The following is a 57147-nucleotide window of genomic DNA, read 5'->3' on the forward strand; positions in this document are numbered from 1 at the left end:
ACTGGAAAAGGGACTCGCCCGGGTGGGCGAAACCAGAAGCACCAACAAAACTCGGAAATCAGCTGGGTCCAAATCTTCTAGCAACACTTAACGCAGACAGAGCCGATGGATTCGCTCCCACGGGGCGGCGCTGTGCGCCGCTTGCGGCTGAAACCGCGCCAGCCGACGTAGAGCTTCGCGAGCAGAGCTCGCTCCTACGGAGGGTGCCATGGACGTACGTGAAAAAACGTCCTTGCGGCGTATGACGCCTGCATCGCGCCCATGAAAAAGGCCGCCCAAGGGCGGCCTTCTTGTGACCCATTAGGTCAGAGAATGACTTTGTCGCGCAGTTTCTCGGCAGCCAGGTGCAGGGCCTGGATGACCTTTTCCTTGTCGTAGTTCTGGATGCCGTTGGTATCCAGGTACATGGAGAAGCCCGGCAGCTCGTGCTCGACGTAGCTGGAGGTGGCGCCCAGGTCGCGGCGGAAGTCCACCACCTGGTAGATCTGCACCGGGCGGGCGAAGCCCTTGACGGTGATCTGGCCCTTGTCGCGGCACATGATCACGTCCTTGATCAGCGAGTAGGTCTCGTGGGAGATGAGGATCTCGCCGGCTTCGGAGGCGCTTTCCAGGCGGCTGGCGAGGTTCACATCGCGGCCGATGATGGTGTAGTCCATGCGCGTATCGGCGCCGAAGTTGCCCACGGTGCAGTAGCCGGTGTTCAGGCCCATGCGGATTTCCAGGGGCTTGGTGATGCCCTGGGCGCGCCACTGCTGGCGCAGCACCTTCATGTGCTTGCGCATGGCGATGGCCATGGAGACGGCGGCCACGGCGTCCTTCTTGGCGCCCTGGGTGGAGGGGTCGCCGAAGAACACCATCACGCAGTCGCCGACGAACTTGTCGATGGTGCCGCCGTACTTGAGGGCGATCTTCGACATTTCGTTGAGGTAGTTGTTGAGCAGGTCGGTGAGCGCCTCGGCTTCCAGTTCCTCGGAGAGCTCGGTGAAGCCCTTGATGTCGGAGAAGAACACGGTGAGCTTCTTGCGCTGGGTTTCCAGGCGCACGTGGCGCTTGCCGCTGAAGATCATTTCCCAGACCTGGGGCGACAGGTACTTGGCGAGGTTGCGGGCCAGGCGCGCGGCCTTTTCCTGCTCCAGCTTGATCTCACTGCGCGCCAGCGCCAGGCGCAGGCCCTGCTGGTGCACGAAGAAGGCGGTGATGCAGACGTAGAGCGTGGTGAAGCAGATGCTGACGAAGGACACCAGGGCCGGCGTGCCGAGCTTGAGGTCGGGGTGGGCGATCACCGTGGTCAGCACCGTGGCGCTGGCGGCGACGAGGATGGCCAGGCCCAGCTGGCGCAGGCCGCCGATGATCAGCGCGCTGAACGACAGGGTGAGCAGGAACATCAGGCTCGGCACCACCGAGAAGCCGAGCAGTGCCGCACCGGCGCCGGCGTGCAGAGCGTCGATGAACAGCAGGATCAGGTGGGTGCGCTCGGGGTGGTCGCGCTTGAAGCGCAGGCTCAGGTGATGGGCCAGGTGCGGGTAGAGCAGGGCGTAGGGGACGATCCACAGCACATCGAAGCCGAAGTACTGGGTGTAGGTGCCGGCGGCGATACTGGCGGCGGTGGCGATATAGGCCAGTACGCGGGAGTAATACTCGCGGAGCGGCGGGGTCGGAAGACTGCTGAGCCGGTCTAGATTGGCTGACTTCATGTAAACGAACGATCCCTGATGTTTTTCTGACGCGTTGTACGGGCGTCCGATGGTCTGCAAGACCTGAGCCAATGCCTGGCGGGTGCGGGATCATAACCAAGTGCCACTACGGCGGCCAAGCGTGGCCGCCGAACGGTGGGACGGAATGGACGGTCAGCCCGCGTTGCGTTCCATCGCGGCCTTGTAGATGGATTGCTTGGGCTGGGCGAAGACCCGGCGCAGCATCGGCTCGAAGTAGTCCAGGGGCAGGTACTCGGCTTCCGGGTCGAAGGCGGCGGCGTCGTAGCGCGCGCAGAACTCGATGGTCTGGCGGTACTGCGGGTGGTCCTTGAACTGCTCGCGCAGGTGGCGATCCAGGCCCAGGTGGTGGAAGAAGTAATAGCCCTGGAAGATCGCGTGCTTCTCCACCATCCAGTGGTTCTCGGGGCTGACGAAGGGCTTGAGCATGGCGGCGGCGATATCGGCGTGGTTGAACGAGCCGAGGGTGTCGCCGATGTCATGGAGCAGCGCGCAGATCACGTACTCCTCGTCCTTGCCGTCGCGGTGGGCCAGGGTGGCGGTCTGCAGCGAATGGGTCAGGCGGTCCACCGGGAAGCCGCCGAAATCACCGTCCAGCAGCTTGAGGTGGGTGAGGATGCGATCGGGCAACTGGGCGGCGTAGCGGGCGAAGTCCTGGGCGATGATGCCCCAGTCCTCGGCGGTGCCGTCTTCCATATGGGTAAAGCGGGCGTGGGCGTTCATCAGGGGCCTCTCTTGTTGTTGTTTTCGGGGCCTGCCGCTTCCTCAGAAGCGGATGCGACCGGTGAAGGCGTCCTTCAGCATCACCCAGTCGCCCATCAGGCTGTAGAGCGGGTACTTGAAGGTGGCGGGGCGGTTCTTCTCGAACACGAAATGGCCGACCCAGGCGAAACCGTAGCCGGCCACCGGCAGGGCCAGCAGCCACAGCCACTGCTGGGTGACGATGGCGTAGGCGAGGATGCTCAGGACCAGCAGGCTGCCGACGTAGTGCAGGCGGCGGCACACATCGTTGCTGTGTTCCTGGAGGTAATAGGGGTAGAACTCGGCGAAGCTGTTGAAACGCTCGGCGGGCACGGTGCTCATGGGATATCTCCTCTTTCTTGTTGGGAGAGAGTGTAGGACCGGAGCCTTTCCAGACCAGTGACATTAGGTGCCAGTTTAGTATCCCGGCGCGCCGGCCCGGAGTGCCGACAGCGCTGTGGTAATTCCCCCGAAAATGCGCTGCCTTCTCTCATGGATCCTCTGTCGCTTAGCTACACCGTACTGGGAGTAGCCGTGCCGCCTTGGAGGTTTTCTACGCTGTCCGGGCGACTCGCTGAAGGGGATTATCACGGCGCTGCTGGCCGAGCGCCGGCAGCGGGCTAGCTACGAACAGAAGGTGATCGCCGCTCGGTTGATGTGCCCATAAAGGCATCAGGCTCACCTGGATTCGGTTGTCACAGGACTACGGGTGAAGCCAGCAATCCTAGTCCAAAGGAAATTCCGATACTGTTTGTATCGAAACTCAAACACGGAGGCCAGAGATAGGGCCAGTACGAGGCTGCCCAAGGTAACCGCAAAGAAGCCTAGCCATGGTGAGTCCTTGAAGTAGCCTGTCCTGTATATGAACTCCATCAGTGGATAATGAGACAGGTATAGAGTGTAAGAGTACTGGCTCATGTACTCGATAGTGCCTGTTGCCACCTTGGGTATCAGGGTGGTTTTAAGCCTGCTTGCAAGTAGCGTGGTAAATACGAGCGGGGCTGTGATTGTCAGGTTCCAGGCGACAGAATATGTTCCATCCTCTGGCCAGAGTGAATGAACGAATATTAAGAGAGTTGTTAGAGTGGCGGCGCCGGCAAGCGCGTAGCTTGGGATTTTTTTTGAAACTGTATTTTTAGTCAACAACCAGGTTCCGGCGCCTATGAACCAGATAATTCCTAAGTCTTTCCCCCTGCCAGCGATGTCGAGCACAGTGAAAGAAATTGAGAGGCAGAATAAACCTAACAGGCCCCATTTTACATAGCGGTGGGTTTTGCTGATGGACAAGGCCAGCAGGCCGTAGAAAATATACAGCCACCATTCCTGTGCTACCGACCAGAGAGGGCGGTTTGTTCCAAATGGTGCGTTTGAAAAGGGCTGAGGGAGCAGAAGGAATACATTGGCAATAAATGTTTCCAGGTTGTAGCTATATGGATAGGGGTGCCTGATGGAACGGTAAAAAAAGTATTCAAGTACGGCGTAGAGAATTAGAACGGGAATAAGCGGAATAAATATTCTGCACGCTCTATCAAAAAGAAAATTTTGATAGCTGTATCCTGAATCTTTGCGCCGGCAATCACAAAGCCATGCAATAGTGAATCCTGACAGAAAGAAAAAAACAATCACTGCCGATGACTGAAAGTATGGTGAATTTGGCCACTGGCTAAAGCTCATGATTCCGAAATAGGAAGCGGCATGGCCAGCTACGACCACATGCGAAGCAATAACTCTAAGGAGCAGAAGATAATCAGAAGTGAATCTGTTCAGCATTACGGGCCATCCTCTGGCTAGGGCATCAGTGATTACCCTGCGATCCGGGAGTTTTTGAGTGTATCGAGGTAGATACAATCATACCGGCTCTAAAGCCAGAGATCACCATCTGCCTACGGCATAGATGCCAAAGCCGAGCCTCGGCCGGAGCAGGTTACATCGTCATCAACCGGCGTGGGCCGCGCTCCAGATAGGCTGGATAGCACATTCGTTCCGCTCAATACCGACGCCTCTGCTGCTTGTCGACACGAGCAAGGTACGGCGCAAAGCTTCCGGCTCAAACAGCAAGACCTCGAGTACGTCCGAGATAAGGCCACGTCGATTCAAGACGGCAGGCAATGTGGTGAAAGCGGTGGCGTCGAATTCAGTTCCTCGATATCAGAAGTTGATTGGCGCCGAGAGTAGAGGGTGACGAAAAGTTCTGGCGCACGGAGGATTATGGTCGGTTTCATTGCATTCTTCTTGGAGTCGATAACTACGGTGCTTAGACCTCACTTGATATTCCACGTCAGCCGTAGGCCAAATCGGCAGCGAGGACTGTTGCTCGCTTTGAGGTTCCGGGCTGGGTCATGGCAGGCAAGTTTGTGCCATAGATGCGCTACCGCTGAGGGGAAAGAGCCTGATACAGCCTGTTATTGATCTGGCATAACCAGCTCGATTCAGCCCATTTATATCTCGATTTCAGCAAAGTGATATCGCTGAAAGCCGCATAGATACTGAGCCTTACATTCACCCTCTTGGGTTAGTATCCTTCGTCGCCAGGCCGTGTCCTGCGGTCTCCGTGTCTGACAGAACAAGAAGGCGCCATGAGCGAACGTACCACGTCATCGAGCTGGGCCCTGGGGATTGTCCAGGCGCTGGAAATGGGCGGCGTCGACTGCCGCAACCTGTTTCCCGAGCTGGGCCTCGACTACGCCGCACTGAATGACCCTGATGCCCGTTTTCCTCAGGACGGCATGACCCGTCTGTGGCTGCGCGCGGTGGAGCTGTCGGGCAACCCGGCCATCGGCTTGAACATGGCCAAGGTGGTGAGGCCGGCATCTTTCCATGTGGTGGGGTATGCGCTGATGTCCAGCCGCACCCTGAAGGAGGGCTTCGCCCGCCTGGTGCGCTACCAGCGGATCATCGCCGAAGGCGCGGACCTGAGCTTTCGCGCCACGCCGGAAGGCTATGCGCTGATCCTGGCGATCCACGGCGACCGGTTGCCGCCGGCACGGCAGAGCGCCGAGGCGTCCATGGCCTATTCCCTGGCCTTCTGCCGCTGGATGACCGGGCGGCCGATCAACCCGTTGGAGATTCGCTTCCAGGGCCCGCCGCCTGTGGACATGGAGCCCTATCGCCAGGTGTTCCAGGCGCCGCTGCGGTTCAACTCGGAGCACTATGCGCTGCTGTTCGATCGTGCCGACATGGAGACGCCGCTGCCCACGGCCAACGAGTCCCTGGCGCAGTTGCACGATCGCTTCGCCGGTGAGTACCTGGCACGTTTCTCCGGCAGCCGGGTGACCCACCAGGCGCGCCAGGTGCTGTGCCGTCTGTTGCCTCAGGGCGAACCCAAGCGGGAAGTGGTGGCCAGCACCTTGCACCTGTCCCAGCGCACCCTGCAGCGTCGCTTGCAGGAAGAGGGCACCAGCTTCCAGCAACTGCTGGACGACACCCGCCGCGAACTGGCCGGGCAGTACCTGGCCCAGCCCAACCTGACCCTGCTGGAAATCGCCTACCTGCTGGGCTTTGCCGACCCGAGCAACTTCTTCCGCGCTTTCCGCCGCTGGTTCGACGCCACGCCGGGCGAGTATCGCGCGCGCCTGTAATCACCTTTCGGGGTGTGTCGGGGTATAGAGGACTGTAGGGGCGACTTCAGTCGCCCAGCGGCGCCCGCGCCGCCTCGCATCCGCCGGCCCCCGATCTCCACCTGAAAAGCAGGAGCCGGTTCTCAGCGCATGCGGGAGCCTCAGTGCCTCCAGAAATACGGCGTGCAGATCACCAGCACGGTGATGATCTCCAGGCGGCCCAGCAGCATGCCGAGGGAGAGCAGCCACTTGGCGCCGTTGGGCAGGCTGGAGAAGTTGCCCGCCGGCCCGATCACCTCGCCCAGGCCGGGGCCGACACCGGAGACGGTGCTGGCGGCGCCGGTCAGCGCGGTGATCCAGTCCACCCCCATCAGCGAGAGGCCCAGGGCCATGACGCAGATGGTGATGGTGAAGAAGAAGGAGAAGGTGAGGATCGAGCGGACGATCTCTTCGTCCAGGCGGTGGCCGTTGTACTTTTGCTTGATCACCGCGCGCGGGTGGATCAGCTGATAGAGGTTGGCCTTGAGTAGGATGTAGGCGACCTGGAAGCGGAAGATCTTGATGCCGCCGGCGGTGGAGCCCGAGCAGCCGCCGATGAAGCCCAGGTAGAAGAACAGCATCAGCGAGAAGTTGCCCCACAGGCTGTAGTCGCCCAAGGCGAAGCCGGTGGTGGTGAGGATCGAGGTGGTGTTCACCGCCACGTGGCGCAGGGCGTCGAGCCAGTGCAGGTTGGTGGTCGCCCAGTACCAGGTGCCGAGCACCAGCCAGGTGACCAGCAGCAGGCCGAGGAAGCCGCGCACCTGGTGGTCCTTGAGCAGCGCCTTGCGGTGGCCACGCAGGGTGGAGACGTAGAGGGCGAAGGGCAGGCTGCCGAGGATCATCACCACCACCGCCACCCAGTGCACCGCCGGCTGCGGCCACTTGGCCAGGGACTGGTCGGAGGTGGAGAAACCGCCGGTGGAGATGGCCGACATGGCGTGGTTGACCGCGTCGAAGGGGCTCATGCCGGCGACCCAGAAGCCCAGGGTGCCAAGCAGGGTGAAGCCGACGTAAACCAGGACGATGTACTTGGCCACCATGTGCGAGCGCGGCATGACCTTATCGGAGCGGTCGGAGGATTCGGTCTGGAACAGGCGCATGCCGCCGATGCGCAGCAGCGGCAGGATGGCTACCGCCATGCCGATGAAGCCGATGCCCCCCAGCCAGTGCAGCAGCGAGCGCCAGATGAGGATGCCGGGGGACATGCTGTCCAGCCCGCTGAGCACGGTGGCGCCGGTGGCGGTGACGCCCGACATGCTCTCGAAGAACGCATCGGTGTAGCTGATGTGCTGGGTGAAGAGGAAGGGCAGCGCGGCGAAGATCGCCACCACCACCCAGCTGGAAACGGTGAGCAGGTACATGTCCCGCGGACGCAGGTGCACATGCTCCGGGCGCCCGGGGATGACCAGGGCCAGGCCGGCGAGGAAGGTGATCAGGCTCGACCAGACGAAGGAGTGGATGTCCTGGGTGCGTTCGAAGATGAACAGCGTCAGCACGGGGATGGCCATGCTCACGGCCAGGGTGATGAGGAATATGCCGATGATGAAACCGATGATGCGCAGGGTCGGCAATGCCATGGGTCGAGCTCGAAGGGGTGAAGGGCGCCATTCTAGCTGGGCCGTGGGCCCTGTCCATCCGCCGCGCGGAATTGCCGGTTGGCGTGAGGTGTGTTGACGGGAATGCTTCGCAACTTCGGCTAGAATGCCGCTTCACTCGAATCTGGAGGTGGCCCGATGGAGGCTCTCGACGCTCTGCTCAACCGCGTATCCCTGTCCCGCCTGGTGGAGCCGGCGCCCGATGCGGCGCAACGCGAGGTGCTGTTCCGCGCCGCCCTGCGTGCACCGGATCACGGCTACCTGCGGCCCTGGCGCTTTCTTACCATCGAGGGCGAGGCCCGTAACCGGCTGGGCGAGCTGTTGGCCGAAGCGGTGAAGGCCAAGGACCCGCAAGCCCCCGAGGCGGCGGTGAACAAGGCCCTCGGCATGCCGCTGCGTGCGCCCCTGCTGGTGGTGGTGATTGCCAGCCTGACCGCCGGACACAAGGTGCCGGAAAGCGAACAGGTGCTGTCGGCTGCCTGTGCTGCCCACGGTATTCTCCTGGCCGCCCATGCCCAGGGGCTGGGCGCCATCTGGCGTACCGGCGAGCTGAGCTACGACCGCCATGTCGCCCGTGGCCTGGGTCTGGCGGACAACGAGCAGGTGGTGGGTTTCCTTTACCTGGGCAGTGTCGACGGCGAGCGTCGTGGCCCGCCGGAGCTGGCGCCCGCTGATTTCGTCAAAGCCTGGGGCTGATCGACAGCGGCTCCATGAGCCCGGCGCAGGTTGCCTGCGCCGGGTTTTTTATTGCCTGGAGGGCAGCTCAGTTCAGCGGCCGCAGCGGCAGTTCGATGCTGGCGACGAAGCCGCCACCGGGGTGGTTGGCCAGCGCCAGGGTGCCGCCGTGGCGCTCCACGGCGCGACGGGCGATGGCCAGGCCCAGGCCATGCCCGGGAGCTGCCTGGCCCGGGGCCCGGTAGAAGGGCTCACCGAGCTGGGCCAGGTGTTCGGGCTGCACGCCGGGTCCGTGATCACGCACCTGCATGCGCAGCAGGCCGTCGGCTTGGCTGGCGTCTATTTCCACCGGTTGTTCGACCGGGTTGAAGCGCAGGGCATTGCGCAGCAGGTTGTCGAGGGCTCGTTCGAGCATGTCCGGCCAGCCGTCCAGGCGCAGCTCGGCGGGGCAGCGGATCTCGATGCGCTGATCCGGGTGCAGCAGGCGCGCGTCATCGGCCAGGCTTACCAGAAGCGGCCGCACCGCGATCGGGCGGGTGGCGCCGGGCTCGGCGTCGAGGCGGGCGAGGGCGAGGATTTCGCTGATCAGCGCTTCCAGGCGATCGCATTCCTGGCTCAGGCGCGGCCACAGGGCTTCGCGTTGTTCCGGGCCGGCGCGCTCGGCCAGGGCGAGGGCAATGCGCAGACGTGCCAGGGGCGAGCGCAGTTCGTGGGAGACGTCCCGTAGCAGCTGGCGCTGGCTGCCGATCAGCCCCTGCAGGCGCTGGCCCATGCGGTTGAAGTCGCCGGCCAGCACGCCCAGCTCGTCGCGGCGCCGGGACAGGCGCGCCAGGCTGTCCTGCTGGTAGGCCGTCTGGCCGAGGTCGTGCACCGCACGGCGCAGGCGGTTCAGCGGACGGGTGATGTAGAGGGTCAGCGCCAGGCTGAACAGGGTCAGCACCACCAGGGCGATTCCCAGGGCGCTGAAGGGCCAGAGCAGGCTGCCGCGGTGCCAGGCTTCCAGCTCGGGGTAGGGGATGCGGTAGATGAGCAGGTAGGAGTCGCCGCTGCGGGTGCTGGTGTATTCCTCGGTGAGGCGGCGCCAGGGCAGGCGCTCATCGTGCTGGCGGGCCTCGAAGGCGGCGGCACGGGGCGGGAAGGTGCCACGCACCACGGGCTGGCCGCTGTCGTTGAGGATCTGCACGTCGATACGGGCGCGGCGCTTGAACTGCTCGAGCACACGCTGCACCTCGTCCGGGCCGCCGACCTCGTAGCGCTGCACCAGGGTTTCCGCCAGGCCTTGCAGGGCGGGGTGGCGGCTGAGGATCCAGGCGTCCTGGTTGAGCGCGCGGCCCAGCAGCATGGCGAGGCCGGCGACCAGCGCCAGGGCGAGCCAGAAGGCGGCGAGGATCCGCCAGAACAGTGAACGCACGCGATGCTCCTCCGGAAACGGCAAAGCCCATCAGGCGGGGGCCTGATGGGCGGTAGGGCTGGCGGTCAGGCCGCCGCGGTCATTGGGCCTTGGCGCGCTGGGCTTTCCAGGCTTCGAACTCGGCACGCTCGGCGCGACGCTCTTCCATCTTCTTCTGCTGCGCGTCGAATTCCTTCTGCTGCTCGGGGGTGAGCAGCGCGCGGATGTCGGCGCGGTTCTTCTCTTCGCTGGCCTTCAGCTCGTCCTGCATGGCCTTCTTGTCGGCGGCGGGCAGCTTGTCCAGGTACTTCTGGGTGATGTCGTGGCGGTTCTTCATGGACTCGCCCATCAGCTTGCCAACCTGGTGGCGCTGGTCGCGGCTGAGGTCCAGTTCCTTGAACAGGCCGGGGCCGCCGTGACCGGGGCCGCCGAAGCCGCGTTCCGGGCCGGGGCCACCTTCGGGCATGGCCATGGCGACGGTGGGCAGAGCGGCTGCGAGAAGCAGGGCGGCGATTGTCTTGCGCATGGTCTATCTCCTTGTCTCTGAACCGGCTGGTTGCCGGATGTGCTCAGTCTAGGGAGGGCAAGGTCAAGGGCGGTCAGGCCAGGGTAAAGCTTGGGTAAAGAGATGCTCAGGGAACTGTTACGAAAGGCCCGGGGCGCTCTGCGACGCGGCGCCGGGCGAGGCGTGTCAGGCGCTGTAGTAGTAGCCGCGGCTGCGCAGGGCGACGATGCGTGGGCGGCCGTCGGCGTGCGGGCCGAGCTTCTTGCGCAGGTTGCTGACGTGCATGTCGAGGCTGCGGTCGTAGAGGGTGAGCTTGCGGCCCAGGGCCAGTTGCGCGAGCTCCTGTTTGTCCAGCGGCTCGCCGGGCTGGCGCAGCAGGGCTTCCAGCAGGCGGCCTTCGGAGACGGTGAGGCTGATTTCGTGATCGCCGACGTTGACCACGCCACGCACCGGGCTGTAGCAGAGGTCGCCCAGCTCCAGTTGGCTGGATTGCGCCGGCGGCTGGGTGCGGCGCAGCACGGCGCGCAGGCGGGCGGTGAGTTCGCGCGGGTCGCAGGGCTTGGCCAGGTAGTCGTCGGCGCCCAGTTCCAGGCCGAGGATGCGGTCCAGCGGCTCGCCCCGTGCCGAGAGCATCAGCACCGGCAGCTCGGGGTGGTCGCTACGCAATTGCTTGAGCAGTTCCAGGCCGCTGCCGTCGGGCAGCATCACATCGAGCACGACGACCGCCGGTGCATGGGCCGCGAGGGCGGCGCGGGCACTGACGCCGTCGTGGCAGGCGCGCACGCTGAAGCCTTCCTGGCTCAGCCAGCTGTTGAGCAGCTCGCAGAGTTCCTGGTCGTCGTCGATCAGCAGCAGTTCACTCATGGCCGTCGTTTCGCATCAGTTGATCCACGGGCGGGGCTGGCGTCGTCCGCCGCGGGCGAACAGGCCGATCAGCAGCGACAGCAGGGCGACGCCGCCGCCGATGGCGAACCACATCTGGTCATCGCTGACCAGGCGCGGCGAGCGATCCGCCTGGGCCTCCTTGAGTTGCAGCTTGAGGCGCTGGTTTTCCTGGCGCAGGCGCGCCAGCAAGGCGGTGTCGCGTTCGGCCGTGGTGCCGTTGGCCAGTTGCGCGGCCAGCTCGTTGCGCTGGCGCTCGCTTTCCGCCAGGCGCTGTTGCAGGGCGGTGAGCTCCTGGGCAGCGACGTTTTCCACCGGGCGTGGCTCCACCGCCACGCTGGGGGCCACCGTTGGCAGGGCCTCTTCGGCCTGGGCCAGCGCGGCGGTCAAGGACAGGGCGAACAGCAGGGACAGCGAGGCGTGGCGCATCGGAACTCCTGTTTCCTACGAATGGATTCTGCGTGCTGCTGTCAGAAGACCTGCTTGAAGGGTTTTACGGTCACGTTGGCGTAGACGCCCGAGGTGCGGAAGGGGTCGGCGTCGGCCCAGGACTGGGCGGCGACCAGGGACTCGAACTCGGCGACGACCAGGCTGCCGGTGAAGCCGGCGCTGCCCGGGTCGTTGCTGTCCACGGCTGGGTGCGGGCCGGCCAGTACCAGGCGGCCTTCGGCTTTCAACTGCTCCAGGCGGACGAGGTGCGCGGGGCGGTTGGCCACGCGCTTTTCCAGGGAATCGGCAACATCGGTGGAGATGATCGCGTAGAGCATGACAGTCCTTATTCTTGAGGTTTTTCGGATTCGGGGTCGTGCATGTGGCGCGCCAGGAAGATGCCCTGGCCGATGAGGAATAGCAGGGTCAGGCCCAGACTGCCGAAGACTTTGAAGTCGACCCAGAACTCTTGATAGGTGAAGGCGACATAAAGGTTGGCGAAGCCACAGAACAGGAAGAAGACGATCCAGGCCAGGTTGAGGCGCACCCAGATGGCCTGGGGCAGCGCAACGGCGTGGCCCATGACGCGCTGGATCAACGGCTTGTCGCCGATGAAGTGGCTGGCGGCGAAGCCCAGGGCGAACAGCCAGTTGACCACCGGCGCCTTCCATTTGAGGAAGGTTTCGCTGTGGAAGGCCAGGGTCAGGCCGCCGAACACCAGGCAGGCGGCCAGGGTCAGCCACTGGCCTTTTTCCAGGCGGCGCTGGGTGACGAAGATCGCACCGTAGACCACCACCGAGGCGGCGATCAGCACGGCGGTGGCGCTGAAGATGCCGCCCAGCATGACGCTGTGCCCGGCGAATTCGATGGCGCGTGGCTCGAGCTTGTAAACGATGAAGAAGAGGATGAGCGGGATGAAGTCGATGAATTGTTTCACGGCGGCAGCCAGAAGCGGGATGTGGCGGCATAATAACAAACCATTCTCGTAGCGAAAGCGCACGCCATGCACATTGATCTGCACTGTCACAGCACGGCCTCCGACGGCGCCCTGGCGCCCGCCGTACTGGTGGCGCGCGCCCATGAAAAGGGCGTGCGGGTGCTGGCGCTGACCGACCACGACACCCTCGAAGGGCTGGAGGAAGCGCGCAGCGCCGCCGCCGACCTGGACATCGAACTGATAAACGGCGTGGAGCTGTCCTGCACCTGGGGCGGCGCCACGATTCACGTGCTCGGTTATGCCTTCCGTCAGGACGCGCCAGAGCTGCGCCAGGCCATCGCCGACTTGCACCAGGGCCGCTGGTCGCGTGCCGAGGAGATCGACCGGCGCCTGGCCGCCAAGGGCATGCCCGGGGCGCTGGAAGGTGCGCGGGCGATCCAGCGCGAACTGGGTGACAGCGGCAACGCGCCGGCACGCCCGCATTTCGCCGAGTTCCTGGTGCGCGAGAAACATGTGCGCGACCGCGCCGAGGCCTTCCGCAAATGGCTGGGCTCGGGCAAGCTCGGCGACGTCAAGCAGCACTGGCCGCCCCTGGCCGAGGCGGTGGGTACGCTGCGTGCCGCCGGGGCCTGGATCAGCCTGGCGCATCCCTACCATTACGACTTCACTAAGACCAAGCGTCGCAAGCTGGTGGCGGATTTCATCGCCGCCGGCGGCCACGCCATAGAGGTGGTCAACGGTATGCAGCCTGCGGAGCAGGTGGGCGTGTTGACCATCCTCGCCCGCGAATTCGGCTTGCTGGTGAGTGCCGGCAGCGATTTCCACGCACCTGGGGACTGGTCGGAGCTGGGCGTGTACCGACCCATACCGGAGGACCTGCCGCCCCTGGCGGCGCGTTTCCAACATGCACAACGACCAACTGAACGCTGAACAGGGAGATAACGTGAGTCAGTTTTTCCAGGTCCACCCGGAGAATCCCCAGCCGCGGCTGATCAAGCAGGCGGTGGAGATCGTCAGGGCGGGGGGCGTGATCGTCTATCCGACCGACTCCTCCTATGCGGTCGGCTGCGCCATCGGCGAGAAGAACGGCGTGGAACGCATCCGCCGCTTGCGCCGCCTGGATGACAAGCACAACTTCACCCTGGTCTGCCGCGACCTTTCCGAGCTGGGGCTGTTCGCCAAGGTCGACACCGCTGCGTTCCGCCTGCTCAAGGCCCACACGCCCGGGCCTTACACCTTCATCCTCAGCGCCACCCGCGAGGTGCCGCGCATGCTGCTGCACCCCAAGCGCCGCACCATCGGCCTGCGGGTGCCGGACCATCCCATCGCCCTGGCGTTGCTGGAGGAGCTGGGCGCGCCCTTGATGAGCGCCACCCTGACCCTGCCCGGTGAAGCCCTGCCGATGAGCGACCCCTATGAAATGCGCCAGATCCTCGAGCACCAGGTGGACCTGATCATCGATGGCGGTTATGGCGGTATGGCTGCGTCCACGGTGGTCGACCTGTCCGAAGGCGAGCCGCGCCTGGTGCGCGCGGGTTGTGGTGACCCGACGCCCTTCCTGACGGACGCCGAGGCGTGAGTGCAGAGGCTACGCCCCAGGTCGACAGCCAGGCCGGTGCCCAGCAGGAACTGCCGTTCGCCCTGGTCTACGGGCAGGCGGTCACCGAGCTGCCCATCGACCTCTATATCCCGCCGGATGCCCTCGAAGTCTTCCTCGAAGCCTTCGAGGGGCCGCTCGACCTGCTGCTCTATCTGATCCGCAAGCAGAACATCAACATCCTCGACATCCCCGTGGCGGAGATCACCCGCCAGTACATGGGCTACGTCGAGCTGATGAAGTCGGTGCGCCTCGAGCTGGCCGCCGAGTACCTGGTGATGGCCGCCATGCTCGCCGAGATCAAGTCGCGCATGCTGCTGCCGCGCTCCAGCGAGGCGGAGGTCGAGGAAGAAGACCCGCGCGCCGAGCTGATCCGCCGCCTGCAGGAGTACGAGCGCTACAAGGCCGCCGCCGAGGGTATCGACATGCTGCCTCGGGTCGGCCGCGACAACACCGTGCCGCGCCTGGATGCCCCCGAAGCCCGGGCCCGCAAGCTGCTGCCGGATGTGAGCCTGGAAGAATTGCTGCTGTCCATGGCCGAGGTGCTGCGCCGCGCCGACATGTTCGAAAGCCACCAGGTGACCCGCGAGGCGCTGTCCACCCGCGAGCGCATGAGTGAAGTGCTGGAGCGCCTCAAGGGTGGGGCCTTCCTGCCGTTCGTCAGCCTGTTCACCGCCGAGGAAGGGCGATTGGGCGTGGTGGTGACCTTCATGGCAGTGCTGGAGCTGATCAAGGAACAACTGGTGGAACTGGTGCAGAATGAGGCCTTTGCACCCATCCACGTCCGCGCAAGAGCCGAGTAGATGAACCTTAACGACCCCAAGGAGCTGGCCTCCCTGCTCGAGGCGTACCTGCTGGCTTCCGGCAAGCCGCTGTCGCTGGAGCGCATCGCCGAGCTGTTCGAGGAGGCCGAGCGGCCGGAGCTCGCGCAGATCCGTGCCGCACTGGCGATCCTGGCCACCTCCTGCAAGGGGCGCGCCTTCGAACTCAAGGAAGTGGCATCCGGTTACCGCCTGCAGGTGCGTGAACGCTTCGCGCCCTGGGTCGGCCGCCTGTGGGAGGAGCGCCCGCAGCGTTATTCCCGCGCGATGCTGGAAACCCTGGCGCTGATCGCCTACCGCCAGCCGATAACCCGGGGCGAGATCGAGGACATCCGTGGCGTGGCGGTGAACAGCCAGATCGTCAAGACGCTGATCGAGCGCGAGTGGATCCGTGTGGTCGGTTACCGCGATGTGCCCGGCCGCCCGGCGATGTTCGCCACCACCAAGGGCTTCCTCGACCATTTCAACCTGAAGAACCTCGATGACCTGCCGCCGCTCGCCGCCCTCAGAGAGCTGGAGCCCGAGCCGGTGCTGGCCCTCGATGACGTCGACGTGCCGGTGCCCGAAGGCTTGCAGGCACGCGCCGACCTGGCGGGCGAAGAGCCCGCCGAGCCCCGCGAGGAAACCAGCTTCCGCTCCTTGCTGGCGGAGCTGGACACCATGGAGCAGGGGTTGAAGATCGACTTCGACGACCTGCCCGTCGCCGATGCCGAGCAACCGGCGAGCGAGGAGCCCGCCGAGGTGGAGGAGGGCGACGAGGCGCTGTTCGATGAGGCGCCTGACGAGACCCGTCACTGAGGCCACAAGACGAGGCGCTGCGATGAAGGACCCCTGCATCAAGGTTTGCCAGTTTGCCGACGACGTTTGCCGGGGTTGCGGACGTACCCGCAGCGAAATCAGGGGCTGGAAGAAGCTCGGCAAGCAGGCGCGCCGCGAGGTGCTGGCCGAAGCCGATATGCGCCTGCTGGCCCTGGCCGCGACCGGCCGGCGAAAACACTGACGACCCCGCGCGCGCTCAGCTAGCCTGAGGTTCGCCCGCCGCGTATGATGCGCGACCTTTTTGAATGACTACACCGGGAGGTGCCCAGATGAACGAAGACGAATACAGCCCCGCTGGGGAAAAGCTGCAGAAGGTCCTGGCCCGCATTGGCCTGGCTTCGCGCCGCGACATCGAGGCCTGGATCACCGAAGGCCGCGTCAAGGTCAACGGCGTGGCCGCGACCCTCGGCCAGCGCGTCGACCGTCATGACGCCATCAGCGTCGACGGCCGACTGCTCAAGCGCGAGGAAGAGACCGAAGCCGTCCGCCGCGTGCTGATCTACAACAAGCCCGACGGCGAAGTCTGCACCCGCGACGACCCGGAAGGCCGCCCCACCGTATTCGAGCGCTTGCCGCGCCTGCGCGCTGGCCGCTGGATCAACATCGGTCGTCTGGACATCAACACCACCGGCCTGCTGCTGTTCACCACCGACGGTGAACTGGCCAACCGCCTGATGCACCCTTCCTACGAGATGGACCGCGAGTACGCCGTGCGCGTGCGGGGCGAAGTCACCGAGGAGATCCTCGAGAACCTGAAGAACGGCGTGATGCTGGAAGACGGCCCTGCCAAGTTCACCGACATCCAGGAAGCGCCCGGCGGCGAAGGCTTCAACCATTGGTACCACTGCGTGGTGATGGAAGGCCGCAACCGCGAAGTACGTCGCCTGTGGGAATCCCAGGGCCTGGTGGTCAGCCGTCTGAAGCGCGTGCGTTTCGGCCCGGTGTTCCTCACTTCCGAGCTGACCATGGGGCGCTGGCGCGAGATGGGCCAGTCCGAAGTGGACATCCTCAGTGGCGAAGTGGGCCTCAAGCCTATCCAGCTGCCGGAGGTTTCCAGCAAGCACAAGGACAAGGTCGAGCGCATGCAGCGCAAGCTGGTCAAGCCGGTGAGCGGCCGTGGCCGGCGCCAGGGCGATGAGCGCCCGGCCCGTGGTCGTGGTGAGGGTGCCGAGCGCCCGAGCCGTGCGCCGCGTGGTGAAGGCTCGGATCGCCCGGCCCGTGCTCCTCGTGGCGAGGGTGCGGACCGCCCGGCACGCAGCCCCCGTGGCGAAGGTGCTGAACGTCCCGCCCGCGCTCCGCGCCCGGCGGCCCGTGGCGAGCAGAACCGTGGCACACCCCTGGCGGAGCGCCCGCGTGATGTGGCCAAGAAGCCCCGTGGCAAGCCCCAGGGTGATGCCAGCGAAGTGGCTGAACGCCCGCAGCGCAAGCCGGCGCGCCCGGTAAGCAAGCGCACCAACGGGCCGGCAGGCGAGGGGCAACGCCCTGGTTTCGGCCGTAAGCGCTGATTTGCCGATGCAATGAAAAAGGGGCCCGATGGGCCCCTTTTTCGTGGGTGTCGTTCGCGTTGGGCGGGGTTTAGCCAGCCATGGACAGGCGGTTGCGGCCAGTGCGCTTGGCCACATAGAGGGCGCTGTCGGCACGACGCAGCAGGCTGTCCACCGATTCGGCCGGCAGCAGCGTGGCACAGCCCAGGCTCATCGACAGCTCGATGGGGCGTCCGCCCACCAGGTGCTGGATTTCCATCACGCCCATGCGCAGGCGCTCGCCGACCATGCCGGCGGCTTCGCGGCAGGTGTTGGAGAGCAGGACGAGGAATTCCTCGCCGCCGTAGCGGAACACCATGTCGACGTTACGCAGCTTGCCCTTGAGGGTGGCGGCCACGGCTTTGAGCACTTCGTCGCCGGTGCTGTGGCCGTATTCGTCGTTGATGCGCTTGAAGTGGTCGATGTCCAGCATCAGTACGGACAACGGCTGCAGGTTGCGGCGCGCCAGATCCACCTCGCGTTGCAGCGCCTGGTCCATGGCGATGCGGTTGCCGGTGTCGGTCAGCGGGTCGCGCAGCGCCGATTGCACCGCGGTGCGGTAGAGCAGGGCGTTGCGCAGCGGGAAGAGCATGCAGGCGAGCAGCGATTCGAGCTGGCTCAGTTCGGCATCGTCGAAACGCTGGCGGCGGCGGAAGATCAGCTCGCCCAGGTACTCGCCCTCGTGGCTCAGGCGGTAGCCGGCCGAGTGGGCGGCGCGCTCGCCGTATTCCAGGCGCAGGTCGCTGCTCTGGTGCTGGTAGGCCAGGGCGTCGAGGGGGACGAGGCGCTGCACTTCACGGAAGAACAGGCTGACGATGCGCTCCACATCCAGACTGGTCTGCAGCTGCATGCTCAGCTGGCGACGCAGTTCCAGCAGGGTCATCTGCCGCAGCTTGCTTTGGGCCGGGCTGGTAAAGCCCAGGCGCTGAAGCTTGGCAGCATCGAAATCTATGGTGTTGGTAGGGGTGGACGGGACCATTTGGCGAACCTCTGACGCTCGAAGCGACGACACCAGGCATAGAGCGATTTCCGTGCCAGAACCGTTTTTCGTCTTCAAAAGCGTTTGGATTCAAGGTGTTATCTGTAGTGGCAAAAAGCCGGTGGCAAGCTTTTGCCGGTGGATTGGCGCAAGCCTGGCAATGTGATGCCGTTCACGAGAGGGCGGTGCCGGTTTACTGACGGAGAGCGGCGGCGACCGTTGCGGTCGCCGCGTGAGGCGGAGTGTTGCGTTACTGGGCGTCGAAGGCCTGGCCGTTGACGCCGGTGCTGTCGGCACCCATGAGGTAGAGGTAGACCGGCATGATGGCGTCGGGCAGCGGATTGTTTTCCGGGTTTTCGCCCGGGTAGGCCTGGGCGCGCATGCTGGTGCGGGTGGCGCCGGGGTTGACGCTGTTGGAGCGGACGTTGGCGATGCCGTCCAGTTCGTCGGCCAGGGTCTGCATCAGGCCTTCGGTGGCGAACTTGGAGACCCCGTAGGCGCCCCAGTAGGCGCGGCCCTTGCGGCCAACGCTGCTGGAGGTGAAGACCACCGAGGCGTCGCTGGACAGCTTGAGCAGCGGCAGCAGGGTGCTGGTCAGCATGAACATGGCGTTGACGTTGATCTGCATGACACGCATGAAGTTGTCGCCGGACAGCTGCTCCATCGGCGTGCGCGGGCCGATGATGGAGGCGTTGTGCAGCAGGCCGTCGAGGCGGCCGAATTCGTTCTCCACCATGGCCGACAGCTCGTCGTACTGGTGCGGCTGGGCGGTTTCCAGGTTGAAGGGGATCACCGCCGGCTGGGGATGGCCCGCCGCTTCGATCTCGTCATAGACCTGGTTGAGGTTGGCTTCGGTCTTGCCCAGCAGCAGCACGGTGGCGCCGTGGGCCGCGAAGGCCTTGGCGGCGGCGGCGCCGATGCCGCGGCCTGCGCCGGTGATCAGGATGACCCGGCCCTTGAGCAGGTCGGGGCGGGCGGAATATTGGAACATGTCGGGCTCCTTCGGAGAGCTGCAAGCTGCAAGCCTGAAGCTGAAAGTAGGGTGAAGGGGCGTCTTGCAGCTTGTGGCTTGAAGCTCGCCCCTGCTGCGTCAGCAGCTACACAGCGCGCGATCGAGTACGGCGCGCAGTTCGAGGGGGTGGTCGACGACCACGTCGGCGCCCCAGTGGCTGGGGTTGTCGTCGGGGTGGATGTAGCCATAGGTGACGGCGGCGGTGCGGGTGCCGGCGGCGCGGCCGGACTCGATGTCGCGCAGGTCGTCACCGACGAAGAGCACGCTGGCCGGGTCCAGCTGCAGGCGGCTGCAGGCCAGGAGCAGCGGCTCGGGGTCGGGCTTGCTGTTCTTCACGTGGTCCGGGCAGATGAGGATCGCCGAGCGTTCGGCCAGGCCGAGCTGCTGCATGATCGGCTCGGCGTAGCGCACCGGCTTGTTGGTGACCACGCCCCAGATCAGGCGGGCCTTCTCGATATCCTGCAGCAGCGCATCGATGCCGTCGAAGGGGCGGGTGAGCACGGCGCAATGGGCCTGGTAGCGCTCCAGGAATTCCTGGCGCAGGGTTTCGAAGCCTTCGGCTTGCGGGTCAATGTCGAAGGCGGCGGCGACCATGGCGCGGGCGCCGCCGGAGACCTGGTCACGCACCAGCTTGTCGTCCAGGGCCGGCAGGCCCCGGTCGACGCGCATGGCCTGGGTTACGGCGATGAAGTCCGGTGCCGAGTCCAGCAGGGTGCCGTCCATGTCGAAGAGTACCGCTCTGAGGCGCATGCCGGTCACTCCTCGCGCAGCGTGTGGATCATGTAGTTGACGTCCACGTCGCTGGCCAGCTTGTAGTGTTTGGTGAGGGGGTTGTAGGTGAGGCCGATGATGTCCTTCACCTGCAGGCCGGCGGCGCGGCTCCAGGCGCCCAGCTCGGAGGGGCGGATGAACTTCTTGAAGTCATGGGTGCCGCGGGGCAGCAGGTTCATGATGTATTCGGCGCCCACGATGGCGAACAGGTAGGCCTTGGGGTTGCGGTTGATGGTGGAGAAGAACACCTGGCCGCCCGGCTTGACCAGGGTGTGGCAGGCGCGGATCACCGAAGCCGGGTCCGGCACGTGTTCGAGCATCTCCAGGCAGGTGACCACATCGAACTGGCCGGGCATCTCGGCGGCCAGCTCTTCGGCGGTGATGCGGCGGTACTCCACCGGCACGCCGGACTCCAGTTGGTGCAGGCGGGCGACGGCCAGGGGCGCTTCACCCATGTCGATGCCGGTGACCTTGGCGCCACGCTGGGCCATGGCTTCGCTGAGGATGCCGCCGCCGCAGCCGATGTCGAGCACCGTCTTGCCGGCGAGGCGGGCGCGCTCGTCGATCCAGTTGACCCGCAGGGGGTTGATGTCGTGCAGCGGTTTGAACTCGCTTTCGCGGTCCCACCAGCGGTGGGCGAGGGCTTCGAATTTGGCGATTTCAGCGTGGTCGACGTTGCTCATGGAGACACCTTTTCATCAATCGGAATTCAGTGGCCGGCGATCCGCTCGCCCCAGGCTTTCGCGGTGGCGATCAGGCGGTCTTCGTCCAGGCGGGTGAGGCGGCCTGCATCGAGCAGGGGCTTGCCGTCGACCCACACATGCCGGACGCAATCGCGGCCGGTGGCATAGATAAGCTGCGAAACCGGGTCGTAGACCGGTTGCTGGGCCAGCCCGGAGAGGTCGAAGGCGACCATGTCGGCGGCCTTGCCGATCTCCAGCGAGCCGGTGTCCTGTTCCATTCCCAGGGCCCGCGCTCCATTGAGCGTAGCCATGCGCAGGGCGCGATGGGCGTCCAAGGCGGTGGCCGAGCCGGCGACGGCCTTGGCCAGCATGGCGGCGGTGCGGGTCTCGCCCAGCAGGTCGAGGTCGTTGTTGCTGGCGGCACCGTCGGTACCCACGGCGACGTTGACCCCGGCCAGCCACAGGCGCTCCACCGGGCAGAAGCCGCTGGCGAGCTTGAGGTTGGATTCCGGGCAATGGATGACGCTGGTGTTGCTTTCTACCAGCAGTGCCAGGTCTTCATCGCTGATCTGGGTCATGTGCACGGCCTGGAAGCGCGGGCCGAGCAGGCCGAGGCGGGCCAGGCGGGCGAGGGGGCGTTCACCGCGCTGCTCCAGGCTCTGCTGGACCTCGAGTGCGGTTTCCTGCACGTGCATGTGGATGCCGGCATCCAGCTCTTCGGCGAGCATGCGGATGTTTTCCAGCTTGTCGTCGCTGACCGTGTAGGGCGCATGGGGGCCGAAGGCCACCTTGATGCGCGGGTGGTGCTTGAGGTCGCTGAACAGTTCGAGGCCGTGGCGGATGGCTTCGGCGGCGTCGAGGGCGCCGGGAATGGGGAAGTCGATGACCGGGATGGTGATCTGCGCCTTGATCCCGCTGCCGTGCACCGCCTCGCTGGCTACGGCGGGGTAGAAGTACATCTCGGAGAAGCAGGTGATGCCGCCCTTGATCTGCTCGGCGATGGCCAGTTCGGTGCCATCGCGGACGAAGGCCTCGTCGACCCATTTGGCTTCGGCCGGCCAGATGTGCTGTTCCAGCCAGGTCATCAGCGGCAGGTCGTCCGCCATGCCGCGGAACAGCGACATGGCGGCATGGCCGTGGGCGTTGATCAGCCCGGGAGCCAGCAGCATGCCCGGCAGCTCGCGCACTTCCGTCACAGGCCAGCGCAGGGCCTCTTCGCGCGTGGCGATCAGCGCGATACGCCCGTCGCGGATGCCCAGCGCATGGTCACGCAGAACCACGCCTGCGGGTTCCACGGGGACGATCCAGGTTGGCAGCAGGAGCAGGTCGAGCGGGGCTTTGGCGTCGGGCATGGTGGCGCATCCTGGGCGCAGGAAAATATCGCGGCAGTATACCCGAGCCAGACAGGCTCGGGATCGCTATAATCCGCGGTTTTTCCGCGAGTTTATTGGTGGCGAGGTGTTCCATGCGTGAGCAACTGTTGGCAGCCGAGAAGGTGATCGCCATCGACTGGCGGGACGGGGTCCTGCGACTGCTCGACCAGCGCCTCCTGCCCCAGGAGGAAACCTGGCTGGAATACGCCACGGCGGCAGACGTCGCTGAAGCGATCCGCCTGATGGTGGTGCGCGGTGCGCCGGCCATCGGCATCAGTGCCGCCTACGGGCTGGTGCTGGGCGCCCGTGCGCGGTTGGCGGCCGGCGGCGATTGGCGTGAGACGCTGGAGGAGGATTTCAGCGTGCTGGCGGACTCGCGACCCACGGCGGTCAACCTGTTCTGGGCGCTCAATCGCATGCGCGAGCGTCTGGATCGCCTCAAGGATGGCGAAGACCCGCTGCAGGTGCTGGAGGCAGAAGCGGTCTCCATTCACGAAAGCGACCGCGAGGCCAACCTGACCATGGCCCAGCTGGGCATGGAGCTGATCCGCAAGCACCAGGGCAATCCCCAGGCGCTGTTGACCCACTGCAATACCGGTGCCCTGGCCACGGGCGGCTTCGGTACCGCGCTGGGGGTGATTCGTGCCGCCCACCTCGATGGGCTGGTGGAGCGCGTGTATGCCGACGAGACCCGCCCCTGGTTGCAGGGTGCGCGCCTTACCGCGTGGGAGCTGGCCAACGAAGGCGTGCCGGTGAGCCTCAATGCCGACGCAGCGGCAGCGCACCTGATGAAGACCGCCGGCATCACCTGGGTGATAGTCGGGGCGGATCGCATCACTGCCAATGGCGATGTGGCGAACAAGATCGGCACCTACCAGTTGGCGGTCTGCGCCATGCACCACGGTGTGCGCTTCATGGTCGTGGCGCCGAGCTCCACCATCGATATGGCGCTGGAGAGCGGTGATGACATTCCGATCGAGGAGCGCGAGGGGCGCGAGCTGCTCGAGTTGGGTGGCAAGCGCGTGGCGGCCGACGTGCATGCGGTCAATCCGGTGTTCGATGTGACCCCGGCGGACCTGATTGACGCCATCGTGACCGAGAAGGGCATAGTCGAGCGGCCCGACACGGCCAAGCTGGCGCAACTGATGTGCCGCAAACGCCTGCATTGACGCTTGGGCCTGCGCCCGGCGGGGCTGGGTGCAGGGCAGTGACTGTGGTAAGCTCCGCCAGTTATCGAGCCTCCCTTTGCAAGGTCGGCATTCTGTGCGGATCCGTGGCTTAACTCGTTGATTTGTCGTGAGTCGTGCTGGCGCTGCCAGGCGACGAGCCTCGCGTCATCCAGGAAGGATGTGTCGGGGTTTCACTAGAAAAAGGAATCAGGCTTCTCATGGGCGAACTGGCCAAAGAAATCCTCCCGGTCAATATCGAAGACGAGCTGAAACAGTCCTACCTCGACTACGCGATGAGCGTGATCGTCGGGCGCGCCCTGCCGGATGCGCGCGACGGTCTGAAACCGGTACACCGTCGCGTGCTGTTCGCCATGAGCGAGCTGAGCAACGACTGGAACAAGCCGTACAAGAAATCCGCCCGTGTGGTCGGTGACGTGATCGGTAAGTACCACCCCCACGGTGATACGGCCGTCTACGACACCATCGTGCGCATGGCCCAGCCCTTCTCCCTGCGCTACATGCTGGTCGACGGCCAGGGCAACTTCGGTTCGGTGGACGGCGACAACGCCGCGGCCATGCGATACACCGAAGTGCGCATGTCCAAGCTGGCCCACGAGCTGCTGGCGGACCTGGACAAGGAAACCGTCGACTGGGTGCCCAACTACGACGGCACCGAGCAGATCCCGGCGGTCATGCCGACCAAGATCCCCAACCTGCTGGTCAACGGCTCCAGCGGCATCGCCGTGGGCATGGCCACCAACATCCCGCCGCACAACCTGTCCGAGGTCATCGACGGTTGCCTGGCGCTGATGGACAACGGTGAGCTGACCGTCGATGAACTGATGCAGTACATCCCCGGTCCGGACTTCCCGACCGCGGGCATCATCAACGGTCGTGCCGGCATCATCGAGGCCTACCGCACCGGCCGTGGCCGCATCTATATCCGTGCTCGCGCCGAAATCGAGGACATGGAGAAGGGCGGTAACCGCCAGCAGATCATCGTCACCGAGCTGCCCTACCAGCTGAACAAGGCGCGTCTGATCGAAAAGATCGCCGAACTGGTCAAGGAGAAGAAGCTCGAAGGCATCACCGAGCTGCGCGACGAGTCCGACAAGGACGGCATGCGCGTAGTGATCGAGCTGCGTCGTGGCGAAGTCGGCGAGGTGGTGCTCAACAACCTCTACGCCCAGACCCAGATGCAAAGCGTGTTCGGCATCAACGTGGTGGCCCTGGTCGATGGCCAGCCGCGCACGATGAACCTCAAGGACATGCTCGAGGTGTTCATCCGTCACCGCCGTGAAGTGGTGACCCGCCGTACCGTCTACGAGCTGCGCAAGGCCCGTGAACGCGGCCACATCCTCGAAGGCCAGGCCGTCGCCCTGTCGAACATCGACCCGGTGATCGAGCTGATCAAGAACTCGCCGACCCCGGCCGAGGCCAAGGACCGCCTGATCGCCACCGCCTGGGAATCCTCCGCCGTGGAAGCCATGGTCGAGCGCGCCGGTGCCGATTCCTGCCGTCCGGAAGACCTGGATCCGCAGTACGGCCTGCGCGAAGGCAAGTACTACCTGTCCCCGGAGCAGGCCCAGGCCATCCTCGAGCTGCGCCTGCACCGCCTGACTGGCCTGGAGCACGAGAAGCTCCTGTCCGAGTACCAGGAAATCCTCACCCTGATCGGCGAGCTGATCCGCATCCTCACCAACCCCGAGCGCCTGATGGAAGTCATCCGCGAGGAGCTGGAGAAGGTCAAGGCCGAGTTCGGCGACGCCCGTCGCACCGAGATCGTCGCGTCCCAGGTGGACCTGACCATCGCCGACCTGATCACCGAAGAAGAGCGCGTCGTCACCATCTCCCATGGTGGCTATGCCAAGTCCCAGCCGCTGGCCTCCTACCAGGCGCAGCGTCGCGGTGGTCGCGGCAAGTCCGCCACCGGCGTGAAGGATGAGGACTACATCGAACACCTGTTGGTCGCCAACAGCCACGCCACGCTGCTGCTGTTCTCCAGCAAGGGCAAGGTGTACTGGCTGAAGACCTTCGAAATCCCGGAAGCCTCGCGTACCGCCCGTGGCCGTCCGCTGGTGAACCTGCTGCCGCTGGACGAGGGCGAGCGCATCACCGCGATGCTGCAGATCGACCTGGAAGCGCTGCAGCGCGAAGCCGGCGACGAGGATGACCTCGAGGAAGCCGAGGGCGCAGTGCTCGAAGGGGAGATCGTCGAGCAGGAAGTCGAGGAAGTCGAAGGCGATACCCCGGAACTGGTGGCTGAGCCCACCGGCGCCTACATCTTCATGGCCACCGCCTTCGGTACCGTGAAGAAGACTCCGCTGGTGCAGTTCAGCAAGCCGCGTTCCAGTGGCCTGATCGCTCTGCGCCTGGATGAGGGCGACACCTTGATCGCTGCCGCCATTACCGACGGCGCCAAGGAAGTCATGCTGTTCTCCAGCGCCGGCAAGGTGATCCGCTTCGCCGAAAGCATGGTGCGCATCATGGGCCGTACCGCCCGTGGCGTCCGCGGCATGCGCCTGGCCAAGGAACAGCAACTGATCTCCATGCTGATCCCCGAGTCCGGTGCGCAGATCCTCACCGCATCGGAGCGCGGCTTTGGCAAGCGCACCGGCCTGGGCAAGTTCCCGCGTCGCGGCCGTGGTGGCCAGGGTGTGATCGCCATGGTCATCAACGAGCGTAACGGCAAGCTGGTCGGCGCCATTCAGGTGCAGGACGGCGAGGAGATCATGTTGATCTCCGACCAGGGCACCCTGGTGCGTACCCGTGTCGACGAAGTCTCCAGTTCCGGCCGCAACACCCAGGGCGTGACCCTGATCAAGCTGGCCAAGGACGAAACCCTGGTTGGCCTGGAGCGTGTGCAGGAGCCGTCCGGTGTCGACGAGGACGACGAGCTGGAAGAGGGCGAAGTGGCAGTCGATGCCGCCGCCGAGACTCCAGTGGACGACGCCCAGCAGGATGACGCGCAGCCGGCAGGTGAAGAGTAAGAAGCTGCAGAGCGGGCGGGCCCTAGCCGGCCTGTCCACTCGGTAGAAGACCATCAGTGGGGGTGCAGGTGCCCCCGCGCTACCCAGTGAGAGTGGATGTGAGCAAGCGAGCCTTTAACTTCTGCGCCGGCCCGGCCGCGCTTCCGGAAGCTGTCCTGCAACGCGCCCAGGCGGAACTCCTCGATTGGCAAGGCAAAGGCCTCTCCGTCATGGAAATGAGCCATCGCAGTGACGATTATGTCGCCATCGCCGAGAAGGCCGAGCAGGATCTGCGCGATCTGCTTTCCATCCCCTCCAACTACAAGGTGTTGTTCCTTCAGGGCGGTGCCAGCCAGCAGTTCGCCGAGATCCCGCTGAACCTGCTTCCGGAAAACGGTGTGGCCGACTACGTCGAGACCGGCATCTGGTCGAAGAAGAGCATCGAGGAAGCTGCTCGCTACGGCCGCGTCAATGTGGCTGCCAGCGCCAAGGGCCTGGACTACTTCGCCATTCCCGGGCAGAACGACTGGAAACTCAGTGCGGATGCCGCCTATCTTCACTACGCCTCCAACGAGACCATCGGTGGCCTGCAGTTCGACTGGATTCCCGAGACCGGTGATGTGCCGCTGGTTGTGGATATGTCTTCCGACATCCTCTCCCGCCCGCTCGACGTTTCCCGCTTCGGCCTGATCTACGCCGGCGCGCAGAAGAACATCGGCCCGAGCGGCCTGGTCGTGGTCATCGTCCGCGAAGACCTGTTGGGGCGCGCACGTTCGTCCTGCCCGACCATGCTCAATTACAAGATCGCCGCGGATAACGGCTCCATGTACAACACGCCGGCGACCTTCTCCTGGTACCTCTCGGGCCTGGTGTTCGAGTGGCTGAAGGAGCAGGGCGGCGTCGAGGCCATGGAGCAGCGCAACCGCGCGAAGAAGGAACTGCTCTACGGCTACATCGACAAGAGCGACTTCTATACCAACCCGATCGCAGTGAATGCGCGTTCGTGGATGAACGTTCCGTTCCGCCTGGCCGATGAGCGCCTGGACAAGGACTTCCTCGTCGGTGCCGACGCCCGTGGCCTGCTCAACCTCAAGGGCCATCGCTCGGTGGGCGGCATGCGCGCCTCCATCTATAACGCCGTTGGCCTGGACGCAGTCGAAGCCCTGGTGGCCTACATGGCGGAGTTCGAGAAGGAGCGCGGCTGATGTCCGAGCACGAACTGAAGGCCCTGCGCCTGCGTATCGACAGTCTCGACGAGAAGATCCTCGAGCTCATCAGTGATCGCGCCCGCTGTGCCCAGGATGTGGCGCGGGTGAAGATGGCCGCTCTGCCGGAAGGCGAAAAGCCGATCTTCTATCGCCCCGAGCGTGAAGCCTGGGTGCTCAAGCACATCATGGAGCGCAACCAGGGGCCGCTGGACAACGAAGAGATGGCGCGGCTGTTCCGCGAAATCATGTCGTCCTGCCTGGCGCTGGAACAGCCGCTCAAGGTCGCGTACCTGGGGCCGGAGGGTACTTTCACCCAGGCTGCGGCGATGAAGCATTTCGGTCACGCGGTGATCAGCACGCCGATGGCGGCCATCGATGAGGTGTTCCGCGAAGTGGCGGCCGGTGCGGTCAACTTCGGCGTGGTGCCGGTGGAGAACTCCACCGAGGGTGCGGTCAACCACACCCTGGACAGCTTCCTCGAACACGACATGGTCATCTGTGGTGAGGTGGAATTGCGTATCCACCATCACCTGCTGGTGGGCGACACCACCAAGACCGACAACATTACCCGCATCTACTCCCACGCCCAGTCCCTGGCCCAGTGCCGCAAGTGGCTGGACGCGCACTACCCGAACGTCGAGCGCGTGGCTGTTTCCAGCAACGCCGACGCCGCCAAGCGGGTGAAGAGCGAGTGGAACTCCGCCGCCATCGCCGGCGACATGGCCGCCAGCCTCTATGGGCTGACCAAGCTCTGCGAGAAGATCGAGGATCGCCCGGACAACTCCACGCGCTTCCTCATCATCGGCAGCCAGGAAGTGCCGCCCACTGGCGACGACAAGACTTCGGTCATCGTCTCCATGCGCAACAAGCCGGGCGCGCTGCATGAGTTGTTGGTGCCCTTCCACACCAATGGCATCGACTTGACCCGTATCGAGACCCGCCCGTCCCGCAGCGGCAAGTGGACCTATGTGTTCTTCATCGACTTCATCGGCCATCACCGTGATCCGCTGATCAAGGATGTGCTGGAGAAGATCAACCAGGAAGCCGTGGCGCTGAAGGTGCTGGGGTCCTACCCGAAAGCGGTTCTCTGAACCCAAGAGATTTCCCAAGGAGCGCCCATGAGCTGCGACTTCCTCGCCCTGGCACAGCCGGGCGTGCAGAAACTTTCGCCTTACGTGCCGGGCAAGCCGGTTGATGAGCTGGCCCGCGAGCTGAACCTCGACCCGGCCGGCATCGTCAAGCTGGCCAGCAACGAGAACCCCTTGGGCCCGAGCCCGAAGGTGATCGAAGCCATCCGTGCCGAGCTGGCCGAACTGACCCGCTATCCCGATGGCAACGGCTTCGAGCTCAAGCGTCGCCTGGCCGAGCGTTATGACCTGAAGCCGGAGCAGGTAACCCTGGGCAATGGTTCCAACGACATCCTCGAGCTGGTGGGTCGTGCTTACCTGGCCCCGGGCCTGAATGCGGTCTTCAGCGAGCATGCTTTTGCCGTCTATCCCATCGTCACCCAGGCTGTCGGTGCGACTGCCAAGGTGGTGCCGGCCAGGGATTGGGGGCATGACCTGCCGGCGATGCTGGCGGCCATCGACGAGCAGACCCGCGTCGTCTTCGTCGCCAACCCGAACAACCCGACCGGTACCTGGTTCGGCCCGGAAGCGCTGGATGGTTTCCTCGCCAAAGTGCCGGAGAACGTGCTGGTGGTGCTGGATGAGGCCTACATCGAGTACGCATCGGGCGATGAGCTGCCTGATGGCCTCGACTACCTGGCGCGCTATCCGAACCTGCTGGTCTCCCGCACCTTCTCCAAGGCTTTCGGCCTCGCCGCGCTGCGCGTCGGCTACGGGATTTCCTCGGCCCGCGTCGCCGATGTTCTGAACCGTGTGCGCCAGCCGTTCAACGTCAACAGTCTCGCACTGGCAGCCGCGTGCGCAGCCCTGGCGGATGCCGAGTACCTGGCCGAAAGCCGTCGTCTCAATGATGCCGGCATGGCGCAACTGGAAGACGGTTGCCGCGCGCTGGGCCTGGGGTGGATTCCGTCCCGTGGCAACTTCATTGCCATCGATTTCGGTCGTGATACTGCCGGGATCAACAAGGCCTTGCTGGCTGCCGGCGTTATCGTGCGCCCGGTAGCCGGCTATGGCATGCCGAACTTCCTGCGTGTTTCCATCGGTCTCCCCCAGGAGAACCAGCGCTTTCTCGACGTTCTGGGGCAGGTGCTTGCCCGTGGCTGATGTCATGCCGCTGCAACAGCGTTCTCCTAAGCTCGGGCGCCTCGTGGTGATCGGGCTTGGCCTGATCGGTGGCTCCTTTGCCAAGGGGCTGCGTGAGAAGGGGGCGTTCGATGAAGTCGTGGGTGTCGATCTGGACGCCGAGTCGCGCCGCCTGGCCGTGGAGCTGGGCGTGGTCGACCGTTGCGAGGTCGATCTCGCTGCCGCCTGTCAGGGGGCTGCGGTGATCCAGCTCGCCGTGCCTATCCTGGCCATGGAGCGCCTGCTGAAAGAGCTGGCGCAGCTCGATCTCGGCAATGTGGTGCTGACCGATGTCGGCAGCGCCAAAGGCAATGTCGTGCGTGCCGCGCGCCTGGCTTTCGATGGCATGCCGGCGCGCTTCGTACCTGGGCACCCCATCGCCGGCTCCGAGCAGAGCGGGGTGGAGGCGGCCAATGGCGCACTCTTCAGTCGCCACAAGGTGATCCTGACGCCTCAGGATTCCACCGATGCCGACGCGCTGGCTCTGGTCGATGCGCTCTGGCGCGAGCTGGGTGCTGACGTCGAGCACATGCAGGTCGAGCATCACGACGAAGTGCTCGCCGCCACCAGCCACTTGCCACACCTGTTGGCGTTCGGCCTGGTGGATTCGCTGGCCAAGCGCAGCGAGAACCTGGAGATTTTCCGCTATGCCGCCGGTGGCTTCCGCGATTTCACGCGGATCGCCGGCAGTGATCCAGTCATGTGGCACGACATCTTCCTCGCCAACCGCGAGGCCGTGCTGCGGGTGCTGGACGCATTTCGTGGCGACCTCGACGCCTTGCGCGACGCGGTCGACGCTGGGGATGGGCATCAACTGCTGGGCGTTTTCACTCGCGCCCGCGTCGCCCGCGAACATTTCAGTAAAATCCTGGCCCGCAGGGCCTATGTGGACGCCATGCACAATAACGACCTGATTTACCTGGCCCAGCCGGGTGGCCGCCTTTCCGGACGTATCCGCGTTCCGGGCGACAAGTCCATTTCCCACCGCTCGATCATGCTCGGCTCCCTGGCCGAAGGCACGACCGAGGTCGAGGGCTTCCTCGAGGGCGAAGACGCCCTGGCGACCCTGCAGGCGTTCCGCGACATGGGGGTGGTTATCGAGGGCCCGCACCATGGCCGCGTGACCATCCATGGCGTTGGCCTGCATGGCCTGAAGCAGCCGCCCGGCCCGTTGTACCTGGGTAACTCCGGTACCTCCATGCGTCTGCTCAGCGGCCTGCTCGCCGCCCAGCCGTTCGACACCACCCTGACCGGCGACGCTTCGCTGTCCAAGCGCCCGATGAACCGCGTGGCCAAGCCGCTTCGCGAAATGGGCGCAGTGATCGAAACTGCCGCCGAAGGCCGTCCGCCAATGGTCATCCGTGGTGGCCAGCGCCTTACCGGCATGAGCTACGAGATGCCGATGGCCAGCGCCCAGGTCAAATCCTGCCTGCTGCTCGCCGGTCTCTATGCCGCCGGTGAAACCTCCGTCACCGAGCCCGCGCCGACCCGTGATCACACCGAGCGCATGCTGCAGGGCTTCGGCTACCCCGTTGCCGTGGATGGCAGCACTGCAACCGTGGAAAGCGGTCACAAGCTCTCTTCGACCCATATCGAAGTGCCTGCGGACATTTCCTCGGCAGCCTTCTTCCTGGTCGCCGCGAGCATCGCCGAAGGTTCCGAACTGCTGCTGGAGCACGTGGGCATCAACCCGACCCGTACCGGCGTGATCGACATCCTCAAGCTGATGGGCGCCGATATCACCCTGGAGAACCAGCGTGAAGTGGGTGGCGAGCCGGTTGCTGATATCCGCGTGCGCGCTGCGAAGCTCAAGGGCATCGATATCCCCGAGGACCTGGTGCCGCTGGCCATCGACGAGTTCCCGGTGTTGTTCGTCGCTGCCGCCTGTGCCGAAGGGCGTACCGTGCTGCGTGGCGCCGAAGAGCTGCGGGTCAAGGAGTCCGACCGCATCCAGGTGATGGCCGATGGCCTGGTAGCGCTGGGCGTGAAGGCCGAGCCGACCCCGGACGGCATCATCATCGACGGCGGGGCCTTCGGTGGTGGTGAGGTCTGGAGCCACGGCGACCACCGCATCGCCATGTCCTTCAGCGTCGCTTCGCTGCGGGCGGGTGGGGAAATCCGTATTCATGATTGCGCCAACGTCGCGACCTCCTTCCCGAACTTCCTCGGGCTGGCGGCGCAGGTCGGCATCCAAGTCGCCGAAGAGGGCAAGTGATGAGTACTGCAGCGCCGGTCATCGCCATCGACGGCCCGGGTGGCTCGGGCAAGGGCACGGTCGCGGGCTTGCTGGCCAAGCGCCTCGGCTGGAACCTGCTGGACTCCGGTGCGCTTTATCGCCTGCTGGCCTTCGCGGCGCGTAACCATGGCGTCGACCTGACCAACGAGGAGTCGCTGAAGGTTCTGGCGGCGCATCTCGATGTGCAGTTCCTCTCCAATGCCGGTGGCGTGCAGCGGATCATCCTCGAGGGCGAGGACGTCTCCGACGTCATCCGCACCGAGACGGTGGGGGCGGGGGCTTCGCAGGTCGCTGCACTGCCGGCGGTGCGCGATGCGCTGTTGCAGCGTCAGCGCGCATTCCAGGAGGCGCCCGGCCTGGTCGCCGATGGGCGCGACATGGGCACCGTGGTGTTCCCCGATGCGCCGCTGAAGATCTTCCTCACTGCTACTGCAGAAGAGCGTGCGCGTCGCCGCTATCTGCAGTTGAAGGGCAAGGGCATGGAGGTCGAGATGGCTTCCCTGCTGAACGAGATCATCGAGCGGGATGAGCGTGATACCCAGCGCTCCGTTGCGCCGCTCAAGCCCGCTGCGGATGCGCTGATCCTCGACTCCACCCATCTGAGCATCGACGAGGTGCTGGAGCGGATTCTCGCGGCTTTTGCTGATCTGGGGCTGGATGACTGATCGGGTATCTACGCCGACAACGCCGCGGCCCCCGGTCGCGGCGTTGTCGTTTTCACAGCGACCAGGGCATTGGCGACCCGTCGGGCTGAAGGCCCGGCTTCGCCAAGTCGTGGCAATTGACGGCAGTCAACCTCATTGCTAACATTCCAGCCCTTATGTCGGCTTGATTTCTCTCGTTAGAGGTCGGGCCGGTTCTGATTCCGAAAGGATGTGCCTCATTGCCAGTCATCCGACTGAGCGTGGTGCCGCAGGGGTGGAACGGGATACCAGTTAACGTCCCTTTCACCTTTAATCACTGACTTGACCGCATTTGCTGGTAGTGCGGAATAGGGCCTTTAGTGGCCTTTGACTACAGGTATGATCATGAGCGAAAGCTTTGCAGAACTTTTTGAAGAAAGCCTGAAATCCCTCGACATGCAGCCGGGTGCCATCATCACCGGCATCGTGGTCGACATCGACGGTGACTGGGTCACCGTGCATGCTGGCCTCAAGTCCGAGGGCGTCATCCCGGTCGAGCAGTTCTACAACGAACAGGGCGAGCTGACCATCAGCGTGGGTGACGAAGTTCACGTTGCGCTGGACGCGGTAGAAGATGGTTTCGGTGAAACCAAGCTGTCCCGCGAGAAAGCCAAGCGCGCCGAGTGCTGGATTGTTCTGGAAGCTGCTTTCGCTGCTGAAGAAGTGGTCAAGGGCGTTATCAACGGCAAGGTCAAAGGCGGTTTCACCGTCGACGTCAGCGGCATCCGCGCGTTCCTGCCGGGCTCCCTGGTGGACGTCCGCCCCGTGCGCGACACCACTCACCTGGAAGGCAAAGAGCTCGAGTTCAAAGTCATCAAGCTCGACCAGAAGCGCAACAACGTTGTCGTTTCCCGTCGCAGCGTCCTGGAAGCCGAGAACAGCGCCGAGCGTGAAGCTCTGCTGGAATCCCTGCAGGAAGGCCAGCAAGTCAAAGGTATCGTCAAGAACCTCACTGACTACGGCGCATTCGTTGATCTGGGCGGCGTAGACGGCCTGCTGCACATCACCGACATGGCTTGGAAGCGCATCAAGCACCCGTCCGAGATCGTCAACGTTGGCGACGAGATCGACGTCAAGGTTCTGAAGTTCGACCGCGAGCGCAACCGCGTCTCCCTGGGCCTGAAGCAACTGGGCGAAGACCCATGGGTTGCCATCAAGGCTCGCTACCCGGAAGGCACCCGCGTAACCGCGCGCGTTACCAACCTGACCGACTACGGCTGCTTCGCAGAGCTGGAAGAAGGCGTGGAAGGTCTGGTGCACGTTTCCGAGATGGATTGGACCAACAAGAACATCCACCCGTCCAAAGTCGTTCAGGTTGGCGACGAAGTGGAAGTTCAGGTTCTCGACATCGACGAAGAGCGTCGTCGTATCTCCCTGGGTATCAAGCAGTGCAAATCCAACCCGTGGGAAGACTTCTCCGGTCGCTTCAATAAAGGCGACAAGATCTCCGGCACCATCAAGTCGATCACCGATTTCGGTATCTTCATTGGTCTGGAAGGCGGCATCGACGGCCTGGTTCACCTGTCCGACATTTCCTGGAACGAAGTTGGCGAAGAAGCCGTACGTCGTTTCAAGAAGGGCGACGAGCTTGATACCGTCATCCTGTCCGTAGATCCGGAGCGCGAGCGCATCTCCCTGGGTATCAAGCAGCTGGAAGACGATCCGTTCTCCAACTACGCCTCCCTGAACGAGAAGGGCACCATCGTGCGCGGTATCGTCAAGGAAGTTGATGCCAAGGGCGCTGTAATCACCCTGGGCGATGACATCGAAGGCATCCTGAAAGCCTCCGAAATCAGCCGTGACCGCGTTGAAGACGCGCGCAACGTGCTGAAAGAAGGCGAAGAAGTCGAAGCCAAGATCATCAGCATCGACCGTAAGAGCCGCGTCATCAGCCTGTCCGTCAAGTCGAAAGACGTGGACGACGAGAAAGACGCAATGAAGGAACTGCGCAAGCAGGAATCCGAGAGCACTGGTCCGACCACCATTGGTGATCTGATCCGCGCTCAGATGGAGAACCAGGGCTAAGTCCTGATTCCTTCATCAAAAAGGGCGGCCTAGGCCGCCCTTTTTGTTGTCTGAGTTTTACCCTTGGTTATTAGGGCTGTTCAAAGCTCCGTGGTCATGCTAAAACCGCGTAGAGCTGATCTAGCCGCTTGATATAGAAGGGAAAAACCATGACCAAGTCGGAGTTGATCGAACGAATCGTTACCCATCAGGGCCAGCTTTCCTCGAAGGATGTGGAGCTTGCCATTAAGACCATGCTCGAGCAGATGTCCCAGGCATTGGCTACGGGGGATCGTATCGAGATACGCGGCTTTGGCAGCTTCTCCCTGCATTTCCGTGCGCCTCGTACAGGGCGTAATCCGAAGACTGGTGAGTCGGTTCGCCTGGATGGTAAATTTGTGCCGCACTTCAAACCGGGCAAGGAGTTACGGGATCGGGTTAACGAGGAGGAGTAGGCTTGAGTTCAAGGTGATTGAGCAGGAGGCTCGCTGCGCAACCCCCTCTTCAAAGTAGATGTCGTACATAGCCTGCTTGCGAAATACCAGAAAGTAGGCAGAATGCGCCTTCAGTTGTCTAGCTGGAGCAAGGTTACCTCTATTCTCTGCTGTATAGGCCGCTAGGCCGGTAGTTCACACCTAGGGCTGAGCCCCTCTAGTTTCGTTATTTTCAAGGGATTTGTTAGTGTGGTACTCCTCGATTCTTCCTCCGGCTACTCTCTTCGGCATTTCGCGATACTGCTGTAGCCCGCCTATTTTCTGTCGATGGACCAAGCGCCTTACCTTTGCCCTTTGTGCAGTTGAGTCTTCCGATTGGTTTTTCTGCCGGTTGGCGCCCGTTCCACTTTTTGAGGTGCTTTCCACCGTGTGCAATCACCGCGGGAGGTTTCCTGGCTATGTGGCGAGAATCTTGAAACTATTCTTATTAATGTTTAAGCGTCAATGCTATCTGTTTTTTGGCTGTTGTAAGGGTGTGAACATACCCACTATGGCTAGTCCAAGCGTACTGTGAAGGCCCGCTGCTGCGTTATTTGGTGCTTTGCTTTGGTAGATGGATAAGTTAAGAGTGTTTCTGGTTTCCAGTATTATTTGTAAGGTTCTAAGGTTGCATTTATGTGATTTACTGTATTTTGCCGATCATAATGTTCTGAGTGCAGAGATTTATTGATGAAGCTTTTCATGATAACCAATTGCGTCGATATGGCAGCGTTTGCTATCGCAAGTGGCGTAGATCGTATCTTTGTAGATACTGAGATTATTGGTAAGGATGCGCGTCAAGGGCACCTTAGCACCGTGATCAGCCGGCACACGTTGGATGATGTTCGCCGGATCAGATCGGTAGTACCGGAGGGGCGTTTGCTCGTTCGTATCAACCCAATCCATGAAGGAAGCGAGGCTGAAATTGACCTTGCGATTGAGGCGGGTGCTGACGTACTTATGCTTCCGATGTTTCGTTGTGTAGAGGAGGTTGAGTTATTTACAGCGGCAGTAGGGGGGCGTGCACGCTGCAATCTTCTCGTCGAGACCGTGTCTGCTGCTGCCAATCTTAAAGCGTGTGTCGACGTGCCAGGTGTCGACGAGGTGCATATTGGCCTAAACGATCTTCATCTAGAGCTTGGCCTCGACTTCATGTTTGAGCCTTTGGCCAGCGGAGTGGTCGATAGTATGGCTGAGATATTACGGGGCAGTGGTAAACCCTTTGGCATCGGTGGCATCGCGCGTGTCGGCGAGGGGCTGTTGCCAGCGGAGTTACTATTGGCCGAGCATGTTCGTTTAGGATCGACAGCCGCCATCCTTTCTAGAACGTTTCATCGTCAAGCTTCATCTGTCTCCGAAATCAGAAAGCAGATGGACTTCCCCGCAGAGCTTGGCAAACTCAAGAGCGCATTTCAGAGAAGCAAGAGCTATGATTCTGAAACGTTGCAGGCTAATCATCGTGATGTTCAAGAAAAAGTAAAATTGATAGTTGAGTCGATAAGGGCGCGCAGGTTGAAGTGATGACGCAGGCGCAGCGAAATCTACTTGGGGCTGGGCTCTTCTTGAGCTTGGCTTTGATGGGGGGGCGACTGGCAGGCTTCGGCCGGGAAATTTTAATTGCATCTTCATTCGGTTTGTCCGCCGAGGCAGATGTTGCAATTATTCTCCTCTCGATTCCTGATCTTCTTGTCAATCTTCTGCTGTCTGGGGGGTTAAGTGTCGCTCTTGTTCCGGCATTGAGGTCGGCGGACTCAGGTAAAGAGGCGGCGCTTTTTTTCCAGGCTTCTATTGTCGTGGGCGGGGGGTTCGCCACATTAGCAACGATTTTCGTAATGGCACCGACGGCGTGGTTCGGCTTATTGGCCCCGGGGGTGCTCAGTCCGCTGCGCTGGCTAGACAATTGGATGATTTATGCCATTGCAGTCGCTATTCCCCTAACTGCGCTATCCGGCGTTAGTTCGGCGACATTGAATGCAAGAGACCGTTTTTTTGTTGCAGGCTGCGGTACGTTGATATTCAACCTTTGTGTCATCGGTGGGCTGTTCTACGCTGTGACTATTGGGGGGGCGTATCTCTCTTGGCTATGCGCTGGGATTTTCCTGGGTGCATTAATTCGTTGGCTTAGTCAGCTCCTGGCGCTTCGAGTTGGACGTCTGCCCAAGGTATATGATGCGTCTTATGGTTGGGTTCTGGATAAGCAGTTGTTGCTAGGCTTTGTGGCGGGGCTTGCTTCGGCCTCTCTGCTGGTGGTGGTGCCCTTAATCTTGCGGGCGGGAGCGTCATGGCTTGGGGAGGGTGAGTTAGCTGCGTTTAACTATGCCGTTAAACTGGTCGAATTGCCTCTGGGAATTATTATTACCACCCTTGCCACTGTGGCATTTCCTCGGCTGAGTGAGGCGCATGATCGACAAGATACTGGTGCCTTTAACGATATCCTGAACGTATCGTTACAGCGGTCGGTGTTACTGTCTATTGTCATCGTACTGTGCGGACTTCCATTCATTGATGCCGTGATTTCTATAATATTTGGGGCTGGGCAGATAAATACTGCGGGGCTTCAGCATATTACGGCTCTCACGCAGGTCGCGTTGCTGAGCGTGCCTTTCGTTGGTATTTCGAGCCTCGCTGCTGCTGCGGTGAATGCGCAAAGACGGCCGTCGGAAGTCCTGCGGCGTACCGCTGTAGTCATGTTGTTTCTCCCGTTACTTTGCCTTCCCGGCCTTTGGATGAAAGAGCCTGTCGTTCTGATGTTGGCTTTACCGGTCTTTCATATGATGTTGGCTGCCAATCTTGTTCGGGTTGCGGGTTGGTCTGCCCTTAAGGCTGTACTAAGAGGCACATTCATTCTTCGGCTTGGTGTGTTAATTTTTGCAGTTGTCCTTATAGCGGTGTTGTTGGATTTCTTGTTTCTGAAGCTTGCCGGATCATGGCTAATGGGGCCATTGGCAGTATGGCGCTTAGGATTGGCGGGAATCGCATTCAGTATCAGTGCTGTCGCGGTACTCTACATGATGCGATTACGGGAAAGAGTGGTATGAAATGAAGCGAATATTTGATTTTTTTAGTTCACTTGCGGCAATCATTATCTTGTCACCACTGATGATCGGAGTTGCAGCCGCTATCTACTTCTCTGATTTTGGCCCTGTCCTGTTCAAGCAGAGGCGTATTGGTCGGAATGGGCGCGAGTTCTTTATTTATAAGTTTCGCAGCATGGTGGTAGATGCGGACAAACTCGGGGGATACGCCACGGCAGATGGTGACCCACGTATTACTCGAGTGGGGCGGTTCATTAGGCGAACTAGCCTTGATGAGCTCCCACAGTTGTTGAATGTGCTCTCGGGGTCAATGAGCGTTGTGGGACCACGGCCAGATGTACCTGCACAGAGGGCGCTTTACACTGATGATGAATGGAGCCTGCGCATTAGTGTTCGCCCAGGGATCACTGGTCTGGCTCAGGCGACGCTACGTTCGGCGGCTACAGAGAGCCAACGTAAAGAACTGGATTTGCAATATGCTCGACAGGTCTCGCTGCTCAAGGATATTCAGATTATTCTACTGACATTCAAACAAGTTTTTGGAAAGGGCGGCAACTGAAATGTGCGGCATTTTTGGCTATTTCCACCGGGGAGTGCGCTCCCTTTCACCTGAGAAATTGAACGCCATGGGAATGGCAATCCAGCACCGCGGGCCTGACGATCAAGGGATCTTCAGCGCCCCCGGTCTCGCGCTAGGCAACCAGCGGCTTTCGATAATTGATCTTGCAGGCGGTCATCAGCCATTTGTTTCAGATGACGGGAAAATTGTCGTCGTGCAAAACGGAGAGATATTTAACCACGTTGAACTCGCCGTCGATTTAGCCCGGACGGGATACCCGTGCCGCACTCATTCGGATACGGAAGTGCTATTGCGCTTGTATGAGCGTGAAGGCATTTCTTTTGTCAGCAAGCTAAATGGAATGTTTGCCATTGCCATTTATGATGCCCGTGAGCAGTCCGTCTATTTAGTCAGGGATCGGATCGGCGTTAAACCTCTTTATGTGCACGACGATGGACTTCAGCTGACTTTTGGTTCCGAAATAAAGTCACTGCTCCGCGCTGGGATGCCTCGTCCTGCAATGAATGAGGAGGCCTTGCATCATTACTTGACCTTTAACTATGTACCTGCCCCGCTCACTCTATATCAGGGTGTTCATCATCTCATGCCGGGACATGTGATGAAGATTACCCGGGCGGGCAGCTCGGTATCACGCTGGTGGGACTTGGCTTCCGTCGAGCCGGTACATGGCCGATCCGAAGCTGATTGGATAGAGGAATTTAACTATATTCTTGATGATGCGGTGCGGCTTCGCTTGAGAAGCGATGTTCCGTTTGGCGCTTTTTTGTCGGGTGGGGTGGATTCCAGCACTGTCGTAGGGTTAATGGCTCGGCATATGCCTGAGCCGGTCAAGACATTTTGCATAGGCTTTGATGATCCCCGTTACGATGAGTCGATATACGCCCAGGAAGCAGCTAGTCGCTTCGGTACTCAGCATATTATGGAGCGCGTCGCGCCTGACATGCTGGAACTCTGGCCCATGGCGACCTATCACTGCGATCAACCTCATGGCGATGTATCGTTTCTTCCTACCTATCGTGTTTCCGCTCTAGCGGCTAAACATGTAAAGGTGGTACTGACAGGCGATGGCGGCGACGAGTTGTTTGCCGGTTATGACAAGCATAGAGATTTCTTCTCCAATCCTGATGTTGAAACGCTTACAGATAGCGAGTTCCAGCGTCGCTACTTTGACAGTATTTCCTTGTTCACCAGCCACGGCAAATCTGCGCTCTATAAGCCAGAGATGGCTGCGCGTCTGCGTGGAATTGAGTCTTTCGACATTGCGGCTCCGTATTTTCAAGCTGTTTCCCATCAGGACCGGATTAATCAGGCTCTGTTCCTGGATATGCAGTTGTTGCTCAGCGGCAATAATCTGGTGAAGCCCGATAGAATGGGAATGGCTGTTTCTCTTGAGGCGCGTACTCCATTTCTTGACTATCGGATGATGGAGTTTGCTTTTCGCATGCCGGGTGAATTAAAGCTCAAGGATGGTGTGACGAAATATATTTACAAGAAGGCCGTGGCGCCATTGATTGGTGAGCATCTCGCCTATCGAAAGAAACAGATGTTTACAGTTCCGGTCGGGGAGTGGTTCAAGACCACCAAGAAAGATTATTGCTTGTCTAATCTTCCCAATGACTCTTTCTCCAATGATGCGTTGAGTTCTATATGTGAGGAGCATTTTTCGAACACGCGAAATCGAACTAGAGAGTTGCGTGCGCTCATTGCATTAAAGCATTGGGTTGACATGGTCTGATTTCAGAGGGTTTGGTGATGCTGGTTGATTAATATGCAGGGACCAATAAGTAGAGCGCTGTTTAAAATTTTGTTTTGCTCCTCCCTTATTATTTGTTGGATTCAAGCGTCTGTGAGTGGTAAGAGCTTCTTGCCTGTCGCCGTAGAGGGGGGGGCGGTGGATGGGTATACGTCGCAAGTTCTTTATGTGCGTGAAATCATTGAGCTTGGTGGGAGTTTTCTTGATCAACCTCCACTTGTCTGGATTCACTTGATACGGTCAATTTTGTTCTATTATTTGGATTTTCTAAGTTATATAGGCGGTGCATGGTTGGTGGCGCTTGGCGTTGCTCTGTTCTTTGTGCCGCTTATGCGGCTCTTCGTCCATGCGAGATTTTCTTATGTTTCTATTCTGCTGCCTATTTTAATTGCATTGGTGAGTTATCGGGCTGTATTTGTTGCGCTGTCCGTCGGTTATATTTTTTTGTATTTTCTATATTCTAGGCGAGTAATTTATCTGGTTATTTCTTTTATATTCCTGAATCTGAGTTCTGCCTCTGTTTTGATAGGGATGCTCGTCGTGTGTATCTATGCTTTTAGATTTTCGGCATGGAGTTGGCGCTTGGGGGTTTTTCTTATAGGGTTGACTCTCTCTTTCATGATTTCATTGCAAGATAAGATCGTTGGGTTTATGTCGGCCAGCATCGGCTATCAACCCACCGTGTCGGTAGGTGAGGGCGGGCTTTGGGGGGTTCTGACTCGAAATACTATTTTTACCTCTTTCTACGAGGGCGATTACATGAGAGGAGCGGGATACCTTGCATTTCTCTTTGTAGCGCTCTTGATCATTTTCTTATCCCTATGTGTTCGAGAGTTTAAAGGGTATGGATTGTTGTTTCTTGCGGGGCTTCCGGCTTTCTTCCTTGAAGGCCTGGGTGTTATTGCTTTGACCATCCCATTGTTTATGTTTTTTTGTCAGGTTCCACTTGCTATTAGATCGGAATATCACCAGTCAGCTCAGTCATGGTACAAGGAAAGAGTATGAGCGATATTCAGGATAAGGTCCTATTTGTTTGCTACGGTGGTGGGCATTCCGCTGCATTGTTGCCTGTAATAAAGCGACTTATAAGTCGCGAGGTGGATGTTGCTGTTCTTGGGTTGACAACAGCAAAGCGGGCTATAGAGCGTGAGGGGATCAAGACATTAGATTTTAGTGCTCTTGTAGAAGGGATTCGGCCCTACAAGCGTGCTACCGATGTGGGCTCAATGCTGGCCAAGGCTCACGCTTCCCATCCCATGGTTAGCTTCCGTGATACGGCTGCTTATCTGGGTGTTGGGTTTCATGCTCTTGTGAGGGATTATGGCTTGATAAAGGCCAAAGAAATGTACGCCCTTTCTGGCAGGCAGGTATTTTTACCTACTGATTTCTTTATTGAGCTCTTTAAAAAGGAGCGGCCGAGTCTGGTTGTATCTACCAATTCTCCAAGGTCAGAGCGTGCTGCACTTGAGGCTGCCCGCGAACTGGGTATTCCATCCGTCTGTTTGGTTGATCTCTATGCGTACTATGAAATTGAATGGTGTGCATCAGATCGCTATGCGAGTAAAGTCTGCGTTTTGAATCAGCAGGTGTGCGAGCGCTTTGTGGACGCTGGTTTGAATGTGTCTCGAATCAGTATTACGGGTAATCCGGCATTTGACCGATTAGCGCATATTGACCGCCTTCAGTGCAGGCGCATGTTCCGCCAGCGATTGGGCATTGAGGAGTCTCAATCGTTAGTCGTATGGATCTCGCAACCCGAGCCACGCAAGCATCCTTTCTCTGGCGCTCTTGGCGACGAAAACTATCCTATAGGTGTAGAAAAATACCTCTTTGAGGTATTTGGCAATGATCCTGCTGTGCACTTGGCCATGCGTTTGCACCCCAGCGAGTCTCGCCCTCCGTCAGTTGTGGCAGATCGTGTTCATTACAGCGACTCAACTGACTCGTTGGATCATTTGCTTTGTGCCGCAGACTGTATTGTCACGGCAAGCTCGACTGTTGGGCTGGAAGCAGCCTACCTGGGTTTACCTGTCATCCAGTGTATGGATTCTATTTTCTCTCACGATCTACCGCTTGCGAAGCTTGGCGTCGCCACTGCAGTAGAGACTTATAGGGATCTGGGGGGCGCAATTCGCAGCGTTCTCGACTGTCCTGAGGAGGGGCGGACGCCTAACCTTTTCGACGGCAGTGCCGCTGCGAGAGTTGAGGCGGTGATTTTGGAGCTGCTGGGAGGTGGGGCATGAGTTTCATTGCCAGCCTCGGTGTCGCGCGATGCGCTTCCTGAATAAATCTTGTAATATGCCGGAGGTCAAGTGCTGCGCTGATGCTGGAAGGCGCCAGTTTAAAAAATACCTTATTTTTCTCCTAATGCTGTTGAAAGTAAGGTGCTGATACTACGGGTGTTGGTTAGTTGTTGTGTGCCGACTAGCTAATAGCGTTTGGATTTTAATATTATGGATAGTGGTATTTTATGAATAAAGTTCCGTACCCCTCGGCAATCGATAAAGCTGCATTTTCAACTGCGGCAAATGTCACTGACGCTAAGTATGGCTTGCCTAGCGAAGTGCAGTATTGTGTTCGCTGTGTTATTTCCAATCAGCGACCAAACTCGGCGGTTGAGTACTCTCACACTAAGTCCACCAAAAAGAAAACTATTCACTTTGATGAGCACGGTGTGTGTGATGCATGCCGGTTCGCGGAAAGAAAGCACGCTAGTATCAATTGGGATGATCGCGAGCGTCAGTTGCGTGAGTTGTGTGATCAGCATCGTAGTAAAGACGGTAGCTACGATTGCATTGTTCCCGGCTCTGGTGGTAAGGACAGTTTTTATGCATCTCATATATTGAGAACTAAGTATGGCATGCACCCGCTAACTGTCACGTGGGCCCCGCACGTTTACACCGAGTGGGGGTGGCGAAATTTCCAAAGCTGGATTCATGCTGGCCATGACAATCTTCTGATGACGCCGAATGGGCGGGTGCACCGTCTGCTAACTCGTCTTGCGGTAGATAACCTTTTTCATCCTTTCCAAGCCTTTATGTTTGGACAGAAAGCGCTTGCGCCGAAAATGGCGCTTTTGCACAAAATACCACTGGTTTTCTTTGGCGAAAACGAAGCTGAATATGGAAACCCAATTGGCGATACTGAGTCTGCCAAGCGGGATTGGTCATATTTTACTTCCGACGATCAGTCGAAAGTCAGCTTGGGTGGAGTGTCTGTACCTGATTTGAAAGAGTTCTTTGATGTGGAGCAGCAAGACTTGCTGCCGTATTTACCTGCTGATCCGCATCAAATTGAAGAGCAGAAAGTCGAAGTACATTATTTGGGCTATTACTTGAAGTGGCATCCACAGAGTTGCTATTACTATGCCGTTGAACACGGCGGTTTCGAAGCTTCGCCAGAGCGAACGCCGGGAACTTACAGCAAATACAATAGCATTGATGATAGGATTGACGACTTCCATTACTACACTACCGGTGTGAAATTTGGCCTGGGCCGGGCCAGTTATGATGCGGCGCAGGAGATTCGATCGGGCGACATTACTCGCGAAGAAGGTGCTGCGCTTGTAAAACGATTTGATCATGAGTTTCCGGAGCGTTTTGCTGACGAGATTTTCCGCTACCTGAGCATCACCCCTGAAGAGTTTCCTCGCGCTAGTCAGATGTTTGCAGAGCCTATCATGTCGCGAGACTACTTTACTGCACTGGCTGATACCTTCCGTAGCCCGCATCTCTGGCTTTGGGAGAACGGTGAATGGAAGCTGCGCCATGCGGTATGGCACGAACAGCACAAGAAGTGATGGGCTGGATTCTTAAATGAGTAATTTGCGATTAATACCGCGTCTTGACATCAAGGGGCCCAATCTCATCAAAGGTATTCGTCTTGAGGGGTTGCGCGTTATCGGCGACCCCCAAGAGTATGCAGTTCGCTATGCGGAGGCGGGTGCTGATGAGTTGCTTTATGTTGACATCGTTGCAAGCCTCTATGGTCGAAATAATCTGAGCGATATTATTCGTCGGGCCGCGGATAGGGTGTTTGTTCCTATTACCGTAGCAGGGGGTATACGCAGTGTGGAAGATGCGAGGCACATCCTGCGTTCTGGAGCGGATAAAGTTGCTATAAATACAGCAGCTGTACTGAGACCTGAGCTTATTCGCGAGGTGTCAAGACGCTTTGGTTCCCAAGCGATGGTTCTCTCTATCGAGGCAAAAGAGCAAGCGCCTGGTAAGTGGGAGGCCTACACGGATAATGGCAGGGAGCGCACGGGGCTAGATGTTGTCGAATGGGCTGTAAGAGGGGTTGAACTAGGTGCGGGCGAGGTGCTCGTTACTTCAGTCGATCGAGAGGGGACTCGGAAAGGCTTTGACATTGATTTGATTCGCCAGATAAGCGATGCGGTTTCTGTGCCTGTCATCGCCAGCGGTGGTATGGGTAAAGTCGAGCATATGGTGGATGCTGCCAAGTTAGCTAGGCCAGATGCCATCGCGATGGCTGATGTATTGCATTATAACCGAATGACTATTGATGAAATTCGCAGTGCGGCGCTGGCGGCTGAATTGCCTGTTAGGAAGGTGACTCTTGGCAAATAAAAGCATTACGTTACTTGACTACGGTATGGCAAATTTATTGAATGTCGCCAGGGCATTTGAGTATTGCGGTGCTGCTGTGCGTGTTATTGAAGACCCTAGAGAAGTTGTTTCTGCAGATCGTCTCGTAGTACCAGGCGTGGGTGCTTTTGCAGATGTAATTAGAGAGCTGTCGGAACGGGGACTGGATGAGGCCATTCGCCGCTTCTCGGAGACCGAGAGACCGCTGTTCGGTATTTGTGTCGGGATGCAGATGCTTTTCGAGGGAAGTGAAGAGTTTGGTGAGCATCATGGTTTGGGGATACTTCCAGGCCGAGTAAAGGCGGTGCCGGCCAGATCCGTTGATGGCGATGCGCAGCGCGTGCCTCATATCGGCTGGAACCATCTGGTACTGCCAAGCTCCCAGCACTCATGGGCAGAGACGCCTCTGGATGGGCTGGAGAATGAACAGCCTGCATTTTATTTTGTGCATTCATATTCCGCTCATCCCGATCGCGATGAAGATAAGCTGGCGGAGTGCATCTACGGCGGACATCGGATATGTGCGGCAGTCCGTCGAGATAATATTTTTGCCACTCAATTTCATCCGGAGCGCAGCGGCACTGCCGGACTTGAATTGATTAAGAGATTCTTAGGCTAGCTGGGAGTCTGGCCGCTTGCTGTTTGTATAAGACGACTTCGTGAAGATGGCAGTTTTTCAGGATCCTGCGAATGCGAGTTTTAGTGATCGGAACCGGATCAATCGGCAGAAGGCACATGCAGACCATTCAGGCGCTTCGCCCAGGCGTGTGCTTCGACGTTTTGCGAGAACGGCCTCCGAAATCAGACGTAGTTGAAAGAGACGTATTTTTTACAGTGTCGTCTAGCTTGGCTGAAGCCATGAGTAAGCGGCCTCAATTGATGGTGATCGCCAATCCCAGCGCGCTGCACTTGCCGTTGTTGAGGCTCGCTATCGAAGAGGGCATCCCTTTTTATGCTGAAAAGCCTGTTGTGTCTTCGGCTGAAGATCTAGAGACGCTCAAGAATTGCATTGCCGGGTACAAAGTACTGCCCCCTAATATTGTCGGTTGTAATCTTCGGTTTTTGCCTTCTCTACAGGCGCTGAAGGAGATGGTTGAGAGGGGCGATTTAGGGAATATTGTCCACGCGAGCTTCGAGGCTGGACAGTGGCTACCGGATTGGCGGCCTGGTATTGACTACAGGGCCTCTTACAGTTCGAGAAAAAGCTTGGGCGGTGGGGTTGCTCTAGACCTCATCCATGAGCTCGATTCTGCGCGCTGGATTCTGGGAGAGCTTTACGATGTACAGGCAATTTTCGCTAAAGCTTCAGCGCTTGAGATCGATGTTGAGGACTCCGCTTCTTTTTTGATGCGGTCTCGCTTGGGAGCGTCTGTCTCCGTACATGTCAATTATGTGAGCCGCTTACCATTTAGGCGTTATCGTATTGTTGGAGATCAAGGCACGGCTGAGTGGGATCTACCCAGTCGAACGCTTAACGTCACAACACACGAGGGTTCCAATGCAGTAGCGCTGGTGCCAGGTGCATTCGATATTTCTCAGACCTATATAGCAGCGATGTCCGAGCTTCTGCGAGCAATCGATGAGCGCGCTGTGACGTCACAAGGTATTGAAGATGGTATTTCGGCTTTAGAGCTAATTTTCCGCTCCAATTCAACTCGTTTATCACGGTATGGCGTATGAGAACTATCGCTACCATTTGTGCTCGAGGCGGCTCTGTGGGCGTGCCGAGAAAGAATATTTCACTTCTCAATGGCAAACCACTTATTGCGTACACTATCGAGCAGGCACTCGCGGTGCACGAAATCGAATCTGTTTATGTGTCAACGGATTGCCCAGAAATTGCCGACGTGGCCCGTGCTTATGGGGCAGTCGTACCTTTTCTCCGCCCTGCCGAACTGGCGACGAGTACAGCTGCAAAAATTCCTGTCATTCAACATCTATGTGACTGGATTCTCGAAAATGTAGGGCCTTTCGACCGCCTTGTTGATCTTGACCCTACTTCTCCCTTGAGGCTTGTCTCTGATATTGAGTCCTGCATACACCTTCTTGACGATAAAACCGATGCGGTTATAACAGCATTCGAGTCAGAGAAAAATCCGTATTTTAATATGGTGGAATACAAGGAGTCGGGCCTTTTAGGGTTGGTCTGCAATGCGGCGGGCGGTGTCGTTGCTCGCCAGTTGGCACCGTCAGTCTATTCAATGAATGCGTCTATTTATGTTTGGCATCGTGAGACCCTTGCAAAGGGGCTTTGGAATGGGGTGCTCAAGCTTCATGTGATGCCGAGGGAGCGATCAATCGATATCGATAGTCCGCTGGATTTCAAGATAGTCGAGATGCTTCTTTCTGCGCGTGATGTAGAGGTGAAAAATGGATAGATTTTCCCTTGAAGGAAAGGTCATTGTTGTAACTGGTGCCGCAGGCATACTTGGTAGTAAGTTTTGTGAGGCTTTGCTTGAGTATGGCGCCCAAGTGGTTGGGCTTGATTCCAATAGTCAGGCATTGAAAGAACTTGCAGAGCGGCAGTTGTCGACGCGCTTGATCACTTACTGCGTTGATATTAGGGATAGAGACGCACTGCGCTTGGTTCATGATGCAGTGTTCGAGCAGTTTGGTCGTGTAGACGGCTTGCTCAATAATGCGGCGACTAAAAGTGAGAATTTCTTCGAGCCGTTTGAGACTTTTCCCCTGGAGGACTGGGACCATGTCATGTCCGTTAATTTGAAAGGGGCGTTCGTTTGCTGTCAGGAGTTTGGAGGCCGAATGGCGCTCCAGGGTTATGGCAGCATTGTTAATGTCCTTTCAATATACGGTATTGTTGCGCCTGATCAGCGAATATACGAGGGCTCTGAATATCTAGGGCGCGCGATCAATACCCCTGCCGTCTATAGCGCGAGCAAGGCTGGTTTGTGGGGGTTGACAAGTTATCTATCCTCCTATTGGGGGAGTCGCCATGTTCGCGTGAATGCGCTTACGCCAGGAGGTATTCAGAGCGGTCAGAATCAAGTGTTCGTTGACCGTTATTCCCAGCGGGTACCATTCGGCTGTATGGGGCAGGCCGATGATCTGGTTGGTGCTCTTATTTATCTGCTGTCAGATGCTGCTGGCTACGTGACAGGGCAAAATATAGTGATTGATGGCGGTTTAACGGTTTGGTGAACATGGACAGTACTTTCATTATCGCTGAGGCGGGTGTCAATCATAATGGTTCGCCAGAGCTAGCTTTTAAGCTTGTTGAGACCGCTGCCCGCTGCGGTGCTGATGCCGTTAAGTTTCAAACCTTTACAGCTGAGAAGCTTGTTCGACGTGGCGCGGAAAAAGCCGCTTACCAAAAAAGCGCTACGGGTGAAGGTGATCAGTTTGACATGCTCAAGCAGTTGGAGATGTCTCCAGAGTTGCATCGTGCTCTAATTTTGCGTTGTTCGGAACTCGGGATCGAATTTATGTCGACTCCCTTTGATGAGGAGGCGGCTGACTTCCTACTTGCCTCCGGTATGCGGCGAATCAAGATACCCTCAGGTGAAATAACCAATTGGCCCTTTTTACGCTTCTTGGCAAAAAAGAATGTTCCCTTGATTCTTTCAACCGGAATGGCTTCTCTTGAAGAGGTTGTGGAGGCTGTAGCGGTGATTGCTGAGGCTCGAAACAGCGTCGGCCTTACGGATGCGCTATCCAGTGTCTTATGCATTCTGCATTGCACCTCCAATTATCCAGCGCTTGCGCAGGATGTGAATCTTCGAGCAATGAATACAATTGCTGAGGCAACTGGTCTGCCAGTCGGTTATTCGGATCATACGCTAGGGCTGGCGGTTTCAACCGCGGCGGTAGCGCTTGGTGCAACTGTAATAGAGAAGCATTTCACGCTGGATAAATCGCTGCCTGGGCCAGATCATCAGGCTTCGCTTGATCCTGATGAACTTGCACAGCTTGTTGCTCAGATTCGTGTGGCCGAGTTGGCTTTGGGGTCCAGTATCAAGGCCCCCGCGGCATCTGAACTACCTGTTCGAGCCTTGGTGCGACGCAGTGTGTCGTTGGCGCGCGATGTTAAGGCTGGCGAGATTTTGAGCGCCCAAGACTTGTGCCTGTTACGTCCAGGTAACGGAATCCCACCTGCTGCCCTAGATCAGGTAGTGGGCCAGACCCTTGGTGAGTCTATGATTCGCGGAACGACTCTCCAGTGGGAAATGCTAAGCTGATGCGCCGCATTCTATATGTCACGGGAACCCGTGCTGACTTTGGCCTTATGCGTTCGTCCCTGCTAATGATTCATAGCAGGCCAAGCTTGGAGCTTGGAGTCTTGGCGACGGGGATGCATTTGGATTCACAGTATGGAAATACTATCCGTGAAGTCGAGTCTTGCGGTATTCCGATAGTTGCCCGTGTGCCTGTACAGCTTCGATCCGATAGTGGTTCCGCCATGGCGAAGGCTATTGGTATGGAGATACTTGGAATGGTCGAGGCATTCGAGCGGTGGGCACCTGAATTGGTGATGCTGCTGGGTGATCGAGGAGAGATGTTGGCGGGAGCGATTGCCGCACTTCATTTGAACATCCCGATTGTTCATATTCACGGAGGAGAACGCTCGGGCACTGTCGACGAACCTGTACGTCACGCTATATCCAAGCTCGCACACTACCACTTCACTGCGACAGCCAGTGCGCGTGAGCGTCTGATTCGCATGGGGGAGAGAGAAGAGAATATTTTCGTCACAGGAGCTCCCGGGCTCGATGGCCTTCTCGACATTTCGCGACCTGTGCGTGACGAGATGGCGCTGAGTTATGGTTTTGATCCTTCGCGCGCGATTGCATTGGTTATCTTTCATCCGGTAGTGCAGCATGCGGAGTTTGCTGACCGGCAGATGCGAACGTTGCTCGACGGCATTCGAATGGTGGAGGGCCTTCAGGCACTGGTGCTGATGCCTAACGCGGATGCCGGCGGGGAGGCTATTCGCGCGGTCTTGTCAGATCCGGCTCTCGGCGTGCGTGTGGTCGATCATTTTCAGCGAGATGAATTCTGCCGTTGGATGTCGGTTGTTGATGTAATGGTGGGGAATTCCAGCAGCGGTATTATCGAGGCGGCCAGTTTTCATACACCTGTGGTGAATGTCGGTGATCGTCAGTTTGGACGAGAGCGAAGTGACAATGTTGTGGATGTCGAGGTCGAAGTAACAGCAATACAATGCGCGTTGGTCCAGGCCTTGGCCAGAGGCAGAGTTGCAGTAAGAAATGTGTATGGGGAGGGGGTTGCTGGTCTGCGTATTACCGATCTGCTCGAAAGACTTCCTTTGAACCGCGATTTGTTGCTCAAGTACAATGCATACTAATCATTTTATTCTTGGTGCCGGCGGACATGGCAAGGTCGTACTGGATGCCTATGTTCGAGATGGGCGTGATGTCCGCTTGTTCGATAATGATCCTTCTCGCGTGGGCGGAAGGCTGCTCGGTCACGTAATCGAATTGCAGCCCGCTCTGATTAATTCTTCGCTCTTTGGCCATTTGGCCATTGGGGATAATGTAACTCGGCGGCGACTGTTGGCGGCGCTCGAGGATCAAGTTCTAGGTTGGTTTACTGTCATCCATCCACACTCAAGTATTGCAATAAGCGCAAAAGTGGCCGAGGGCTGTTTCGTTGCTGCGCACGCTATTGTTGGCCCAGATGCAATTGTTGGTCGATCTACAATCATCAACCACGGTGCCATAGTGGATCATGATTGCAGGGTAGGTGAGTGTTGTCATGTCGCCCCAAACTCCACATTGGGTGGGGGGGTTACGCTTGGTAATGAGGTTCTTGTAGGCAGCGGTGCAGTAATCTTGCCTGGTATCTGTATAGGAGACGGCGTGCGTATTGGTGCTGGAGCGGTGGTTACACGCAACGCACCTGCAGGCGCTGTTTTGGTTGGTGTTCCTGCTAGGATTTCTTTGTGATGATTGAACTACAGCGCGTCATTATTCACCAAGGGCTTTCTTTGAGGGAGCTGCTTGCTCGCATGGATCAGGGCGGTGCGGAGATTCTGCTGTTGGTCGATGAAAGCGGCCGTTTGGTTCGGACCATTACCGATGGCGATCTTCGTCGTTTGTTATTGGCTGGTACTGCGCTGGAGGAGGTGCAGTTCGAGCTTCCAGAGAAGACCCCTATTACCGCACAAGAGGGGGCGGATCGGGAGCAAGTTCTCGATTTGATGAGGCAGAATGATGTCAACCATATCCCGGTGCTTGACGACTGCGGATGCCCAATAGAGTTGCTGCGTGCTCGTGACCTCGAGTCACCAATTCTTCTTTCGACGCCGCACATGGGGGATCAGGAACTTTCGTTCATCAACCAGGCTTTCGATACTAACTGGATTGCCCCTCTTGGCCCCAACGTCGATGCTTTCGAACGAGAGCTGGCGGAGAAGGTAGGTGTTGGCCATGCAGCAGCGCTAAGCTCGGGCACTGCCGCCATCCATCTTGCACTCATCCTTCTGGGGGTCAGTGAAGGGGACAGGGTGTTCTGCTCCAGTCTTACATTTGTCGCCAGTGCAAATCCTATTCTCTATCAAAAGGCTGTTCCGGTATTCATCGACTCTGAGCCGGAAACCTGGAATATGTCGCCTGCAGCATTACTGCGTGGACTTGAACAGGCTGCTCAGGAAGGGAATCTTCCAAAGGCTGTAGTTGTCGTCAATCTGTATGGGCAGAGCTCAGATTTCGACCCTATCGTCGCGATTTGTGACAAGTTCAATGTTCCCTTGATCGAAGATGCTGCTGAGTCTCTGGGGGCGACTTACAAGGGGCGAGCCAGTGGTACTTTCGGCAAGCTGGGTATCTATTCGTTTAATGGCAACAAGATCATCACTACCTCCGGAGGAGGGATGTTGGTCTCGAATGATCGAGCCCTGATCGAGAAGGCGCGTTTTTTTGCGACGCAAGCTAGAGACCCTGCGCCCTGGTATCAGCACACAAGTGTCGGCTTCAATTACCGTATGAGTAATGTTCTGGCTGGTATAGGTCGTGGACAGTTACGCGTTCTGGAGGAGCGCGTTGGTCAGCGACGCGCGGTGTTCGAGCGATATCGCGAAAGCGGTATCGGTGGTGAGAGCTTCCAGTGGATGCCCGAAGCTTCGTTCGGTCTCTCGACACGCTGGCTTAGTTGCGGTGTTTTTGATTCTGCTGGCCGTGTCGATGTTCAGCGCTTTATCGAGCGGTTGGCGGAGCATCGTATTGAGGCCCGAAGGATATGGAAGCCGTTGCACCTGCAGCCGCTTTTCGAAGGGTGTGCCTATTTCTCTCATGATGAAGAATACTCCGTCAGCGATCATATCTTTGCTCATGGGATCTGCCTGCCCTCAGGCTCCAATATGACGGAACGGGAGCAGGATCGTGTAATTGAAACCGCTAAGAAGATCTTTGAGGAGTTTTAAGCAGGTTAGGAAGGACTGCGATCCGCTCTGACGATATTGCTTTTGCCTGTAGGAGGTGGGGCGGCTGCCGTTTGGTAGCGCTTCATGCTAGCCGCTTCCCTCCACATGCTTCAGGCCGTTGTGCGGAAAATCAGGTGATGCGCTCGGGGGGCGGAGCTCTCTCAGCGTGTCACATGGTCGCGTCGTGCACGAAAGTACGCCTGTCTGGCAAGGCTACCCACATAACAGCTATGGTCAGCTCCTTTGTTGTCGGTTACGGACGACGCGACGGTGCAGAAACGGGTATGTTGCGGTCGATGAGATCGCTTCAGTTGAAGGATGTTGCTTGGGACTGCCAGCGCAGGGCCGGGCTTTTAAAGGATATGGTGTCGTTGTTGTGTTGAGACTAGCTGACAAACTCAGAGAGCGCATGCTGCGCTTGCCGCGTCGCTACAAGCGGTCAATCCAGATCTTCATGGATGTTGTGTTGCTGTGGGTCGCCTTGTGGTTGGCATTCGTGATACGCCTCGGAGACATGGACAATATCTTCCCATTCAGTGGGCACTTATGGTTGTTCCTGGCTGCACCATTGGTATCCATCCCGTTGTTCATTCGATTCGGTATGTATCGAGTCGTCACGCGCTATTTGGGGAATGATGCGCTCCTCGCGATTGTTAAGGCTGTGAGCTTATCTGCTCTGATTCTGGCGTTGGCGGTGTACTGGTATCGCGATGCTCCCGCAATGATTCCTCGGTCTATGGTGCTCAACTACTGGTGGCTGAGCATCATGTTGATCGGTGGTTTGCGGCTATGCATGCGTCATTATTTTGTGGGCCACTGGTTCTCGCCTGAGCAGCCGTCTAAGCTCGGCGGGTTTGATAGTCACCTTTCTCGCGTTGCTATCTATGGCGCCGGAGCTGCTGGAAATCAACTGGCTGCAGCTCTCCGCATGGGCCGTGCCATGCGTCCTGTTGCTTTCATCGATGACGATCAAAATATCTGTAATCGTGTAATAGCTGGCCTGCGAGTGTATTCGCCGAATGATATTCAGCAGATGATCGATGAAACGGGTGCAGTTGAAATTCTCTTGGCTGTGCCATCCGCAACGCGTACACGTAGACGGCAAGTGCTGGAAACATTGGAGCAATATCCACTGCATGTTCGAACCGTACCGGGCTTTATGGATTTGGCGAGTGGCCGTGTAAAGGTTGAGGACGTTCAGGAAGTAGATATTGCCGATCTTCTCGGGCGCGACGCGGTGCCCCCACAGCAAGGGTTGTTCGAGCGTTGCATTCGAGGCCAGGTGGTTATGGTGACGGGGGCCGGTGGTTCCATCGGCTCGGAGTTGTGTCGACAGATTCTTTCTACCGAAGCGAAGATATTGCTGTTGTTCGAACACAGCGAATTTAACCTCTACAGCATTCACACGGAATTGGAGCAGCGCATACGGAGGGAGTCTCTCAACGTACGTTTGTTCCCGGTTCTCGGTTCTGTTCGCAATCAGGAGCGCCTGTGCGAATTGATGCGAGTATGGTCTGTCAATACCGTTTACCATGCTGCAGCTTATAAGCATGTTCCCATGGTCGAGCATAATATTGCTGAAGGCGTGATGAATAATGTGCTGGGGTCGTTGTATACGGCTCAGGCGGCATTGCGTGCTGGTGTTGAGCACTTCGTACTGATCTCCACTGACAAAGCAGTGCGCCCTACAAATATTATGGGTAGCACAAAGCGTCTGGCTGAAATGGTTTTGCAGGCGCTGAGTCAGGAAGCTGCGCCGGTATTGTTTGGTGATGAAGAGCAACTGCATCGGGTGAATATGACACGCTTCACCATGGTGCGCTTTGGCAATGTGCTGGGTTCATCGGGGTCGGTAATTCCGCGCTTTTACGATCAGATTCGTAAGGGCGGACCTGTGACAGTCACTCATCCTAATATTACCCGCTACTTCATGACTATTCCTGAAGCTGCACAGTTAGTGATACAGGCTGGCTCGATGGGGCAGGGGGGGGACGTATTCGTACTGGATATGGGGCAGCCGGTGAAGATTGCCGAGCTGGCCGAGAAGATGATTCATCTAACCGGGCTAAGTGTTTGTTCAGAAACCAATCCCCATGGCGACATTGCAATCGAATTCACCGGTTTGCGCCCTGGTGAGAAACTCTATGAGGAGCTCTTGATCGGTGACAATGTCAGCCCTACCGACCATCCGATGATCATGCGTGCGAATGAAGAGCATCTTCCGTGGGAGACTTTCAAGGGCGTCATTGCCGATCTCGTAGAATCAGTCGAGCGGGATGATTACGACCGCGTACGCCAGTTGTTGCGTGAGACGGTTTGTGGATATGCACCGGAGGGTGAGATAGTTGATTGGATGCACTCCAAGCGGACATTGAATTAGCTGAGGCTGGGCTTGGATGCTCGCTCTATATTTTGTGCTTCTTGGGTTCCCGGTTGGTTGTTAGGAAAATTGTTGTTCAGTGTTTTATTGATTTCGACTCGCTGGATGCGAGGTTTTTGGGGTCAATGATTAGCTGATAATTTTTGTGGGGTGCTTCTTGAAGTATTTTTGGTGTTTCTTGTTTTTGCTTTTGGGTCTCTATTCCTTGGGGGAGTCTAGGAGTGGTCGATTAGTTTTGTTTTCAGGTGCGCCAGCTAAGCATGATTCCATGATTATGACCGGTAGCACTACTGCCCCTATTTCACATGATGAACTTGAGCCGACTCTCTCGGATTCGCCTGCGGCAGAGACCGCCAGTCAGGTTAGGTATGTCTATCAGGTTGACTCATCGAAGGTTCCGGTTACGGCAACTCACGTATTAGTCTTGGTTAAAATGAAAGCTTATATACCTGTCGATATGGACAGCGGCGGAATGAACTATGCGCAGATTTATGCGAGAGTCCCGGGAAATAATCACTTTATCCATTGTGAAGCCTGGGGAGGGGGGCAGAATTGGCAAGAGGAGCGCCGACGCGTGACGTTCTCCACTGTCTATCTCCCCATTGTTAACGGGCAGGTCACTGTGGATGTGGGGCGAGAAGTGATGCGTCGTGGCGCTGTGGAGTTTGCCGTCTATATGGAGGGGTATTTGGACGGTGAGTATGGAGTTGTTGATGTTTTTGCATTGTTTTCCGATAAGGTCCTGGCTGCATTTACTGGATTTTATTGGCGAATTTCTGGGTGGATGAACTGATCCTCTCGTTTTGGTAGGCGCGCATTTTTATTTCTGAGTTTTGGTTGGGTATGGCGATATATTGACTGCCAAGACGGCGAGGTCGACTGGATTTATTCGTGTTCTGAGGTCTTTGTAGTTGCCTGTTGAGGCTTGATTAAAGTGTTGATCGGTGGTTGGGTTGACTATTTGGTTCGCGACAGCAAAGGCAGCTGAAGACGGCATAAGTGTTAGTTGGCAAATACAATACATTACTTCGCTGCTAATTCACTCAGCGCTCGACATGATCGGCCTTCAGTCAGGGTCATGCTAATCAAGTCAACGTAAAGCGCTGCATCGCTGCTCGGTTCAGTGTGGTTGGCCCGTTTGGCTCTGCCATTTCTCTATCCATGACCAAATCAAGCGGGGTGGGGCCACCGATGAAGTCGATGTTCCCGTCAGTCGCTCGAATATCATGCGGGAAAGCGAAGAGTGACTTGCTTGGTGGGATTTCCAGTCTGCGCTCGACCGCGTGTTCAGTGCAGTTGAGCGAGATGACTACATCGATGTTCGTCAGGTCCTACGGAGTATTGTTAACGCCTGCGGCCCAGAAGAAGAAAATGTTGACCGGATCTATCAGCAGCGTGCAATTGAATCACCTTTGTCCAGGGGCTAGCTTGAACCGGCGGTGCAAATAAGCTCCGCTTCAAGCTAGTTACATGGAGAGAACAATGACTCTGATACGGATCCTACCCCTGCTGCTCATGTTGTTTGGCTTCACCGGTGTTGCTGTCGCGGTGGAGACTCCACCAAAGAGCGATGCTTCCGCTGCTGTGGTCCACAAGGCTGCAGCAGGCAAGATCGATATCAACAAGGCAGATGCCGTTGCGTTGCAGGAGGGCATGATTGGAGTTGGCGAGATGAAGGCCAAGGCAATTGTTGCCTACCGTGAAGCCAACGGTGCTTTCACTTCAGTTGATGACCTGCTTCAGGTAAAGGGCATCGGTGCGAAGACCTTGGAGGCCAACCGGGACCGACTTAGCATCGACTGAGTCGATTAAGCACAAGAGACCGGCTTAGGCCGGTCTTTTTGTTTCTGCTGTATCCAGGGTGTTTTCAGGAGTGCTCGACGGCGAAGCCGAACGCGCTTCGGCGCGGCTCCGAAGGGATGAGGGCCGAAGGTCCCGAATGACCGGGGACGAAGTCCCTGGTGAGAGTCCAGCGGCCTAAACGAAAAAGCCCCCGGCATGTGCCGAGGGCTTTTGAATTTGGCTCCGCGACTTGGACTCGACGGTGAAGCCGAACGCGCTTCGGCGCGGCCCGAAGGGATTAGGGCCGAAGGTCCCGAATAGCCGGGGACGAAATCCCTAGTGAGAGTCCAGTGGCCTAAACGAAAAAGCCCCCAGCGTGTGCCGAGGGCTTTTGAATTTGGCTCCGCGACCTGGACTCGACGGCGAAGCCGAACGCGCTTCAGTGCGGCCCCTGAGGGGTGAGGGCCGAAGGTCCCGAATAACCGGCGACGGAGTCCCTGGTGAGAGTCCAGGGGCCTAAACGAAAAAGCCCCCGGCATGTGCCGAGGGCTTTGAATTTGGCTCCGCGACCTGGACTCGA

At 59.1% G+C, this 57147-nt stretch carries 52 protein-coding genes; 36 read left to right on the forward strand and 16 right to left on the reverse strand.

Annotated elements, in window-relative coordinates:
• Positions 1–305 precede the first annotated feature (305 nt).
• The 4 genes from OEJ36_RS28240 to OEJ36_RS28255 form a co-directional block, all read right to left on the reverse strand.
• Entirely contained in the window at positions 306–1694 is a 1389-nt protein-coding gene (locus OEJ36_RS28240) for an adenylate/guanylate cyclase domain-containing protein (RefSeq protein ID WP_263404331.1), read from the reverse strand.
• Between the two features lie 153 nt (positions 1695–1847).
• Positions 1848–2435 carry an HD domain-containing protein gene (locus OEJ36_RS28245; RefSeq protein WP_263404332.1) on the reverse strand — a complete coding sequence of 196 codons (588 nt, stop codon included), beginning with the start codon at positions 2433–2435 and terminating at the stop codon, positions 1848–1850.
• Between the two features lie 42 nt (positions 2436–2477).
• Entirely contained in the window at positions 2478–2795 is a 318-nt protein-coding gene (locus OEJ36_RS28250; RefSeq protein WP_021221151.1) for an Mpo1-like protein, read from the reverse strand.
• Between the two features lie 336 nt (positions 2796–3131).
• On the reverse strand, positions 3132–4223 hold the full coding sequence (locus OEJ36_RS28255) for an acyltransferase family protein (RefSeq protein WP_263404333.1): 1092 nt from the start codon (positions 4221–4223) through the stop codon (positions 3132–3134).
• A gap of 806 nt (positions 4224–5029) precedes the next feature.
• On the opposite strand from OEJ36_RS28255, the gene OEJ36_RS28260 reads away from it, so the two are divergent.
• Positions 5030–6031, forward strand: coding sequence for an AraC family transcriptional regulator (locus OEJ36_RS28260; protein ID WP_263404334.1), 1002 nt, complete (start codon positions 5030–5032; stop codon positions 6029–6031).
• 140 nt (positions 6032–6171) lie between these two features.
• On the opposite strand, the gene OEJ36_RS28265 is transcribed toward OEJ36_RS28260, so the two are convergent.
• The gene (locus OEJ36_RS28265) at positions 6172–7626 is read right to left on the reverse strand and encodes a TrkH family potassium uptake protein (protein ID WP_263404335.1); all 1455 of its coding nucleotides are present in this window, start codon (positions 7624–7626) and stop codon (positions 6172–6174) included.
• Positions 7627–7782: 156 nt separating this feature from the next.
• On the opposite strand from OEJ36_RS28265, the gene OEJ36_RS28270 reads away from it, so the two are divergent.
• Positions 7783–8340, forward strand: coding sequence for a nitroreductase family protein (locus OEJ36_RS28270; protein WP_263404336.1), 558 nt, complete (start codon positions 7783–7785; stop codon positions 8338–8340).
• Between the two features lie 67 nt (positions 8341–8407).
• Here OEJ36_RS28270 and OEJ36_RS28275 read toward each other — a convergent pair whose 3' ends face one another.
• The 6 genes from OEJ36_RS28275 to OEJ36_RS28300 form a co-directional block, all read right to left on the reverse strand.
• Positions 8408–9730 carry a sensor histidine kinase gene (locus OEJ36_RS28275; RefSeq protein ID WP_263404337.1) on the reverse strand — a complete coding sequence of 441 codons (1323 nt, stop codon included), beginning with the start codon at positions 9728–9730 and terminating at the stop codon, positions 8408–8410.
• 79 nt (positions 9731–9809) lie between these two features.
• Complete coding sequence (locus OEJ36_RS28280) at positions 9810–10235, reverse strand: hypothetical protein (RefSeq protein ID WP_021221158.1); 426 nt, start codon at positions 10233–10235, stop codon at positions 9810–9812.
• A 165-nt stretch (positions 10236–10400) separates the two neighbouring features.
• Positions 10401–11078: a response regulator transcription factor gene (locus tag OEJ36_RS28285; protein WP_263404338.1), complete on the reverse strand. Its 678-nt coding sequence runs from the start codon at positions 11076–11078 to the stop codon at positions 10401–10403.
• A 15-nt stretch (positions 11079–11093) separates the two neighbouring features.
• Positions 11094–11525 (reverse strand): hypothetical protein, encoded by a 432-nt coding sequence (locus tag OEJ36_RS28290; protein WP_263404339.1) that lies wholly within the window; start codon positions 11523–11525, stop codon positions 11094–11096.
• A gap of 41 nt (positions 11526–11566) precedes the next feature.
• The gene (locus tag OEJ36_RS28295; protein WP_021221161.1) at positions 11567–11863 is read right to left on the reverse strand and encodes a YciI family protein; all 297 of its coding nucleotides are present in this window, start codon (positions 11861–11863) and stop codon (positions 11567–11569) included.
• Between the two features lie 8 nt (positions 11864–11871).
• A complete protein-coding gene (locus OEJ36_RS28300; RefSeq protein ID WP_021221162.1) occupies positions 11872–12462 on the reverse strand; it encodes a septation protein A in 591 nt (196 codons plus the stop codon).
• A 66-nt stretch (positions 12463–12528) separates the two neighbouring features.
• Here OEJ36_RS28300 and OEJ36_RS28305 point away from each other — a divergent pair, with 66 nt between their 5' ends.
• The 6 genes from OEJ36_RS28305 to rluB all read left to right on the forward strand — a co-directional run bounded on the left by OEJ36_RS28305 (position 12529) and on the right by rluB (position 17204).
• Positions 12529–13392, forward strand: a complete 864-nt coding sequence (locus tag OEJ36_RS28305) for a PHP domain-containing protein (RefSeq protein ID WP_184490626.1) — start codon at positions 12529–12531, stop codon at positions 13390–13392.
• A 13-nt stretch (positions 13393–13405) separates the two neighbouring features.
• Positions 13406–14041: an L-threonylcarbamoyladenylate synthase gene (locus tag OEJ36_RS28310; protein WP_263404340.1), complete on the forward strand. Its 636-nt coding sequence runs from the start codon at positions 13406–13408 to the stop codon at positions 14039–14041.
• 62 nt (positions 14042–14103) lie between these two features.
• Positions 14104–14862 (forward strand): segregation and condensation protein A, encoded by a 759-nt coding sequence (locus OEJ36_RS28315; RefSeq protein ID WP_263404368.1) that lies wholly within the window; start codon positions 14104–14106, stop codon positions 14860–14862.
• A complete protein-coding gene (scpB, locus tag OEJ36_RS28320) occupies positions 14863–15678 on the forward strand; it encodes an SMC-Scp complex subunit ScpB (protein WP_263404341.1) in 816 nt (271 codons plus the stop codon).
• Positions 15679–15700: 22 nt separating this feature from the next.
• Positions 15701–15880 (forward strand): DUF1289 domain-containing protein, encoded by a 180-nt coding sequence (locus OEJ36_RS28325; protein WP_263404342.1) that lies wholly within the window; start codon positions 15701–15703, stop codon positions 15878–15880.
• Between the two features lie 88 nt (positions 15881–15968).
• Entirely contained in the window at positions 15969–17204 is a 1236-nt protein-coding gene (gene rluB, locus OEJ36_RS28330) for a 23S rRNA pseudouridine(2605) synthase RluB (protein ID WP_263404343.1), read from the forward strand.
• A 70-nt stretch (positions 17205–17274) separates the two neighbouring features.
• Here rluB and OEJ36_RS28335 read toward each other — a convergent pair whose 3' ends face one another.
• The 5 genes from OEJ36_RS28335 to OEJ36_RS28355 all read right to left on the reverse strand — a co-directional run bounded on the left by OEJ36_RS28335 (position 17275) and on the right by OEJ36_RS28355 (position 22019).
• Positions 17275–18201, reverse strand: coding sequence for a GGDEF domain-containing protein (locus OEJ36_RS28335; protein WP_263404344.1), 927 nt, complete (start codon positions 18199–18201; stop codon positions 17275–17277).
• Positions 18202–18451: 250 nt separating this feature from the next.
• Positions 18452–19192 carry a YciK family oxidoreductase gene (locus tag OEJ36_RS28340; RefSeq protein ID WP_021221170.1) on the reverse strand — a complete coding sequence of 247 codons (741 nt, stop codon included), beginning with the start codon at positions 19190–19192 and terminating at the stop codon, positions 18452–18454.
• Between the two features lie 99 nt (positions 19193–19291).
• Positions 19292–19963, reverse strand: coding sequence for an N-acetylmuramic acid 6-phosphate phosphatase MupP (gene mupP, locus OEJ36_RS28345; protein ID WP_263404345.1), 672 nt, complete (start codon positions 19961–19963; stop codon positions 19292–19294).
• Between the two features lie 5 nt (positions 19964–19968).
• Positions 19969–20667, reverse strand: a complete 699-nt coding sequence (gene ubiG / locus OEJ36_RS28350) for a bifunctional 2-polyprenyl-6-hydroxyphenol methylase/3-demethylubiquinol 3-O-methyltransferase UbiG (RefSeq protein ID WP_263404346.1) — start codon at positions 20665–20667, stop codon at positions 19969–19971.
• A gap of 26 nt (positions 20668–20693) precedes the next feature.
• Positions 20694–22019, reverse strand: coding sequence for a TRZ/ATZ family hydrolase (locus OEJ36_RS28355; protein WP_263404347.1), 1326 nt, complete (start codon positions 22017–22019; stop codon positions 20694–20696).
• A 113-nt stretch (positions 22020–22132) separates the two neighbouring features.
• On the opposite strand from OEJ36_RS28355, the gene mtnA reads away from it, so the two are divergent.
• The 28 genes from mtnA to OEJ36_RS28495 all read left to right on the forward strand — a co-directional run bounded on the left by mtnA (position 22133) and on the right by OEJ36_RS28495 (position 56588).
• Positions 22133–23209, forward strand: coding sequence for an S-methyl-5-thioribose-1-phosphate isomerase (gene mtnA / locus OEJ36_RS28360; protein WP_263404348.1), 1077 nt, complete (start codon positions 22133–22135; stop codon positions 23207–23209).
• A 218-nt stretch (positions 23210–23427) separates the two neighbouring features.
• Entirely contained in the window at positions 23428–26199 is a 2772-nt protein-coding gene (gene gyrA / locus OEJ36_RS28365) for a DNA gyrase subunit A (RefSeq protein ID WP_263404349.1), read from the forward strand.
• 98 nt (positions 26200–26297) lie between these two features.
• Positions 26298–27383, forward strand: coding sequence for a 3-phosphoserine/phosphohydroxythreonine transaminase (gene serC / locus OEJ36_RS28370; RefSeq protein WP_021221176.1), 1086 nt, complete (start codon positions 26298–26300; stop codon positions 27381–27383).
• Positions 27383–28477 carry a prephenate dehydratase gene (gene pheA / locus OEJ36_RS28375; RefSeq protein WP_411861065.1) on the forward strand — a complete coding sequence of 365 codons (1095 nt, stop codon included), beginning with the start codon at positions 27383–27385 and terminating at the stop codon, positions 28475–28477. The genes serC and pheA overlap by 1 nt, the downstream gene beginning before the upstream one ends.
• A gap of 27 nt (positions 28478–28504) precedes the next feature.
• Complete coding sequence (gene hisC / locus OEJ36_RS28380; RefSeq protein WP_263404350.1) at positions 28505–29617, forward strand: histidinol-phosphate transaminase; 1113 nt, start codon at positions 28505–28507, stop codon at positions 29615–29617.
• Positions 29610–31850, forward strand: a complete 2241-nt coding sequence (locus OEJ36_RS28385; RefSeq protein WP_263404351.1) for a bifunctional prephenate dehydrogenase/3-phosphoshikimate 1-carboxyvinyltransferase — start codon at positions 29610–29612, stop codon at positions 31848–31850. Before hisC ends, OEJ36_RS28385 begins: the two co-directional genes overlap by 8 nt.
• Positions 31850–32536, forward strand: a complete 687-nt coding sequence (cmk, locus tag OEJ36_RS28390) for a (d)CMP kinase (RefSeq protein ID WP_263404352.1) — start codon at positions 31850–31852, stop codon at positions 32534–32536. The genes OEJ36_RS28385 and cmk overlap by 1 nt, the downstream gene beginning before the upstream one ends.
• 363 nt (positions 32537–32899) lie before the next feature.
• Positions 32900–34579: a 30S ribosomal protein S1 gene (gene rpsA / locus OEJ36_RS28395; RefSeq protein ID WP_043243257.1), complete on the forward strand. Its 1680-nt coding sequence runs from the start codon at positions 32900–32902 to the stop codon at positions 34577–34579.
• Between the two features lie 149 nt (positions 34580–34728).
• Positions 34729–35013 carry an integration host factor subunit beta gene (gene ihfB, locus OEJ36_RS28400; protein WP_021221182.1) on the forward strand — a complete coding sequence of 95 codons (285 nt, stop codon included), beginning with the start codon at positions 34729–34731 and terminating at the stop codon, positions 35011–35013.
• 708 nt (positions 35014–35721) lie between these two features.
• Positions 35722–36552, forward strand: a complete 831-nt coding sequence (locus OEJ36_RS28405) for an aldolase/citrate lyase family protein (protein WP_263404353.1) — start codon at positions 35722–35724, stop codon at positions 36550–36552.
• Positions 36552–38069 carry a murein biosynthesis integral membrane protein MurJ gene (gene murJ / locus OEJ36_RS28410; RefSeq protein WP_263404354.1) on the forward strand — a complete coding sequence of 506 codons (1518 nt, stop codon included), beginning with the start codon at positions 36552–36554 and terminating at the stop codon, positions 38067–38069. The genes OEJ36_RS28405 and murJ overlap by 1 nt, the downstream gene beginning before the upstream one ends.
• Position 38070: 1 nt before the next feature.
• The gene (locus OEJ36_RS28415; RefSeq protein WP_263404355.1) at positions 38071–38625 is read left to right on the forward strand and encodes a sugar transferase; all 555 of its coding nucleotides are present in this window, start codon (positions 38071–38073) and stop codon (positions 38623–38625) included.
• Between the two features lies 1 nt (position 38626).
• Complete coding sequence (gene asnB, locus OEJ36_RS28420; RefSeq protein WP_263404356.1) at positions 38627–40381, forward strand: asparagine synthase (glutamine-hydrolyzing); 1755 nt, start codon at positions 38627–38629, stop codon at positions 40379–40381.
• A 129-nt stretch (positions 40382–40510) separates the two neighbouring features.
• Complete coding sequence (locus OEJ36_RS28425) at positions 40511–41404, forward strand: hypothetical protein (protein WP_263404357.1); 894 nt, start codon at positions 40511–40513, stop codon at positions 41402–41404.
• Entirely contained in the window at positions 41401–42642 is a 1242-nt protein-coding gene (locus OEJ36_RS28430) for a CDP-glycerol glycerophosphotransferase family protein (RefSeq protein ID WP_263404358.1), read from the forward strand. Before OEJ36_RS28425 ends, OEJ36_RS28430 begins: the two co-directional genes overlap by 4 nt.
• Before the next feature lie 227 nt (positions 42643–42869).
• Positions 42870–44198 carry an N-acetyl sugar amidotransferase gene (locus tag OEJ36_RS28435; RefSeq protein WP_263404359.1) on the forward strand — a complete coding sequence of 443 codons (1329 nt, stop codon included), beginning with the start codon at positions 42870–42872 and terminating at the stop codon, positions 44196–44198.
• 16 nt (positions 44199–44214) lie between these two features.
• The gene (gene hisF / locus OEJ36_RS28440) at positions 44215–44988 is read left to right on the forward strand and encodes an imidazole glycerol phosphate synthase subunit HisF (RefSeq protein ID WP_263404360.1); all 774 of its coding nucleotides are present in this window, start codon (positions 44215–44217) and stop codon (positions 44986–44988) included.
• The gene (hisH, locus tag OEJ36_RS28445) at positions 44978–45625 is read left to right on the forward strand and encodes an imidazole glycerol phosphate synthase subunit HisH (RefSeq protein ID WP_263404361.1); all 648 of its coding nucleotides are present in this window, start codon (positions 44978–44980) and stop codon (positions 45623–45625) included. The genes hisF and hisH overlap by 11 nt, the downstream gene beginning before the upstream one ends.
• A gap of 71 nt (positions 45626–45696) precedes the next feature.
• Positions 45697–46686: a Gfo/Idh/MocA family protein gene (locus OEJ36_RS28450; protein WP_263404362.1), complete on the forward strand. Its 990-nt coding sequence runs from the start codon at positions 45697–45699 to the stop codon at positions 46684–46686.
• Positions 46683–47384: a cytidylyltransferase domain-containing protein gene (locus tag OEJ36_RS28455; RefSeq protein ID WP_263404363.1), complete on the forward strand. Its 702-nt coding sequence runs from the start codon at positions 46683–46685 to the stop codon at positions 47382–47384. The genes OEJ36_RS28450 and OEJ36_RS28455 overlap by 4 nt, the downstream gene beginning before the upstream one ends.
• On the forward strand, positions 47377–48165 hold the full coding sequence (locus OEJ36_RS28460; RefSeq protein ID WP_263404364.1) for an SDR family oxidoreductase: 789 nt from the start codon (positions 47377–47379) through the stop codon (positions 48163–48165). Before OEJ36_RS28455 ends, OEJ36_RS28460 begins: the two co-directional genes overlap by 8 nt.
• A gap of 2 nt (positions 48166–48167) precedes the next feature.
• Positions 48168–49202, forward strand: coding sequence for an N-acetylneuraminate synthase (gene neuB, locus OEJ36_RS28465; RefSeq protein WP_263404365.1), 1035 nt, complete (start codon positions 48168–48170; stop codon positions 49200–49202).
• A complete protein-coding gene (gene neuC / locus OEJ36_RS28470) occupies positions 49202–50329 on the forward strand; it encodes a UDP-N-acetylglucosamine 2-epimerase (RefSeq protein ID WP_263404370.1) in 1128 nt (375 codons plus the stop codon). Before neuB ends, neuC begins: the two co-directional genes overlap by 1 nt.
• Complete coding sequence (locus OEJ36_RS30755) at positions 50319–50930, forward strand: acetyltransferase (protein ID WP_411861066.1); 612 nt, start codon at positions 50319–50321, stop codon at positions 50928–50930. The genes neuC and OEJ36_RS30755 overlap by 11 nt, the downstream gene beginning before the upstream one ends.
• On the forward strand, positions 50930–52405 hold the full coding sequence (locus OEJ36_RS28480) for an aminotransferase class I/II-fold pyridoxal phosphate-dependent enzyme (protein WP_317891608.1): 1476 nt from the start codon (positions 50930–50932) through the stop codon (positions 52403–52405). The genes OEJ36_RS30755 and OEJ36_RS28480 overlap by 1 nt, the downstream gene beginning before the upstream one ends.
• 409 nt (positions 52406–52814) lie before the next feature.
• Entirely contained in the window at positions 52815–54785 is a 1971-nt protein-coding gene (locus tag OEJ36_RS28485) for a polysaccharide biosynthesis protein (RefSeq protein WP_263404372.1), read from the forward strand.
• A gap of 268 nt (positions 54786–55053) precedes the next feature.
• A complete protein-coding gene (locus OEJ36_RS28490; protein ID WP_263404366.1) occupies positions 55054–55578 on the forward strand; it encodes a hypothetical protein in 525 nt (174 codons plus the stop codon).
• 689 nt (positions 55579–56267) lie between these two features.
• Complete coding sequence (locus OEJ36_RS28495) at positions 56268–56588, forward strand: ComEA family DNA-binding protein (protein WP_263404367.1); 321 nt, start codon at positions 56268–56270, stop codon at positions 56586–56588.
• The last annotated feature ends 559 nt before the right edge of the window (positions 56589–57147 follow it).

Origin of the sequence: Pseudomonas sp. PDM13 (assembly GCF_025685765.1) — a bacterium.
Classification (GTDB): Bacteria; Pseudomonadota; Gammaproteobacteria; order Pseudomonadales; family Pseudomonadaceae; genus Metapseudomonas; species Metapseudomonas solani.

Excerpts from the sequence above, each read along its gene's own strand:
- OEJ36_RS28240 (WP_263404331.1), bottom strand. The coding sequence starts at position 1,694 with ATGAAGTCAGCCAATCTAGACCGGCTCAGCAGTCTTCCGACCCCGCCG.
- OEJ36_RS28245 (WP_263404332.1), bottom strand. The coding sequence starts at position 2,435 with ATGAACGCCCACGCCCGCTTTACCCATATGGAAGACGGCACCGCCGAG.
- OEJ36_RS28250 (WP_021221151.1), bottom strand. The coding sequence starts at position 2,795 with ATGAGCACCGTGCCCGCCGAGCGTTTCAACAGCTTCGCCGAGTTCTAC.
- OEJ36_RS28255 (WP_263404333.1), bottom strand. The coding sequence starts at position 4,223 with ATGCTGAACAGATTCACTTCTGATTATCTTCTGCTCCTTAGAGTTATT.
- OEJ36_RS28260 (WP_263404334.1), top strand. The coding sequence starts at position 5,030 with ATGAGCGAACGTACCACGTCATCGAGCTGGGCCCTGGGGATTGTCCAG.
- OEJ36_RS28265 (WP_263404335.1), bottom strand. The coding sequence starts at position 7,626 with ATGGCATTGCCGACCCTGCGCATCATCGGTTTCATCATCGGCATATTC.
- OEJ36_RS28270 (WP_263404336.1), top strand. The coding sequence starts at position 7,783 with ATGGAGGCTCTCGACGCTCTGCTCAACCGCGTATCCCTGTCCCGCCTG.
- OEJ36_RS28280 (WP_021221158.1), bottom strand. The coding sequence starts at position 10,235 with ATGCGCAAGACAATCGCCGCCCTGCTTCTCGCAGCCGCTCTGCCCACC.
- OEJ36_RS28285 (WP_263404338.1), bottom strand. The coding sequence starts at position 11,078 with ATGAGTGAACTGCTGCTGATCGACGACGACCAGGAACTCTGCGAGCTG.
- OEJ36_RS28290 (WP_263404339.1), bottom strand. The coding sequence starts at position 11,525 with ATGCGCCACGCCTCGCTGTCCCTGCTGTTCGCCCTGTCCTTGACCGCC.
- OEJ36_RS28295 (WP_021221161.1), bottom strand. The coding sequence starts at position 11,863 with ATGCTCTACGCGATCATCTCCACCGATGTTGCCGATTCCCTGGAAAAG.
- OEJ36_RS28305 (WP_184490626.1), top strand. The coding sequence starts at position 12,529 with ATGCACATTGATCTGCACTGTCACAGCACGGCCTCCGACGGCGCCCTG.
- scpB (WP_263404341.1), top strand. The coding sequence starts at position 14,863 with ATGAACCTTAACGACCCCAAGGAGCTGGCCTCCCTGCTCGAGGCGTAC.
- OEJ36_RS28325 (WP_263404342.1), top strand. The coding sequence starts at position 15,701 with ATGAAGGACCCCTGCATCAAGGTTTGCCAGTTTGCCGACGACGTTTGC.
- rluB (WP_263404343.1), top strand. The coding sequence starts at position 15,969 with ATGAACGAAGACGAATACAGCCCCGCTGGGGAAAAGCTGCAGAAGGTC.
- OEJ36_RS28335 (WP_263404344.1), bottom strand. The coding sequence starts at position 18,201 with ATGGTCCCGTCCACCCCTACCAACACCATAGATTTCGATGCTGCCAAG.
- OEJ36_RS28340 (WP_021221170.1), bottom strand. The coding sequence starts at position 19,192 with ATGTTCCAATATTCCGCCCGCCCCGACCTGCTCAAGGGCCGGGTCATC.
- mupP (WP_263404345.1), bottom strand. The coding sequence starts at position 19,963 with ATGCGCCTCAGAGCGGTACTCTTCGACATGGACGGCACCCTGCTGGAC.
- ubiG (WP_263404346.1), bottom strand. The coding sequence starts at position 20,667 with ATGAGCAACGTCGACCACGCTGAAATCGCCAAATTCGAAGCCCTCGCC.
- OEJ36_RS28355 (WP_263404347.1), bottom strand. The coding sequence starts at position 22,019 with ATGCCCGACGCCAAAGCCCCGCTCGACCTGCTCCTGCTGCCAACCTGG.
- mtnA (WP_263404348.1), top strand. The coding sequence starts at position 22,133 with ATGCGTGAGCAACTGTTGGCAGCCGAGAAGGTGATCGCCATCGACTGG.
- gyrA (WP_263404349.1), top strand. The coding sequence starts at position 23,428 with ATGGGCGAACTGGCCAAAGAAATCCTCCCGGTCAATATCGAAGACGAG.
- pheA (WP_411861065.1), top strand. The coding sequence starts at position 27,383 with ATGTCCGAGCACGAACTGAAGGCCCTGCGCCTGCGTATCGACAGTCTC.
- hisC (WP_263404350.1), top strand. The coding sequence starts at position 28,505 with ATGAGCTGCGACTTCCTCGCCCTGGCACAGCCGGGCGTGCAGAAACTT.
- cmk (WP_263404352.1), top strand. The coding sequence starts at position 31,850 with ATGAGTACTGCAGCGCCGGTCATCGCCATCGACGGCCCGGGTGGCTCG.
- rpsA (WP_043243257.1), top strand. The coding sequence starts at position 32,900 with ATGAGCGAAAGCTTTGCAGAACTTTTTGAAGAAAGCCTGAAATCCCTC.
- ihfB (WP_021221182.1), top strand. The coding sequence starts at position 34,729 with ATGACCAAGTCGGAGTTGATCGAACGAATCGTTACCCATCAGGGCCAG.
- OEJ36_RS28405 (WP_263404353.1), top strand. The coding sequence starts at position 35,722 with ATGAAGCTTTTCATGATAACCAATTGCGTCGATATGGCAGCGTTTGCT.
- murJ (WP_263404354.1), top strand. The coding sequence starts at position 36,552 with ATGACGCAGGCGCAGCGAAATCTACTTGGGGCTGGGCTCTTCTTGAGC.
- OEJ36_RS28415 (WP_263404355.1), top strand. The coding sequence starts at position 38,071 with ATGAAGCGAATATTTGATTTTTTTAGTTCACTTGCGGCAATCATTATC.
- asnB (WP_263404356.1), top strand. The coding sequence starts at position 38,627 with ATGTGCGGCATTTTTGGCTATTTCCACCGGGGAGTGCGCTCCCTTTCA.
- OEJ36_RS28430 (WP_263404358.1), top strand. The coding sequence starts at position 41,401 with ATGAGCGATATTCAGGATAAGGTCCTATTTGTTTGCTACGGTGGTGGG.
- OEJ36_RS28435 (WP_263404359.1), top strand. The coding sequence starts at position 42,870 with ATGAATAAAGTTCCGTACCCCTCGGCAATCGATAAAGCTGCATTTTCA.
- hisF (WP_263404360.1), top strand. The coding sequence starts at position 44,215 with ATGAGTAATTTGCGATTAATACCGCGTCTTGACATCAAGGGGCCCAAT.
- OEJ36_RS28450 (WP_263404362.1), top strand. The coding sequence starts at position 45,697 with ATGCGAGTTTTAGTGATCGGAACCGGATCAATCGGCAGAAGGCACATG.
- OEJ36_RS28455 (WP_263404363.1), top strand. The coding sequence starts at position 46,683 with ATGAGAACTATCGCTACCATTTGTGCTCGAGGCGGCTCTGTGGGCGTG.
- OEJ36_RS28460 (WP_263404364.1), top strand. The coding sequence starts at position 47,377 with ATGGATAGATTTTCCCTTGAAGGAAAGGTCATTGTTGTAACTGGTGCC.
- neuB (WP_263404365.1), top strand. The coding sequence starts at position 48,168 with ATGGACAGTACTTTCATTATCGCTGAGGCGGGTGTCAATCATAATGGT.
- neuC (WP_263404370.1), top strand. The coding sequence starts at position 49,202 with ATGCGCCGCATTCTATATGTCACGGGAACCCGTGCTGACTTTGGCCTT.
- OEJ36_RS30755 (WP_411861066.1), top strand. The coding sequence starts at position 50,319 with ATGCATACTAATCATTTTATTCTTGGTGCCGGCGGACATGGCAAGGTC.
- OEJ36_RS28480 (WP_317891608.1), top strand. The coding sequence starts at position 50,930 with ATGATTGAACTACAGCGCGTCATTATTCACCAAGGGCTTTCTTTGAGG.
- OEJ36_RS28485 (WP_263404372.1), top strand. The coding sequence starts at position 52,815 with ATGCTGCGCTTGCCGCGTCGCTACAAGCGGTCAATCCAGATCTTCATG.
- OEJ36_RS28490 (WP_263404366.1), top strand. The coding sequence starts at position 55,054 with ATGATTATGACCGGTAGCACTACTGCCCCTATTTCACATGATGAACTT.
- OEJ36_RS28495 (WP_263404367.1), top strand. The coding sequence starts at position 56,268 with ATGACTCTGATACGGATCCTACCCCTGCTGCTCATGTTGTTTGGCTTC.